53 protein-coding genes and 1 tRNA gene (2 of these 54 running past the window's edge) are annotated in these 56,401 nt (G+C 64.9%); 35 read left to right on the forward strand and 19 right to left on the reverse strand.

Annotation, left to right across the window (positions count from 1 at the left end):
- Positions 1-602, forward strand: partial view of a class 1 fructose-bisphosphatase gene (locus BLW40_RS09260; protein ID WP_074767825.1) — the 3' portion only. The gene continues 418 nt to the left of window position 1, outside the view; only the last 602 of its 1,020 coding nucleotides appear in the window; its start codon lies off the left edge, out of view; its stop codon occupies positions 600-602.
- A 227-nt stretch (positions 603-829) separates the two neighbouring features.
- On the opposite strand, the gene BLW40_RS09265 is transcribed toward BLW40_RS09260, so the two are convergent.
- Together BLW40_RS09265 and BLW40_RS09270 are read right to left on the reverse strand one after the other, a co-directional pair.
- Positions 830-1,198: a NifB/NifX family molybdenum-iron cluster-binding protein gene (locus tag BLW40_RS09265; protein WP_074767827.1), complete on the reverse strand. Its 369-nt coding sequence runs from the start codon at positions 1,196-1,198 to the stop codon at positions 830-832.
- Between the two features lie 72 nt (positions 1,199-1,270).
- A complete protein-coding gene (locus tag BLW40_RS09270; protein WP_074767829.1) occupies positions 1,271-1,966 on the reverse strand; it encodes a Crp/Fnr family transcriptional regulator in 696 nt (231 codons plus the stop codon).
- 173 nt (positions 1,967-2,139) lie between these two features.
- Between BLW40_RS09270 and hemN the strand changes: the two genes are divergently transcribed.
- Positions 2,140-3,492 carry an oxygen-independent coproporphyrinogen III oxidase gene (gene hemN, locus BLW40_RS09275; protein ID WP_074767831.1) on the forward strand — a complete coding sequence of 451 codons (1,353 nt, stop codon included), beginning with the start codon at positions 2,140-2,142 and terminating at the stop codon, positions 3,490-3,492.
- 60 nt (positions 3,493-3,552) lie between these two features.
- Here hemN and BLW40_RS09280 read toward each other — a convergent pair whose 3' ends face one another.
- Both BLW40_RS09280 and BLW40_RS09285 read right to left on the reverse strand, forming a co-directional pair.
- Complete coding sequence (locus BLW40_RS09280) at positions 3,553-4,062, reverse strand: phosphate-starvation-inducible PsiE family protein (RefSeq protein WP_074767833.1); 510 nt, start codon at positions 4,060-4,062, stop codon at positions 3,553-3,555.
- Positions 4,063-4,196: 134 nt separating this feature from the next.
- A complete protein-coding gene (locus BLW40_RS09285; RefSeq protein WP_074767835.1) occupies positions 4,197-4,598 on the reverse strand; it encodes a MerR family transcriptional regulator in 402 nt (133 codons plus the stop codon).
- A 64-nt stretch (positions 4,599-4,662) separates the two neighbouring features.
- Here BLW40_RS09285 and BLW40_RS09290 point away from each other — a divergent pair, with 64 nt between their 5' ends.
- The 6 genes from BLW40_RS09290 (at position 4,663) to pufA (ending at position 7,427) form a co-directional block, all read left to right on the forward strand.
- A complete protein-coding gene (locus BLW40_RS09290; protein ID WP_074767837.1) occupies positions 4,663-5,301 on the forward strand; it encodes a cation efflux transmembrane domain-containing protein in 639 nt (212 codons plus the stop codon).
- A 171-nt stretch (positions 5,302-5,472) separates the two neighbouring features.
- Positions 5,473-5,901 carry a VanZ family protein gene (locus tag BLW40_RS09295; protein ID WP_074767839.1) on the forward strand — a complete coding sequence of 143 codons (429 nt, stop codon included), beginning with the start codon at positions 5,473-5,475 and terminating at the stop codon, positions 5,899-5,901.
- On the forward strand, positions 5,898-6,224 hold the full coding sequence (locus tag BLW40_RS09300; protein WP_074767841.1) for a hypothetical protein: 327 nt from the start codon (positions 5,898-5,900) through the stop codon (positions 6,222-6,224). The genes BLW40_RS09295 and BLW40_RS09300 overlap by 4 nt, the downstream gene beginning before the upstream one ends.
- 81 nt (positions 6,225-6,305) lie before the next feature.
- Complete coding sequence (locus BLW40_RS09305; protein ID WP_074767843.1) at positions 6,306-6,821, forward strand: DUF6803 family protein; 516 nt, start codon at positions 6,306-6,308, stop codon at positions 6,819-6,821.
- Between the two features lie 257 nt (positions 6,822-7,078).
- Entirely contained in the window at positions 7,079-7,219 is a 141-nt protein-coding gene (gene pufB, locus BLW40_RS09310) for a light-harvesting antenna LH1, beta subunit (RefSeq protein ID WP_021131958.1), read from the forward strand.
- A 34-nt stretch (positions 7,220-7,253) separates the two neighbouring features.
- A complete protein-coding gene (pufA, locus tag BLW40_RS09315) occupies positions 7,254-7,427 on the forward strand; it encodes a light-harvesting antenna LH1, alpha subunit (RefSeq protein ID WP_074767845.1) in 174 nt (57 codons plus the stop codon).
- 103 nt (positions 7,428-7,530) lie between these two features.
- Here the strand turns inward: pufA and BLW40_RS09320 are convergent, their stop codons facing one another.
- From BLW40_RS09320 to BLW40_RS09340, 5 genes are all read right to left on the reverse strand, one after another.
- The gene (locus BLW40_RS09320) at positions 7,531-7,824 is read right to left on the reverse strand and encodes a hypothetical protein (RefSeq protein ID WP_074767847.1); all 294 of its coding nucleotides are present in this window, start codon (positions 7,822-7,824) and stop codon (positions 7,531-7,533) included.
- A 146-nt stretch (positions 7,825-7,970) separates the two neighbouring features.
- Entirely contained in the window at positions 7,971-9,158 is a 1,188-nt protein-coding gene (locus BLW40_RS09325) for a GGDEF domain-containing protein (protein ID WP_170834551.1), read from the reverse strand.
- 85 nt (positions 9,159-9,243) lie between these two features.
- Positions 9,244-9,459 (reverse strand): response regulator transcription factor, encoded by a 216-nt coding sequence (locus BLW40_RS09330; RefSeq protein WP_074767965.1) that lies wholly within the window; start codon positions 9,457-9,459, stop codon positions 9,244-9,246.
- Positions 9,460-9,566: 107 nt separating this feature from the next.
- Positions 9,567-10,313 carry a helix-turn-helix transcriptional regulator gene (locus BLW40_RS09335; protein ID WP_074767851.1) on the reverse strand — a complete coding sequence of 249 codons (747 nt, stop codon included), beginning with the start codon at positions 10,311-10,313 and terminating at the stop codon, positions 9,567-9,569.
- Entirely contained in the window at positions 10,310-11,485 is a 1,176-nt protein-coding gene (locus BLW40_RS09340) for an MFS transporter (protein ID WP_342027659.1), read from the reverse strand. Before BLW40_RS09340 ends, BLW40_RS09335 begins: the two co-directional genes overlap by 4 nt.
- A gap of 408 nt (positions 11,486-11,893) precedes the next feature.
- On the opposite strand from BLW40_RS09340, the gene BLW40_RS09345 reads away from it, so the two are divergent.
- The 5 genes from BLW40_RS09345 to BLW40_RS09365 all read left to right on the forward strand — a co-directional run bounded on the left by BLW40_RS09345 (position 11,894) and on the right by BLW40_RS09365 (position 17,166).
- Complete coding sequence (locus BLW40_RS09345; protein WP_074767855.1) at positions 11,894-13,513, forward strand: ABC-F family ATP-binding cassette domain-containing protein; 1,620 nt, start codon at positions 11,894-11,896, stop codon at positions 13,511-13,513.
- A 149-nt stretch (positions 13,514-13,662) separates the two neighbouring features.
- A complete protein-coding gene (locus BLW40_RS09350) occupies positions 13,663-14,040 on the forward strand; it encodes a cupin domain-containing protein (RefSeq protein WP_074767967.1) in 378 nt (125 codons plus the stop codon).
- A 19-nt stretch (positions 14,041-14,059) separates the two neighbouring features.
- Positions 14,060-14,836 (forward strand): helix-turn-helix transcriptional regulator, encoded by a 777-nt coding sequence (locus BLW40_RS09355; RefSeq protein WP_074767857.1) that lies wholly within the window; start codon positions 14,060-14,062, stop codon positions 14,834-14,836.
- Between the two features lie 183 nt (positions 14,837-15,019).
- Positions 15,020-16,249, forward strand: coding sequence for a DNA cytosine methyltransferase (locus tag BLW40_RS09360; protein WP_074767859.1), 1,230 nt, complete (start codon positions 15,020-15,022; stop codon positions 16,247-16,249).
- Positions 16,249-17,166: a XamI family restriction endonuclease gene (locus BLW40_RS09365; protein WP_074767861.1), complete on the forward strand. Its 918-nt coding sequence runs from the start codon at positions 16,249-16,251 to the stop codon at positions 17,164-17,166. Before BLW40_RS09360 ends, BLW40_RS09365 begins: the two co-directional genes overlap by 1 nt.
- Positions 17,167-17,280: 114 nt before the next feature.
- On the opposite strand, the gene BLW40_RS09370 is transcribed toward BLW40_RS09365, so the two are convergent.
- A tRNA-Arg gene (locus BLW40_RS09370) sits at positions 17,281-17,357 on the reverse strand.
- Between the two features lie 140 nt (positions 17,358-17,497).
- Here BLW40_RS09370 and BLW40_RS09375 point away from each other — a divergent pair.
- Entirely contained in the window at positions 17,498-18,511 is a 1,014-nt protein-coding gene (locus tag BLW40_RS09375) for an NAD(P)/FAD-dependent oxidoreductase (protein ID WP_139305547.1), read from the forward strand.
- 191 nt (positions 18,512-18,702) lie between these two features.
- On the opposite strand, the gene guaB is transcribed toward BLW40_RS09375, so the two are convergent.
- Positions 18,703-20,163 carry an IMP dehydrogenase gene (gene guaB, locus BLW40_RS09380; protein ID WP_074767863.1) on the reverse strand — a complete coding sequence of 487 codons (1,461 nt, stop codon included), beginning with the start codon at positions 20,161-20,163 and terminating at the stop codon, positions 18,703-18,705.
- 259 nt (positions 20,164-20,422) lie between these two features.
- Here guaB and BLW40_RS17390 point away from each other — a divergent pair, with 259 nt between their 5' ends.
- The 5 genes from BLW40_RS17390 (at position 20,423) to BLW40_RS17395 (ending at position 26,043) form a co-directional block, all read left to right on the forward strand.
- A complete protein-coding gene (locus tag BLW40_RS17390) occupies positions 20,423-20,605 on the forward strand; it encodes a hypothetical protein (RefSeq protein WP_139305548.1) in 183 nt (60 codons plus the stop codon).
- Positions 20,602-20,904: a hypothetical protein gene (locus BLW40_RS09385; protein WP_074767865.1), complete on the forward strand. Its 303-nt coding sequence runs from the start codon at positions 20,602-20,604 to the stop codon at positions 20,902-20,904. Before BLW40_RS17390 ends, BLW40_RS09385 begins: the two co-directional genes overlap by 4 nt.
- A 176-nt stretch (positions 20,905-21,080) precedes the next feature.
- Entirely contained in the window at positions 21,081-22,202 is a 1,122-nt protein-coding gene (locus BLW40_RS09390) for an efflux RND transporter periplasmic adaptor subunit (RefSeq protein ID WP_074767867.1), read from the forward strand.
- 62 nt (positions 22,203-22,264) lie between these two features.
- Complete coding sequence (locus BLW40_RS09395) at positions 22,265-25,333, forward strand: efflux RND transporter permease subunit (RefSeq protein WP_074767869.1); 3,069 nt, start codon at positions 22,265-22,267, stop codon at positions 25,331-25,333.
- Complete coding sequence (locus tag BLW40_RS17395) at positions 25,330-26,043, forward strand: RluA family pseudouridine synthase (protein ID WP_074767871.1); 714 nt, start codon at positions 25,330-25,332, stop codon at positions 26,041-26,043. The genes BLW40_RS09395 and BLW40_RS17395 overlap by 4 nt, the downstream gene beginning before the upstream one ends.
- Here BLW40_RS17395 and BLW40_RS09405 read toward each other — a convergent pair.
- Positions 26,024-26,359, reverse strand: coding sequence for a DUF190 domain-containing protein (locus BLW40_RS09405; RefSeq protein ID WP_074767873.1), 336 nt, complete (start codon positions 26,357-26,359; stop codon positions 26,024-26,026). The genes BLW40_RS17395 and BLW40_RS09405 overlap by 20 nt on opposite strands.
- Positions 26,360-26,370: 11 nt before the next feature.
- Positions 26,371-26,757, reverse strand: coding sequence for a fluoride efflux transporter CrcB (gene crcB, locus BLW40_RS09410; protein WP_074767875.1), 387 nt, complete (start codon positions 26,755-26,757; stop codon positions 26,371-26,373).
- Between the two features lie 154 nt (positions 26,758-26,911).
- Between crcB and modD the strand changes: the two genes are divergently transcribed.
- Positions 26,912-27,763: a ModD protein gene (gene modD / locus BLW40_RS09415; protein WP_083386716.1), complete on the forward strand. Its 852-nt coding sequence runs from the start codon at positions 26,912-26,914 to the stop codon at positions 27,761-27,763.
- 348 nt (positions 27,764-28,111) lie between these two features.
- On the opposite strand, the gene BLW40_RS09420 is transcribed toward modD, so the two are convergent.
- The 3 genes from BLW40_RS09420 to BLW40_RS09430 all read right to left on the reverse strand — a co-directional run bounded on the left by BLW40_RS09420 (position 28,112) and on the right by BLW40_RS09430 (position 30,321).
- A complete protein-coding gene (locus tag BLW40_RS09420) occupies positions 28,112-28,519 on the reverse strand; it encodes an ArsC/Spx/MgsR family protein (RefSeq protein WP_074767876.1) in 408 nt (135 codons plus the stop codon).
- Positions 28,497-29,432 carry an ADP-ribosyl-[dinitrogen reductase] hydrolase gene (gene draG, locus BLW40_RS09425; RefSeq protein WP_074767878.1) on the reverse strand — a complete coding sequence of 312 codons (936 nt, stop codon included), beginning with the start codon at positions 29,430-29,432 and terminating at the stop codon, positions 28,497-28,499. The genes BLW40_RS09420 and draG overlap by 23 nt, the downstream gene beginning before the upstream one ends.
- Before the next feature lie 64 nt (positions 29,433-29,496).
- Positions 29,497-30,321: an NAD(+)--dinitrogen-reductase ADP-D-ribosyltransferase gene (locus tag BLW40_RS09430; protein WP_074767880.1), complete on the reverse strand. Its 825-nt coding sequence runs from the start codon at positions 30,319-30,321 to the stop codon at positions 29,497-29,499.
- Positions 30,322-30,661: 340 nt separating this feature from the next.
- Between BLW40_RS09430 and nifH the strand changes: the two genes are divergently transcribed.
- The 3 genes from nifH (at position 30,662) to nifK (ending at position 34,723) form a co-directional block, all read left to right on the forward strand.
- Positions 30,662-31,540 carry a nitrogenase iron protein gene (nifH, locus tag BLW40_RS09435; RefSeq protein WP_074767882.1) on the forward strand — a complete coding sequence of 293 codons (879 nt, stop codon included), beginning with the start codon at positions 30,662-30,664 and terminating at the stop codon, positions 31,538-31,540.
- Between the two features lie 87 nt (positions 31,541-31,627).
- On the forward strand, positions 31,628-33,082 hold the full coding sequence (gene nifD, locus BLW40_RS09440) for a nitrogenase molybdenum-iron protein alpha chain (protein ID WP_074767884.1): 1,455 nt from the start codon (positions 31,628-31,630) through the stop codon (positions 33,080-33,082).
- A gap of 105 nt (positions 33,083-33,187) precedes the next feature.
- The gene (nifK, locus tag BLW40_RS09445) at positions 33,188-34,723 is read left to right on the forward strand and encodes a nitrogenase molybdenum-iron protein subunit beta (RefSeq protein ID WP_074767886.1); all 1,536 of its coding nucleotides are present in this window, start codon (positions 33,188-33,190) and stop codon (positions 34,721-34,723) included.
- Positions 34,724-34,831: 108 nt separating this feature from the next.
- Here nifK and BLW40_RS09450 read toward each other — a convergent pair whose 3' ends face one another.
- Positions 34,832-36,355: a UbiD family decarboxylase gene (locus tag BLW40_RS09450; protein WP_074767888.1), complete on the reverse strand. Its 1,524-nt coding sequence runs from the start codon at positions 36,353-36,355 to the stop codon at positions 34,832-34,834.
- A gap of 161 nt (positions 36,356-36,516) precedes the next feature.
- Here BLW40_RS09450 and BLW40_RS09455 point away from each other — a divergent pair, with 161 nt between their 5' ends.
- The 12 genes from BLW40_RS09455 to BLW40_RS09510 all read left to right on the forward strand — a co-directional run bounded on the left by BLW40_RS09455 (position 36,517) and on the right by BLW40_RS09510 (position 50,675).
- Complete coding sequence (locus BLW40_RS09455; RefSeq protein WP_074767890.1) at positions 36,517-38,286, forward strand: HD domain-containing phosphohydrolase; 1,770 nt, start codon at positions 36,517-36,519, stop codon at positions 38,284-38,286.
- Between the two features lie 11 nt (positions 38,287-38,297).
- On the forward strand, positions 38,298-38,816 hold the full coding sequence (locus BLW40_RS09460) for a dihydrofolate reductase family protein (protein WP_074767892.1): 519 nt from the start codon (positions 38,298-38,300) through the stop codon (positions 38,814-38,816).
- Positions 38,817-38,915: 99 nt separating this feature from the next.
- Positions 38,916-40,655 carry an ABC transporter permease gene (locus BLW40_RS09465; protein WP_074767894.1) on the forward strand — a complete coding sequence of 580 codons (1,740 nt, stop codon included), beginning with the start codon at positions 38,916-38,918 and terminating at the stop codon, positions 40,653-40,655.
- Positions 40,656-40,690: 35 nt separating this feature from the next.
- Positions 40,691-42,052, forward strand: coding sequence for an ABC transporter ATP-binding protein (locus BLW40_RS09470; protein ID WP_074767896.1), 1,362 nt, complete (start codon positions 40,691-40,693; stop codon positions 42,050-42,052).
- 124 nt (positions 42,053-42,176) lie between these two features.
- Positions 42,177-43,157 carry a bifunctional riboflavin kinase/FAD synthetase gene (locus BLW40_RS09475; RefSeq protein ID WP_074767898.1) on the forward strand — a complete coding sequence of 327 codons (981 nt, stop codon included), beginning with the start codon at positions 42,177-42,179 and terminating at the stop codon, positions 43,155-43,157.
- 18 nt (positions 43,158-43,175) lie between these two features.
- A complete protein-coding gene (gene ileS, locus BLW40_RS09480) occupies positions 43,176-46,043 on the forward strand; it encodes an isoleucine--tRNA ligase (protein ID WP_074767900.1) in 2,868 nt (955 codons plus the stop codon).
- A complete protein-coding gene (gene lspA, locus BLW40_RS09485; protein WP_074767902.1) occupies positions 46,043-46,555 on the forward strand; it encodes a signal peptidase II in 513 nt (170 codons plus the stop codon). Before ileS ends, lspA begins: the two co-directional genes overlap by 1 nt.
- A 4-nt stretch (positions 46,556-46,559) precedes the next feature.
- The gene (locus BLW40_RS09490; protein WP_074767904.1) at positions 46,560-47,141 is read left to right on the forward strand and encodes a DUF3035 domain-containing protein; all 582 of its coding nucleotides are present in this window, start codon (positions 46,560-46,562) and stop codon (positions 47,139-47,141) included.
- A 14-nt stretch (positions 47,142-47,155) separates the two neighbouring features.
- Complete coding sequence (locus BLW40_RS09495) at positions 47,156-47,479, forward strand: hypothetical protein (protein ID WP_074767906.1); 324 nt, start codon at positions 47,156-47,158, stop codon at positions 47,477-47,479.
- Between the two features lie 70 nt (positions 47,480-47,549).
- Complete coding sequence (locus tag BLW40_RS09500) at positions 47,550-47,894, forward strand: hypothetical protein (protein WP_074767908.1); 345 nt, start codon at positions 47,550-47,552, stop codon at positions 47,892-47,894.
- A 64-nt stretch (positions 47,895-47,958) separates the two neighbouring features.
- Positions 47,959-49,362 carry a M16 family metallopeptidase gene (locus BLW40_RS09505; RefSeq protein ID WP_074767910.1) on the forward strand — a complete coding sequence of 468 codons (1,404 nt, stop codon included), beginning with the start codon at positions 47,959-47,961 and terminating at the stop codon, positions 49,360-49,362.
- Positions 49,362-50,675, forward strand: a complete 1,314-nt coding sequence (locus BLW40_RS09510) for a M16 family metallopeptidase (protein ID WP_074767912.1) — start codon at positions 49,362-49,364, stop codon at positions 50,673-50,675. Before BLW40_RS09505 ends, BLW40_RS09510 begins: the two co-directional genes overlap by 1 nt.
- A 96-nt stretch (positions 50,676-50,771) precedes the next feature.
- On the opposite strand, the gene mutL is transcribed toward BLW40_RS09510, so the two are convergent.
- Both mutL and BLW40_RS09520 read right to left on the reverse strand, forming a co-directional pair.
- Positions 50,772-52,616: a DNA mismatch repair endonuclease MutL gene (gene mutL, locus BLW40_RS09515; RefSeq protein WP_074767914.1), complete on the reverse strand. Its 1,845-nt coding sequence runs from the start codon at positions 52,614-52,616 to the stop codon at positions 50,772-50,774.
- 133 nt (positions 52,617-52,749) lie between these two features.
- Positions 52,750-56,401, reverse strand: partial view of a DNA-directed RNA polymerase subunit beta' gene (locus BLW40_RS09520; RefSeq protein WP_074767973.1) — the 3' portion only. The gene runs 845 nt beyond the window's last position; only the last 3,652 of its 4,497 coding nucleotides appear in the window; its start codon lies beyond the right edge, outside the window; the stop codon is at positions 52,750-52,752.

The following is a 56,401-nucleotide window of genomic DNA, read 5'->3' on the forward strand; positions in this document are numbered from 1 at the left end:
CCTCGACGATCGCCGAAGCCGCCTTCCTGCAAAAGGGCGTCAAGCAGATCGCCGCCGGTTACGCCATTTACGGCTCGTCGACGATGTTGGTGCTGACCACCGGCAGCGGCGTCAACGGCTTTACCCTCGATCAGTCGATCGGGATGTTCATGTTGACCCATCCCAACATGACGATTCCCACCGACACCCAGGAATTTGCCATCAACGCCTCGCGCGCGCGCCATTGGGAACCGCCGGTGCGGCGCTATGTCGATGAATGCATGGCGGGGGCCGAAGGCCCGCGCGGCAAGGATTTCAACATGCGCTGGGTTGCCTCGATGGTCGCCGAGGTTCATCGCATCCTGTGTCGCGGCGGCGTGTTCATGTATCCCGCCGACGCCGAGAATCAGGCCAAGGGCGGCAAGCTGCGGCTGTTGTACGAAGCCAACCCGATGGCGTTCATCATCGAGCAGGCCGGCGGTGCCGCCAGCACCGGACGCGGCCGCATCCTCGACGTCGCGCCCACCAAACTGCACCAGCGGGTGCCGGTGATCCTGGGCTCGCGCAACGAGGTTACCCGTCTCGCGGGCTACCATGCCGAATACGATGCGGGCCGCAGCTAATCCCGCTTTAAGGGCTTGCTCTGAGTTTTGAAACCGCCCCCCGGCACATCGTTCGCGCCGGGGGGCGTTTTTTTGCTCATTCCATCTCCCGGTGATCGGACCCGATCACCGGGGCCCTCAAGCGGCGGGCGAGGCGCCTCCGCGCCTCTTGCCTTCCCAGGCCATAAGCCGCGCGGCCCCTTGGGCCTAACCAAATCCCGATGAGGTCCACTCAGCGGGATTTTGTCTCAATGGTCGCCGTGACAGCCGCAGGGACCGGCGGATTCGGCGGCGGTCGGGGCCAACGCGCCTTCGACATACTGGCGGATCGCGGCGACCGGGTCGGTTTGCTCGGTCAGGACGGTGACGATCCCGCGCGCGTCCATCCGCCGGATGAAGCCTTCGCCCGCACTGCCCGCCACCACCACCTTGGCCTGATCGAGCGGGTGCGGCCCGTCGCCCTCGAAATCGTGAATCGCCATCCCCTCGGCCAGATCCAGCCGCCCGACCTCGCGCACCGGCTGACCGGCAGTGGCATCGAACAACAGGAAGCGGCGGGTCTTGCCCGCATGCTGGGTAACGGTGGTGAAGTCCTGGCTGGCAACGGCAACGATCATGACGGCATGTCTCCCAAGAAAAGGAACTCTCTGGCCTTAAGGCGATCTTAGCCCCGGCGTCATTGAAGTCAGTCAATCCCCGTCGGCAATCCGTTCCAGCGCGGCAAGGTCGCGTTCGAACAGATTGGGGGCGATTTCCCGCACCAGCCCCTGACGCTTGAACTCGGCGACGGTCTTGCTGGCGGTTTCGGTGGTGACACCCAGCAGCGCGCCAACATCCTCGCGCCCGAACAGACGACAGCGCCGCGCCTCGGGCGGGGCCAGCAGCAGGAACAGCCGCGCCACCCGCTGGCGGGCGTTGCCGGTCGAGAGATCGCGGGTGCAGGCATGGGCCTTGCGGACGGATTCATGCCATTTCCGCATCAATTGATTGTTGATCTTGACCGACAGCGAGCCGATCACCGCCTTCGGGATGCGGCAGACCTTCGACGGTTGCAAGGCGATCGCGGCGTGCTCATAGCTGTCGGCAAGTGTCGCTTCCAGCCCCAGCACATCGCCCGGCCCGGCCAGACTGACGATCCGCTTGGTCCCGTCGGGAAGATATTGCTCGAGCTTGACCAGCCCCTCGCGCAGGGTGAACAGCGCCGAGGTCGCCTGCTCGGCCCGATACAGAGTGGCACCGGGCGGCAGCCACAAATCGTCGATCGGCAGATGAATCGCCGCAAAATCGGCGGCTTCCAGGTCGGCGAACAGGACCAGATCCTGGATCGGGCAACGATCGCACGAGGCGAGGCCATGCCACGCGGCTTCGATTTCAGGGCCCTTCATCCGTGTCCTCTATGGGTTGCGGGCGGTGCCGGGGGGACGCGCCGTCCGAAAGACGATAGCCGCAAGCGCGATCCGAAACCAGGATGGCGGCGCGGAAGGTTGCCAAGTCGCCATCGCCCGGAGTAGGTTTTCCCTCCGATAATTCACAGGTCCCTTGCTTCAGGATAATCGCCATGCGCCCCGACCTTGCGGCAAAATACGATCTTCGCGTTCCCCGCTACACCTCGTACCCCACCGCGCCGCATTTTCATCCCGGCGTAACCGGCGAAACCTACCGCAAGTGGCTGGGTGGGCTAGACCCCGCGCTCGAACTGTCGCTGTACCTCCATGTCGCGTTCTGCGCCGACATGTGCTGGTTCTGCGGCTGTCACACCAAGGTGACCCGCCGCTATGCTCCGGTCGCCACCTACATGGAAGCGGTGTGGCGCGAAATCGAAATGGTGGCCGAGGCCCTGCCGCAGCGGATGCTGGCCCGCCACATCCATTTCGGCGGCGGCAGCCCGACGATTCTGACCCCCACCGATTTCGTCAAGACCGTCGAGTTGCTGAAAAGCAAGTTCCTGCTCAAGGATCAGTCCGAGATCGCGGTCGAACTCGACCCCCGCACCGCCGACGAGACCTATATCAAGGCCCTGGGCAGCGTCGGCGTCACCCGCGCCTCGATCGGCGTCCAGGATCTCGATCCCGAGGTGCAGAAGGCGATCAACCGCATCCAGCCCTATGAGGTCAGCGAGCGCGTCGTCGGCTGGCTGCGTCAGTATGGCGTGGCCGAGGTCAATGTCGATCTGGTCTATGGCCTGCCGCACCAGACCCTCGACGGCCTGCTGAAGACGATCGACACCGCCCTGACCGGCTTCAAGCCGCGCCGCGTCGCCCTGTTCGGCTATGCCCACGTGCCGTGGATGAAGAAGCACCAGCGCCTGATCCCCGAGGCGGCGCTGCCCGATACCGACACCCGCTGGCAGATGTACGAGCAGGGCTGCAAGATGCTGGCCGATCACGGCTACGTCCAGATCGGTCTTGACCATTTCGCCGCCCCCGACGACGCGATGGCGATCGCGCTGAAGACCAAGACCCTGAACCGCAACTTCCAGGGCTACACCACCGACACCGCCTCGACCCTGATCGGGTTCGGCGCGTCGGGCATCGGCTCGCTGCCCCAGGGCTATGTCGTCAACGAAGGCGAGGTCCACGCCTATCAGCGTCTGATCTCGGATGGGGTGCTGGCCACCTCGCGCGGGATCGCGGTCAGCGACGACGACCGCCTGCGCCGCGAGATCATCGAGCGGCTGATGTGCGACCTTGAGGTCGATATCGACGCCGTCGCCGGGTCGCACAACGTCGATGCCGCCCAGTTCGACGCCGAAATCGACACGCTCGGTCCGCTCCAGGCCGACGGACTGGTCATCGTCGATGGCCGTCGCCTCACCGTCACCGAAGACGGCCGGACCCTGGTCCGCGCCGTCTGCGCCGCTTTCGACCGCTATCTGAAGGCGGGCGAGCAGCGCCACTCGAAGGCGGTGTAATTCCGGTCCACCCCGGCCGCCCCCCGCATTGCCGGCGGGGCGGCCTTGGGGTGGAGCCGCCTATTTCTCGGCGGCGCGATGCTTGTTGAAGCGCAACAGGCAGATCGAGATCACCATCACCAGAATCAGACCGCCCAGCACGGCCAGTTCCAGCATCGCCGAATGCAGGATCGCCTCGGATTCCGGCGTCCAGCTTCCGGGGTGGCTGGCCTGGGACGATTGCAAGGTGATGCTGAGAATCCGTCGGATCGAGGCGATCAGTCCGACGATCAGGAACGGCTCGCACACCAAGGTGCCGGTGCGAAACGAATCGCGCACGGTGTGCAGGATTTCCACCAGCATCAAGACGAACAGCAACCGGTCGATCGTGACAATGATCTTCTCGGTACTGCCGATATCGTGGACAGCCCCCCACAGCGAGGCTCCGGCATTGCCGATTCCGATCAGCGCGGTCAAGGCCAGCATCGCCCCCAGGACGATATAGGCGAACACCTCGATTTTAAGGAATCCGCGCGTGGCAAAATGGCTGATGCGGGAAATTTCTTTGTCGGATTGATCGCTGTCGCTCATAGGCCCCCCTTCCCTGGTCGGTCGCACAGAATCGCGGAGGGCAATGCGCCTTGCCGCCCCTCCGGCCCGACAGTGTAGCGGAAAGCCGGGAACGAGGGCATCGCCCGCCGCTTCCGGTCGGGCGGGTCAGGCCATCATCGGGTCAGGGCGTCGATGATCCGGCATTCGGCGACCCGGTCGGCACAGCACCCCCCGATCGCCCGCAAGGCATCGCGCAGCCGTTCGAGTTCGGCGATCTTGCGCTCGACCTCGGCCAGATGCGCCGAAGCCAGCCGGTCGGCATCGGCACAGCGCTGGCCGGGCTGTTCGGCCAGACCGAGCAGCGCCCGGATATCCTCGATCGAAAACCCCAGGGTCCGGCCGTTGCGGATGAACGACAATCGGCGCAGATGCTCCGCCCCATATTGGCGATACCCGGCCGGGGTGCGGTCGGGCACCGGCAACAACCCGATCCGCTCGTAATAGCGGATGGTCTCGATCTTGACCCCGGCCTGTCGGCTGAGCGCGCCGATGCCGCGCCCGATAATTTCGGCCATTCCCGCTTGACCCTGTAGTGACTACAGACTGCATCGTAGCCTTCTTTCAGCCGAGGAGGAAGCGATGGCAGGCTGCTGCACCACATGTCACACCCCGGTCGATCGCCGGATCGCCCCCCGCCTGCGCAAGGCGTTGTGGGTGGCGCTGGCGATCAATGCGGCGATGTTCCTGGTCGAAATCGGCGCGGGTGTCGCGGCGGGATCGGCGGCTTTGTTGGCCGATGCGCTGGATTTTTTCGGCGACGCCGCCAATTACGGCGTCAGCCTGTTCGTGCTGGGACTGTCGCTGCGGCGGCGGGCGCAGGCCTCGCTGCTGAAAGGGGCGACGATGGGGGCGTTCGGCCTGTGGGTGATCGGCAATACCGTGCACCAGCTTCTCACCGGCACCGTCCCCGCCGCCGAGGTGATGGGAGCGGTCGGTCTCGCCGCCCTGGTCGCCAATGTCGCCGTCGCGGCGATGCTGTACGCCTTCCGTGACGGCGACAGCAACATGCGCTCGGTGTGGATTTGTTCGCGCAACGACGCAATCGGCAATCTCGCCGTGCTGGGGGCCGCCAGCGGCGTGTTCGCCACCGGAACCGGCTGGCCGGATATCCTCGTCGCTGCGATCATGGCCGGACTGGCCCTCTCTGGCGCGGCACAGATTATCCGCCACGCCCGGGCCGAACTGCGGCTTGCCCCCCGCCCCGCCCCGGCGCAATAGGGCCAGACCCGGGCTTATTTCCAGCGCGAGCCGAGCATGGCGGGAGGCTTTGGGGTATGATCGTCCATCTATCTCCGATGGAATAATGGGGGCGGAAATGACATCTGAGCCATGCCATACAGCCCGAGCCAGGCTCGGATCGTCCCCGGGCCGTACCGTGGGGGACGCGGAATGAGCCGCTCGGCAAACGCCCTCCGTGCCGCCGCCTGGGGGTGCGTCGTGCTGCTGCTGATCTTGTCGTGGACGCCCGGAGACGAGATGATCCGGACCGGCATCGGCGGTCACATTGAACATTCCGTCGCCTATACCGGGGCGGCCATCATCATTGCTCTGGCCTATGCCGGGCGCTTTGGCCTGGGGGCGGTGCTGGTTTGCCTCGCGGCCTATGCCGGGCTGATGGAGGTAGGGCAGCATTTCGTTCCGGGCCGACAATCCTCGCCCTGGGACTATCTCTCGAGCGTCAGCGGAGTCGCGATCGGGGGAACCCTCTACGCCTCGGCGCGGCGCTGGAGGGACGGCCGTCGGGACGGAGGGCGACGCTTCCGTTTGGACATGCGATCGACTAACGTGGCGGCGGATGATTCCGGGGAGGTACGGTGAAGGCTGTCCTGGTCGCCCTGACGATGCTGCTGGCCCAGCTTTTCGGTGCCGGTCTGGTCGTGGCCGCCGGGCCGCACCCCGCGTCGATGCCGGGATGCGCGGCGCACGTCGATCACCCGCGTTCCGATGCGCCGCCGGGACATCATGCCGACACGGGCGGCTGTCCGGTTTCCGTCTGTCAGTGCGTAACCCAGACCCTGCTCGTCCCGCTTCCGGTGAAGGCGGATATCCGTCCGCTCCCGGCGTCCCTTCCCGTCAAGATCGCCCTGTCGGCCCCCAGGCGGCTCGACTGGCCTCCACCCGTGCGCCCACCGCTGTTCTGACACGGTATTCCCTTGGTTTAGCAATGACCCATACGTGTCCTGCCGTTCGTTCCGAAGGCAGGCAACGAGGAACCGTGTCACATGAACATGACCCATTACATGGAACTTCTGGCGGTCAACCAGCCGTGGAACCTGTTTCTTTTCATGGCTGTCCCCGTCATTCTGGCCGAAACCGTCGCGGTCACCGAACTGTATCTGCTGGCGACCCGCTCTTACGACGGGGTGATCCGGCGGATCAATCGCACCGCCGGGATCGTCGTCGGACTCTATTTCGTCGGTATCGTCCTCTATCTCGTCACCGAGGCGGTCTTGCCGCTTACGGCCTCCGGCGGCTGGCGCGGGTGGATCGACATGGTCGCGGTCGGGGCCTACCTGCTCGGAGTGGTGCCGCTCGGCGGCATTGCCCTGCTCGATTTGGGACTGATCGCACGCGGTCGTGACGCTCATAGCCGGATGACGATCCATGCCGCCCTGGTCGGGGCGTTCCTGATCGTCGCCCATGTCGCGATGATCTTCGGGATGCTCGACCCCACCTTGGCCATGGCCCCTTCCGCCGCGACGGCGGAGCCGCATCAGGGGCATTCGATGGCACCGTAAAAGCGGGCAGGCCCCGGGCTGTTCCGGGGCCTGCCCTTTGGTGGGGCCTCTGGCCGGTGTGGCGGCGGGTTCGGTCGAAAATCGGACCAGAGATCCGCCGCCACGAACGGGTGGGTATTTTCCCCGCTGTGATGATTTTGCTACCGGACGAAATTTCGTATTGACTTGGAAACCGAGTGATGCGAGATTACCGAAAGTTAATAAAAACTCGGTGTTCGGTTGTCGAACACTGTACCACCCTTTGAATGGAGATAGTCATGGCTGAGAGAAGCCTGTCGGGTCTGACCGTTGAAGAAGCCGTTGAAGTGCACGAGCAGTTCAAGACCACTTTCAGCGCGTTCATCCTCATCGCCGCCGTCGCGCACGTGCTGGTGTGGGTTTGGAAGCCCTGGTTCTGAGCCTGATTTAATCATTCATTAGGGGAATTTTATTATGAGCAATCCGAAAGACGACTACAAGATTTGGCTGGTCATCAATCCGTCGACCTGGCTGCCCGTGATTTGGGTTGTCGCCGTCGTCGTCGCCATTTCCGTGCATGCCGCCGTTCTGGCCGTTCCGGGCTTCAACTGGATCGCCCTCGGCGCCGCGAAGACCGCGACGAAGTAATTCGCTCACAGCCAGCGTTTTACGCTCCGATAGCGGGCGGATTCGGGTTTTCCCGGGTCCGCCCGTTTTCGTTTTATACGCCGGATTTTTCCCTGATCGACGGTCAGGGCAGCTCGGGCTCCGACGTCGTCGCGGCGGAACGGGGGCTTTCTTCGGGGATAGCCGTCTGCCGTGCCCGGTACGACCGCATCGCCCACACCCAATCCCGGATCGCCAGGACAACGAACACCAGCGGCATCGCCATCGCCAGAAGGGCAAAGACGGTACTGACCGTTTCCAGCCCGCCATTGGCCAGGGTTCCGGCGATCAGGAAGAAGACCGGCGCAGAGACCAGCGCCACCCATTTCTGCGCACCGGTCGAGGCGCTGTTTCTGCGGATCCGCGGAGCGTCTGACATGATTTGGAACCGTCCTTAGAGCCAGTGGGGGGCGGGTGTCCCCCGTATCGACATCATCGCCGAAATCGTGCCACGAACGTCGGCACAGGGCAACCGCAGCCCGACGCGGACAAGGCGGGATAGAACGTGGTTCGGCGGTCGCGGGCTCAGGCCGGAAAAATATCCCGATGGCGGGGCTGGTCGAACACCACCCGATCGCGCCCTTCGTCCTTGGCCCGGTAAAGGGCGGCATCGGCCCGCGACAGAACCCGGTCGAAATCGCTCTCGTCATCGAGACGTTCGGCGACGCCGATGCTGACGGTCAATTGGACCGTCATCGGGTGCGGATCGACCGGAATGGCGATCGCGGCAACGGACTTGCGCAGCCGCTCGGCCACCTCGATCGCCCCGGACAACGAGGTCTGCGGCAACAGCACGGCAAATTCCTCGCCCCCCATCCGCCCCAGCGCGTCGATGTCGCGCAATCCCTCCACCATCGCCTGGGCCGCCAGCTTCAACGCCCGGTCCCCGGCGGCATGGCCGAAGCGGTCGTTGACCTGCTTGAAATGGTCGAGATCAATCATCATCAGCGACATTTTGCTGCCATAGCGGCTGGAGCGTTCGGCTTCCTGCTCGACGGCGGCGAAAAATGCCCGACGGCTCAAGGCCCCGGTCAGGTCGTCGGTGGTCGCCAGTTCGCGCAGGCGGCGCTCGATTTCCTTGCGCTCGGTGATATCGGTGATGGTGCCGATCCGGCCGCCGACCGGTGCGATCGAGCGAAAATCGGGTGACGAGGCCGGAAGGGTCAGCCGACAGCGGCCGATGATGACGTCGAGCCGCCGTTCGCCGGTGTCGAGCCGGGTTTCGACCGGGATGGAATCCGAGGTTTCCGGCAGCAACTCGGCGACGCTGCGTCCGATCAACGCCTCGGCCTCGCGTCGGAACAGGGCGCGGAACGCCCGGTTGTGATGGACCAGCCGCCCCGATTCGTCCTCGACCCAGACCGGGACCGGCAATTGCTCGAGCAGATGGTCGGAAACGTGCCGGGAGCTATCGAGAGTGCGGGTCCGGTCGATCATCCGCCGCTCGGCGATTTCGTCGATGATCTTGAGAGCCCTGAGGCGGATCCACCGCCGCAGCCCGTTAATCAGGGCGGCAAGGGCGGTCGGGGGGATCCAACCGGCTGTGGGATGGGGCTTGTTTGCGCCGAAAGCCCGCGCCGGATCGGACTCAGGCCTCTCGCCCTGGGGGCCGAAAGGCTGGGCGATCATCATCCGCGGCTGGCTTGCCGCGTCGCGGAGGGTGCGGACCGCCCGTAATGCCGGGCTATCGCCCCCCGGGTGTGCCGATGCCATCAGAGACGAAGGCCCGGCCGCCCGAAATCGGTTGAATGAAGACATGCCCCAATCCCCCTCCCGCAAATGCCGATCTCTCCGCTCGTCAGAGCAAATTGTTCCGAATGGCGATTGCGACCGCCTGTTCGCGAGTCGCCGCCCCCAGTTTGGCCCGTGCCGACGCGATCTGTTTTTCGGCCGTCTTCGGCTTGATCCCGATCGCATCGGCCAGATCAATGACTCGCAACCCTTGAGCAAGATAGGTCAGGCATTGCCGTTCACGTTTGCTCAAGATCGGAGAATTATGAACTTCATCGGTCATCATCGCGTCCAGAACGACATGGCTGACGACACCGTAAGACGTGCCCTCGTTGGGAGCAATTGGGGGATTTCCCCCCTTCCGTCCCCAGCCCTTTGGCGTTGGGGACATTAAGGATCGATCAGCCCAAAGATCAGCGCGGAAGCAACCGCCTGGGTCGTCGTCTCCGCATTCAGCTTGTGTCGGGCCGAGGTCAGCCGCTTTTCGATGCAGCGGTCGGAGACGCGCAGACGGTCGGCAATCTGTTGCTGGGTCAGACCCGTCGCCAGCCGCAGCAGGCATTCGCGCTCGCCGGCGGTCAGGGGATACAGTTCGCCGATGTGATTTTCACGCAGCCGCAGATCGAAGGCATTGACGAGCGACATGATCGTGTGGCCGCGCTGGGCCCAAATCCTGTCGAATTCGTTCATCGACAAGTGTGCGGCGTGGCAGCCGATCGAACTCACCCCCAATCCATTGGCAAAGTGCATCGGGATCGACACCCCGGCGATGACGCCGAAATCGTAATCAAGCTCGAGTGAATTGCGGGATTCCTGCGGCATCGCGACCACATGGCTTCTGTCGCTCCACAGGATCGGGTCGGTTTTGGCCCGAGCGTAGCGAACGTACCCGTCGCACAGGAACAGATCCTGCGACATTTTCTCTTCGTGCCAAGCGGGGGCGATGCTGTTGATGACCAGGAACAGATCCCGGTCCGGGTCCGGCATCGCTTCGGTGCCGTAGATCATGCCCGTGATCCCGAACTCGGCCAGATGACGATGAAGCCGGGCCCACAAATCGTCCCGGTTCGCGGCTTGGCGGAAATCGTCGATGGCATCCAGAACCCGCTGGGAGGAGAGGTTTTGGAGACGAATCATCCGGCGCTCCTCGATATCCGACCCGACCGAAACAGAAAGACGGCGTAAATCAGGAACAAAATGACGGAACTGACCATCAGTCCCTGAGGATTGAGGCTGTCCATCGCAAATCCGTGCAGGGGCGAACCGGTCAGGCTGCCGAGCGCATAGAGAGTTCCAAACACGGCGTTGGCGGCGACCAAAGCCGAGCCGTGAAACCGATCCGCCAGTTGAGCCAGGGACAGCGAATAGATCGAGGAGACCACTCCGCCCCACAGCATCATGATCGCGAACAGGACCGCCGGACTCGAAACCGTCAACGGCAAGACGGTCGGGATCAGCAGGGCGATCCCGCAGGAGACAACGAGAACCACTCTCTTGCCGATGCGGTCGGCCAGAATTCCCAGCGGGATGCTGAACAGCAAGGCCCCCAGCAGAAAGGCACTGGCGGTTCCGACCGCCTGGGTTTCGCTCAGCCCAAGCCGCAAGACATAAACCGGCATCAGCGTATAGGGCACAGCCTCGAACAGGCCGAACACCAGGGCGCCAAAGACAGGGACGACCATAAAGGCGGAAAGCGGCAACCGGACCGCGCCGGACGGCGCATCGGTGGCGGCGGGGGCTGGGGGGGCGTCCCGGATCGCGCCCAGCAGGACGGCGCTGGCGGTCGTGAAGGCCAGGATCAGCAGGATCGGCGGCCACCCCTCCAGCCCGATCGTCGGGACGACAAGGGCTCCGCTCGCGGCTCCGGTGCAGAACGCGGCGTTATAAATGCCAAGATTGCGGGCACGGCAGGCAGAGGGTGAGGCGGCGTTGACCCAATATTCGATCAGCCGGAACGCCAGTCCGCAGCAGCCGCCGAACAAAAAGCGCAGCCCCAGCCAAGCCTCTTGATCGTACAGCAGGGGAAAGCCGGTCAGGGCAATGGCGGCCACGGCCAGAAGGGTCGGCAGGAGCAGTTTGGGATTGAAGCGGCGGAGCGCCCACGGCATCAGCGGCGTTCCGAGGAGCCAGCCCAGCGGAGGCATCGCGGCGTTCAGACCGATGGCCGTCGCCGAGGCGCCCATACGGTTCATCGACAGATCGACATACGCATAAGACGCCCCAACCGCCGTTGCCAGCAGAGCCGTTGCGATTGATATTACCGGAAGGTTCAATGTTCTTTGTTGCGAACAGACAATAGACCCATCCAATTTTTTGCTCCGGCAAACAATAATGCGATATCAACTTTCGATAACGACGTTTATGACCTTATGTCTGTCGATGCGCATCCCGTGTTGATCGCAATTTAAGATGGGATTAAACTATCCAAAGGAAGTATATCGCGTTCCGATAGGTTAAGGGTTAGACCTAATATGTTCATCATGGCTAAAGATGTGCCCATGACGCTCATATCTCATCAATATGTATATACCATTGAGGTTGAGTGGCGCGATCCCTGTCTCGCAGGCGGGACGGTGGCGGCGACAATTCACGCATTGCCTTCGCCCGGCCGAACGGCCCGAATCGGGGTGTTTTCGTCGGCCTGTCGATAAGGGGACTATCGCGGCGCGCATCCTGTGGCATAAGAAGCCCACCACGCCACGGGAACCCAGCCGCACATGATCCGTTTCGATAACATCACCAAGCAGAACAGCCACCGTATCCTCTTTTTCGAAGCGTCCGCCGCGCTTTACCGGGGCGAGAAAGTCGGCCTTGTCGGTCCCAACGGTGCGGGCAAGACCACGCTGTTTCGGATGATCGCGGGCGAAGAGGTGCCCGACGAGGGGCAGGTGGCGATCGAGAAACAGGTCTCGATCGGCTATTTCAACCAGGATGTCGGCGAAATGTCCGGCCGCAGCGCGGTTGCCGAAGTGATGGACGGGGCCGGTCCGGTCAGCAGTGTGGCGGCGGACTTGGCCAGCCTCGAAGCGGCGATGTGCGATCCCGATCGCGCCGACATGGACGCGATCATCGAGCGCTATGGCGAGGTCCAGGCCCGCTTCGAGGAACTGGGCGGCTACGAACTGGAGGGGAAGGCCCGGGAAGTTCTGGCCGGGCTTAGTTTCAGCCAGGAGATGATGGATTCCGACGTGGGAGCGCTGTCGGGCGGCTGGAAGATGCGCGTTGCGCTCGCCCGCATCCTGCTGATGCGGCCCGACGCGATGCTGCTCGACGAGCCGAGCAACCATCTCGACCTCGAAAGTCTGATCTGGCTGGAGGGATTCCTGAAGGGCTATGACGGCGCTCTGCTGATGACCTCGCACGACCGCGAATTCATGAACCGGATCGTCACCAAGATCGTCGAGATCGACGGCGGAACCCTGACCAGCTATTCCGGCGATTACGAATTCTACGAGCGGCAGCGGGCGCTGAACGAAAAGCAGCAGCAGGCCCAGTTCGAGCGGCAGCAGGCGATGCTGGCGAAGGAACTGAAATTCATCGAGCGGTTCAAGGCGCGGGCCTCGCATGCGGCCCAGGTGCAAAGCCGGGTCAAGAAGCTCGACAAGATCGAACGCTTCGAACCGCCCCGGCGGCGTCAGATCGTGTCGTTCGACTTCCCGCCCGCCCCGCGGTCGGGCGAAGACGTCGCGGTCTTTCGCAACGTGCACAAGGGCTATGGCAGCCGGACCATCTATCAGGGGCTCGACCTCACCATCCGCCGCCGCGAACGCTGGTGCGTGATGGGCGTCAACGGCGCGGGCAAATCGACCCTGCTCAAGCTGGTGGCGGGCGCGACCGAACCGGATCAGGGCTCCGTCTCGGTCGGCGGCAGCGTCAAGATGGGCTATTTCTCCCAGCACGCGATGGAGTTGCTGGATGGCGACGCCACCGTGTTCGAATCGCTCGAAAGCTCGTTTCCTCAGGCCAATCAGGGATCGCTGCGGGCGCTGGCCGGGTGTTTCGGCTTTTCCGGCGACGATGTCGAAAAGAAATGCCGCGTCCTTTCCGGGGGTGAAAAGGCCCGCCTCGTGATGGCGATCATGCTGTTCAATCCGCCCAACTTCCTGGTGCTGGACGAACCGACCAACCATCTCGATCTCGATACCAAGGAAATGCTGATCAAGGCGCTGGCCAATTACGAGGGCACGATGCTGTTCGTGTCGCACGACCGGCATTTCCTGGCGACGCTGTCCAACCGCGTGCTGGAACTGACCCCCGACGGCATCCACCAATATAGCGGCGGCTATACCGAGTACGTGGCGCGCACCGGGCATGAAGCGCCCGGATTGCATAGCTGATCGTGTGCCGGGATCGGACGGCGTGACGCACCCGGGTCATCGGTCGCCTCTGTCCTGGTCAAAAAGAGCAAGATCCTCCAAGGCATCGGCCGCCCTTCGGGGCGACGATGGGGGCGAGACAACAACGCCCCATGTCGGGAGGTGCCCAAATGACAACGACGATGATTGATCTGTTGGCGGAAGGAAACCGGACGGAGCCATCCGCCGCCGAAACGGGCTGGGCGCCGCATCCGACCTTTCCGGGGGTTCAGGTGAAACCGTTGATCCGGGGTGCGGCCTCTGGCGGAGCGTTCAGCACCCTGCTGGTCCGGATCGCGCCGGGCGGCGCGATGCTGCCCCACGCGCACGACGGACAAACAGAGCAGCATTTCGTGGTCGGTGGCGGCGGCACGGCCGATCTGGCGGGGCGGACGGTCGAGTATGCCCCCGGCGCGCTGATGGTGATCCCACGGGCGACCCCACACTCGCTGGAGGCCGGAGCGGATGGTATGGTGTTGATGGCGGTGTTCTCACCCGCGATCAACTGACCCGGCGCGGAGAGAGACGATGGTCGATCGGGTGTGCCATCGAGCGGATGAAAGCGGAGAGATCAGCTCCGTGCGGGTCGAAGGCGATTCGGCCGCCACGCCGTGGCACGCCCACCTTTCCCTGGTGCTGGGGCTGGTCGATCGCGGACACCGCACGCTGCATCTGCCCAGCGGACCGGTTGCGCTCGGCCCTGGTGACGGCTTTGTGATTCCGCCCGACACACCGCACGCCTGGGCGGCGGGGACCAGCGGCCAACACCGCGTTCTCGTCCTTGGCCCCCGCTTGCTCCACGATTCATTTTGGGCGGCGGGAGCAATCCGCGACCCGGCCTGGACCCAAGCTTTCGACCGCGCGTTCGCACGTGTCGAGACCGGCGGACCGTTGGCGCGGGCCGAGGCGGACTCGCTGCTGGGTCAAACGAGCCGCCTCGCCGGGGCGGCTGACGGACGGCGGTTGGTGCCCGGCCCGTTGCGGATGGCGCGACGCGAAGCGGTGGAACAGGTGGAGGCGCGGCTCGACCTCACCGAGCTTGCCCGCCGGGTTGGCCTCTCCCCTTTCCACCTGCACAGACTCTATCGGCGGACCTGGGGCTTGACCCCGGCCGAACATCGCCTGGAAGCCCGTCTGCGCCACGCCCGCACCCTGATCCTCCAGGGCACGACGATCGCCGATGCCGCCGCCGCGACCGGCTTTGCCGACCAGAGCCATTTCAGCCGAGCCTTCCGCCGCCTGATGGGAGTGCCGCCGGGGATGTGGGCGCGGCAGATTCGCCCCGCCCGCAGGCTTGGGCGGTAACATTGTTAGGTGGCTGTCATCCGGGAACGCCATGCGGGGCAACTCGAAGATTTGCCCCGCATGGCCTCGAAGAGGTGTCGTAACACCACCTCGCCGAACGGTTAGAACATAACAAGTACTTCTAGCAGAGACCGCCTCGACTTGGTAGAATCCACGCCGAAGCTCCCAGGGTAAGGTCGAGGCATGTCGCGCAACTCCTTTGTTTCACTCTTCTCCGGCGCGGGCGGACTCGACGTCGGCCTGGAGGAGGCTGGCTGGCGTTGCCACTACGCGTCCGACCTGGATAGCGATGCCGTCGAGACCCTGACTTTGAACAAGGGGCGGCGGCTGGCGCGCTCGGCCGCCCTGGAACACGCCTTCGTCGAACGCGCCGACGTGCGCCGCTCGACCGGCCGCGACATCCTGGCCAAAGGCGGGATCGGACGCGGCGACGTCACGCTGCTGGCAGGCGGCCCTCCGTGCCAGTCCTGGAGCAGCGCCGGGCACCAGAAGGGATTCGAGGACCCGCGCGGCCAACTCTTCGCCGACTTCGTCCGCCTTGCCGGAGAGATGGACGTTCGATGGCTGTTGTTCGAGAACGTCAGGGGGCTTCTGACCGCTCGCGGCCCGGACGGGGTGCCGGGAACAGCCTTGCACCTGATCCGCAGCCGGTTGCTGAACGAAGCCGGGTTCCAGACCTCCGTGGCCCTCCTCAACGCCGCCGACTACGGCCTGCCCCAGCGGCGAGTTCGCTTGTTTGTCGTCGGCTTTCGCACGGGTGACGTACCGCCGTTCCCCGTTGCCACCCACGCGAAGATTCCGGCCCCGGGCCTGACCTCCTGGGTGCCCCTGGGGCGTTGCCTCGCCTCCCTCGCCCCCCTCTCGGACGACGAGGTGATCCGCCCGTCCGGAAAACTGGCGACGGAGTTGGCCCTTGTGGCACCGGGATCGGGGGTGAAGAGCCCCGGCAAGGCCGAAACCACCCGCCCCGGCGGGCACTGGGGCTACAAGCAGGGGGCTTTCGTCGCCGACCTCGACCTTCCTGCCCGCACGGTCACCGCCAGCGCCCAACAAGACTGGGTGAAAGACCCGGCCCTGGGGTTGCGGCGGTTGTGCCCCAGGGAGTGCGCGGCGATCCAGACCTTCCCCGCCTCTTGGGTTTTCGCAGGCAACAGAACCAGCCAATACCGGCAGATCGGCAACGCCGTTCCGCCCGCGCTTGCCGAGCAGGTCGGCCGGGCTCTGCTTGACCACGTCGAAGCGCAACCGGCTGACATGGTCGCCCGCCACTCTACGTTGCTGCCCCTGCACGACCATTTGCTGAAGGCCGTCCACTACACCGCGAAGGAGGAGGCCCGCAACGGTCCCTCCCGCAGGGCCGCCGCCCCCAAGAGAGTTTCCAGAATCCCCGTCGCACACGCCAAGGCGATCTGATGCCCCAGACGGTGGAAAGCCTCAAATCCTTCCACGCAGCCAGGGCCGCCGAGGCCAAACGTCTCTACCAAGAGGCTCGCGACCCCGTGGAGAGCGCCAAGGACTGGCGGGCCGAGTTGCGCGCCGCGAGGCAGGTGCTGGCGAGGGCATTGCGAGCCTCCGACTACTTCGCCGACGTGGCGTCCGCGCTGCGCGAGAATGGCGGCCACATGCTGGCTTTGAGGCATGTCATGGCCCCGCCGATCAGCCAGGACCAATTCAAGCTGCTGTGTCCCGACTGGTCCAAAGGGAGCGAGAACAACGACAAGCCGGTGGCCCCGGGTGTGGCCGTCGCTGTCGCCGCGACTTTTGGCGCTTGGCGTGACCGCCACCTCACCCGATGGCTCGACACGGGACGGAGGCCGACCCGCGTCGAAATGCGGGAGATCCTGCTTACGTTGGCCCCGCTGATCGCCAACCAGACCGTGGCCACGAGTCGGCGCAACCGCCTCGCCGCCCGGCAAGAACAGGCGGTCGTGGCGCTGCTCGAACGGAAAGGGTGGGCCCGTCTTCCCAGCAGCCTCATCGACCGGCGAGCGGCAGTGCCTGAACGACACTTCATGCACAAGACCCGCTTCGCCACCGCGACGGCGGCCCCGCAGGAAGTGGACGTGGCGTGCGGCCTGCGGAATACCGTCGTCCTCGCGATGGAATGCAAGGTCACCAACGACGAGACGAACTCGGTCAAACGGGTGAACGACGTTCTTAAGAAGGCCGAGGCGTGGAAAACCCACTGGGGCAGCTTCGTCATAACAGCCGCGTTGCTGGACGGCGTCATCGCCGCGAAGGACGTTGAGCGCTTGATCGATGCCAAGGTCCGGGTGTTCTGGTCCCACGACCTCGACAGCTTCTCGGCTTGGCTGGACGACCAGTTCTGAGCCTCTGAAGCTCTCGCTTCGCGAGGGGGGCATCCGACGAGCCGCCCGCGGGGCGAATCGCGTCCACAGCCTGGGTGAGGCTGGGAGGATCGTCTCAAAAATGGGGAGAAGCTTTGGCGCACCCGACAGGATTCGAACCTGTGACCCCCGCCTTCGGAGGGCGGTACTCTATCCAGCTGAGCTACGGGTGCTACGCAGAAGCAAGGGGCGACACTGTATGTCAGGGTCGGGGCGGATGCAACGGTCAAAATGACAAACGGCAACCGCTCTTGTCGCATTGGCGCGGCGGGGCCATCTGGATCGGACGGGAACGACACAGGATCACAAGACAATGCGCGTTCATGAAACCGATGCGGTGGTGGTGGGAGCGGGACCGGTCGGGCTGTTCACGGTCTTTCAGTGCGGCATGGTCAAGGTTCGCTGCCATGTCGTCGATGCCCTCAGCCATGTTGGCGGCCAATTGTCGGCGCTGTACCCGGAAAAGCCGATCTACGACATTCCGGGCCATCCCCGCATCCTGGCCTCGGCGTTGGTCGAGCGTCTGAGCGCGCAGGCCGCGCCGTTCGAGCCGGTCTTCCATCTGGGCGTCACCGCCACCACCCTGACCGCCGAGCCGGACGGGCGATGGCGGATGGGGCTGGGCAACGGCGAAGAGATTGTCGCCCGTGCGGTGATCCTGGCCTCGGGCGGCGGGGCCTTTGCCCCCAAGCGGCCGCCGCTCGACGGGCTGGAGCAATATGAAGGAAGCGGCGTGTTCTATAGCGTGCCCCGGCGCGAGGCGTTTCGCGACAAGCGGATCGTGATCGCGGGCGGCGGCGATTCGGCGGTGGATTGGGCGATCTCGCTGTCCGAGATCGCGGCGAAGGTCAGCGTCGTCCACCGCCGCCCCCGCTTTCGCGCGGTCCCCGGTGCCGAGGCGGATTTGCTGCGGCTGGCCGAACAGGGACGGATCGAGTTGGTGATCCCGACCCAGTTGCACGCGCTGGAGGGTCATGACGGCCAGTTGGAAGCGGTGATCGTCGCGACGCTGGAGGGCGAGACGCGACGGCTGCCCGCCGACGCCCTGCTCGCCTTCTTCGGTCTGTCGGGCGATGTCGGCCCGGTCGCCGGGTGGGAACTGGCGATGGATGGCCATTGCGTCATCATCGACCCCGCCAGCGGAGCCGCCAGCCGCCCCGGCATCTTCGCCTGCGGCGACATCTGCACCTATCCGGGCAAGCTGCGTCTGATCCTCACCGGCTTTGCCGAAGCGGCCCGCGCCGCCCATTCCGTCCACGACGTCGTCCATCCCGGCGCGGCGCTGCATTTCGTCCATTCCACCACCGCCGGTGTGCCCGGTCCCTAGGGTGCGTTGACACTTACCGCATGAGACGCGCTGCTGGGAAAAATGGCGGGATGGAAGGAGAAAAGCGATGAGCATAGCGGCGCTATGGTCGAGTTTTTCGACGCACCCTAACGCAAACGGCGCGGCCGGGGGATATCCCGGCCGCGCCAGCCTCGGTGTCGCTTTGGCCGTTTCCGGCCCAGCGGCTGTGGTTACTCGCTCTTGTAGTTCGGCGCTTCCTTGGTGATCGACACGTCGTGGACGTGGCTTTCGCGCAGGCCCGAGGCGGTGATGCGGCGGAAGGTGCACCGGGTCTGCATCTCGGCGATGGTGGCGTTGCCGGTATAGCCCATGCCCGCGCGCAGACCGCCGATCAGCTGATGGATCACGGTGCCGACCGGCCCCTTATAGGCAACGCGGCCTTCGACGCCTTCGGGGACCAGCTTCAGCTTGTCGCCGACCTCGGCCTGGAAATAGCGGTCGGCCGAGCCACGCGCCATCGCCCCGATCGAGCCCATGCCGCGATAGGATTTGTACGAGCGGCCCTGGAAGAGGAACACGTCGCCGGGGCTTTCCTCGGTTCCGGCGAACAGCGAGCCCAGCATCACGCAATCGGCTCCGGCGGCGATCGCCTTGGCGATGTCGCCCGAATATTTGATGCCGCCATCGGCGATCACCTTGACGCCGTGACGGTGGGCGACCTCGGCCACCTCCATCACCGCCGACAATTGCGGTACGCCGACACCGGCGACCATCCGGGTGGTGCAGATCGTGCCGGGGCCGATGCCGACCTTCAGCGCGTCGGCTCCCGCCGCGATCAGGGCGGAGGCGGCTTCGGGGGTGGCGATGTTGCCGCCGATCACTTGCACCGCCGGGATCGCCAGCTTGATCTCGCGCACCGTGTCGATCACGCCACGCGAATGGCCGTGAGCGGTATCGACGACGACGACATCGACTCCGGCCTCGACCAGAGCCAGGGCGCGGGCAAAGCCGTCGGGACCGACACCGGTGGCGGCGGCGACGCGCAGGCGGCCCTTTTCATCCTTGGCGGCGTGGGGGTGGGCTTCGGCCTTTTCGATGTCCTTGACCGTCACCAGCCCGATACACCGGTAATCGGCATCGACCACCAGCAGCTTTTCGATCCGGTGCTGGTGGAGCAGCCGCTTGGCCTCGTCCTTGACCATGCCCTCGCGCACGGTGACGAGCCGATCCTTGGTCATCAGTTCGTGCACCGGCTGCGACGGGTCGGAGGCGAAGCGGACATCGCGGTTGGTCAGGATACCGGCAAGACGGCCAGTCTCGCGCTCGACCACCGGAATGCCGGAAATCTTGTGATCGGACATCAGCCGCAGCGCATCGGCCAGCGGCTGGTCGGGATGGATGGTCAGCGGATCGACCACCATCCCGGATTCGAACTTTTTGACCTTGCGGACTTCGGCGGCCTGCGCCTCGATCGACAAGTTCTTGTGAATGACGCCGATGCCGCCGTTCTGAGCCAGCGCGATCGCCAGCCGGCATTCGGTGACGGTATCCATCGCCGCCGACAGCAGCGGGATGCCGAGTTCGATCGAGGCGGTCAGCGAGGTCCGGGTATCGGCCTGAGCAGGCAGAACTCCGGACTCCGCCGGGACCAGCAGAACGTCGTCGAACGTCAGCGCTTCCTTGATGACCATGCCACCTCCGGGAGGAATTAGGTAAAGCCGGCGGACGGCCCCGCAAATGCGGACCGCCCCCGGTGCCGATATCGGCTGTGGAGACCCGTGTGGCGAGCCATCATACACAATCCGGCCTCGCTCTCAAGGATTCGACGCATCCCGTCGCGCCAGAGGGGGACCCATTTGTCGGGGTTGTGCATCGCCGCACCCTATCGTATAGCTTTCTCTGGCTCGAGGAATGACTGGTCCGGTCCATGGTCGGCCCCAGGAGACGCGAATGAGACTGTTCAACGCCGTCCTCAATTGCCCGCATTGCGGCGCAACCTGCGCGCATCGGGTCATGGCCTATGGCGACGGCACCGCCGTTGCGTGGTGCAGCGCCTGCCACAACCCGAAAGAATTGCTGGTCACCCAATTGCGCGAGAGGCAATCCCGCAAGCCGGACCAGGCGGCGGAATGATCCGGCGCGGTCCCGTCGCCGCCGCTCTGGCCCTGCTGTGTCTGGCCGGATGCGTTTCCGCCTCGGTGCCGTGGCGCCACCCCACCCTGCCGCGCGAGCAATGGGGACACGATTATTCCTCTTGCCGCCGTCAGGCCGAACGCGATAGCGGCTGGCGCGAGGACGACAATTCCAGCCCCAGCGCCTTTCGCGAATATGACCGCCAGCGGGCCAAGCGTCAGGCCGACGGATCGCTGGCCCTGTGCATGACCGATCTTGGCTATGTCCCGGCGTCGCGCGGCGAATCCGACCGGCGCTAATCCCCCCACCCGGCGCGATCGGCGGACCGAAGCCGGTCGCTGCGGATTAGGCTGGCCTGTCGTGATGTTGCAAGCCACAATGGTGCGGTGCAGGGAGAGGACCGGAACCATCGGGGCCGTATCCTCGAAATCCCCCGCCGGACCCAAACCCCGCCCCGGCCAGTGACGGAGTTTCCATGAGAATCAAACGGATGATCGTCGTGCTGGTCGCCAGCGGCGTGGTGTTCGGCGGTGTTCTGGGGTTCGTGCAGTTCCGCCAGAGCATGATCAAATCCTTTTTCGCCAATGCGCCGAAGCCGGTGCTGACCGTCACCGCGACCCCAGCCGTGATGCAGGACTGGCGCGCGGTGGTCCCGGCGGTCGGGACGCTACAGGCGGTCAACGGCGTCAATATCAGCAGTTCGGTGTCCGGTCTGGTGCGGTCGATCGGCTTCCAGTCGGGCCAGGACGTCCGCCGCGGCCAGACACTGCTGGCGCTCGACAGCGAGGTCGAACTGGGCGATCTGCGCAGCGCCGAGGCCGAAATGGCGCTGGCCCGGGTCACCTATAACCGCAACGTGTCGCTGCTGCGCTCGGATACCGTCAGTCAGGCCGCGCTGGACAAGGTCGAGGCCGAATTGAAGGTCAAGGCCGCCCGCGTCGCCGGGCTGCGCGCCACCATCGCCAAAAAGACCATCCTGGCCCCGTTCGACGGAACGCTGGGCGTCCGCAAGGTCGATCTGGGCCAGTATCTTGAACCCGGCGACACCATCGTCAACCTTCAGGATCTGTCCAAGATGCTGTGCGACTTCACGGTGTCGCAGAAAGACCTGGGGGTAGTATCGGTCGGCCAGACGGTGCGGATGACCACCGATTCCTGGCCGGGCGAAACATTCGAAGGCATCGTTGCCGCGCTTGAGCCCCAGATTGACGCCAAGACCGGGATGATCGGGGTCCAGGCCAGCTTCCCCAACACCCAGCGCCGCCTGCGTCCCGGCATGTTCGCCAAGATCGAGATCGCGCGGGCCGAAATCGACCGGGCGGTTACCGTGCCCAATTCGGCGGTGTCGTACAACCTGCACGGCGATGCGGTGTTCGTGGTGACGGAGACGGCCGGTGCCGACGGAAAGACCATCCGCGCCGTCGAACGCCGGGTGGTGCAGTTGGGTGACCGGCGCGACGGATTGGTGATGGTGCACAAGGGCGTCGAGGCGGGCGAGTTGGTCGTGACCTCGGGTCAGGTCAAGCTGCAAAACGGCAGCCTGGTCGAGATTGCCGCAACCGATCCGTTGAAGCCCGCCGCCGCCGCGACGCCCTGATCCCTCGTCCCTCGCACGCGGACACCAGACGCCGGCGCATGAGGCCAGAAGGAAAGACCACCATGTTCGACATCTTCATCAAAAGACCGGTTCTGGCGATGGTGGTCAGCCTGCTGATCCTCTTTATCGGCCTGCGCGCCCTGACCAGCCTGCCGGTGCGGCAATATCCGGCGATGACCAACACCGTCATCACCATCACCACCACCTTTCCCGGGGCCGACGCCGAACTGATCCAGGGCTTCGTCACCCAACCGATTCAGAAGGCGGTGGCCACCGCCGAAGGCATTGATTACCTGACCTCGCGCTCGCTGCCGGGCACGAGCATGATCAAAGCCTATATCCGCCTCAACGAAGACCCCGAGGCGGCGATGACCGAGGTGATGAGCAAGGCCAACGAGGTGCGCACCTTGTTGCCGCGCGGCATCAACGATCCGGTCATCAAAAAGGAAACCGGGCAATCCTTCGCCTCGGCCTATCTCGATTTTTCCTCCGACCGTCTCAGCCAGCAGCAAATCACCGATTACGTGATGCGGGTGGTTCAGCCCAAGCTGTCGGCGGTGCCGGGCGTCGCCAATCCCGAATTGTATGGCGGCCAGAAATTCTCGATCCGGGTCTGGATCGACCCGGAAAAGCTGGCTCAGTACGACCTCGGCACCGATGAATTGCGCACCGCGCTGACCAGCAACAATTACACCTCGGCGGCGGGCTCGACCAAAGGCTCGTTCGACGTCGTCAGCACCCAGGCCTCGACCGATCTGCGCTCGGTCGAGGAATTCCGCCAGATGGTGATCAAGCATGACGGAACACAGCTGGTCCGGCTGGGCGACGTCGCCAAGGTCGAGTTGGGGCCGGAAAGCGAGGACATGAGCGTCTTCGCCAATGGCAGCCGCGCCGTCTTTCTGGGCGTCTTCACCACGCCTGAGGCCAACCCGCTGACGGTGATCCGCCAGATTCGCACCCAAACCTTGCCCGAACTGGCCGAACAGCTCCCCACCGGCCTGACCGCGCGAATTTCCTACGATTCGACCCTGTTCATCGAGGCCGCGATCCGCGAGGTCGCGATTACCATCGCCGAAGCGGCGTTGATCGTGATGGTGGTGATCTTCTTCTTCATGGGCAGCCTGCGCTCGGTGGCGATCCCGGTGGTGACGGTCCCGCTGTCGCTGGTCGGCGTCGCGATTTTCCTGCTGGCGCTGGGATTCTCGATCAATCTGCTGACCCTGCTGGCGATGGTGCTGGCGATCGGTCTGGTCGTCGATGACGCGATCGTCGTGGTCGAAAACGTCCACCGCCATATCGAAGAAGGCAAGAATCCGATCGAAGCCGCCTTGGTCGGCACCCGCGAAATCGCCGGGCCGGTGATCTCGATGACGATCACCCTGGCCGCGGTCTATGCCCCGATCGCCTTCATGGGCGGACTGACCGGCACCTTGTTCAAGGAATTCGCCCTGACCCTGGCCGGAGCGGTGGTGGTGTCGGGTGTCATCGCGCTGACGCTGTCGCCGATGATGTGCTCGCGCATTCTGCGCCACGACAGCAACAAGGGCGGCCTGCCCGCGCTGATCGACCGCACCTTCGACAAGGTCCGCAACCGGTATGAACGCTGGCTGTCCGCCTCGCTCGACGACCGGCCGACCACCCTGGTTTTCGCCCTGATCGTGCTGGGCTGCCTGCCGTTCCTGTTCCTGGCGGTGCCGGCCGAACTGGCCCCCGAAGAGGATCAGGGGGTGGTGTTCACCTCCTATCACGGCCCCGCCTCGGCCAACATTGATTACATGGATGTGTTCTCGTCCGAGATCAACCAGAAGGTCCACGAGTTCCCCGAGACCGAGAATACCTTTCTTATCAATGGTATGGACGGAGCCAGTTCGGGCTTTGGCGGCATGGTCCTGACCGGCTGGGACCAGCGCACCCGCGCCGCCAAGACGCTGACCGCCGCCTATCAGAAGAGCCTCAACACGGTTTCGGGGGTCAAGGCCTCGGTGTTCCCGCCGCCGCCTTTGCCCGGCGTCGATGGCTTGCCGGTCGAGTTCGTGATCTCCTCGACCACCACCTATCCCCAGCTGAACGCGCTCCAGGAAGAGATGATCCGCCGCGCCCAGGCCGCCGGGATGTTCGCCTTCGTCGATTCCGACCTGAAATACGAAAGCCCGCAGACCAAGGTGGTGATCGACCGCGACAAGGCCGCCGCCTATGGCATCTCGATGCAGCAGATCGGCGACGCCCTGGCGACGATGACCGGCGGCAATTACATCAATCTGGTCAATCTTCAGGGCCGGTCCTATCAGGTGATTCCGCAAGTCCCGCGCGAATTCCGGCTCGATCCCGCCCAGATGGGCCGCTTCCATATTCGCGGCACCGGCGACACCGTGATTCCGCTGTCCTCGCTGGTCACCCTGCGCCAGGAGGTCCAGCCGGTCTCGCTCAACCAGTTCAACCAGTTGAACTCGATCTCGATCACCGCCTTCCCGATGCCGGGCGCGACCTTGGGCGATTCGCTCGACCTGTTGCGCAACATTGCGGCCGACGTGTTGCCCAAGGACGCCGCGATCGATTACGGCGGCCAGTCGCGCCAGTTCATCCAGGAAGGCAACGCCCTGGTGATGACCTTCGTCTTCGCCCTGATCATCATCTTCCTGGTGCTGGCGGCGCAGTTCGAAAGCTTCCGCGATCCGCTGGTGATCATGGTCTCGGTGCCGATGTCGATCTGCGGTGCGCTGATCCCGCTGGCGCTGGGCGTCGCCAGCATGAACATCTATACCCAGATCGGTCTGGTGACCCTGATCGGCTTGATCACCAAGCATGGCATCCTGATCTGCGAAGTCGCCCGCGAGCAGCAGATCCACCACGGCCTCGACCGCAAGGCGGCGGTGAAGGTCGCCGCCGGAATGCGGTTGCGCCCGATCCTGATGACCACCGCCGCGATGGTCACCGGCCTGCTGCCGCTGCTGTTCGCCAGCGGGGCCGGAGCGGAATCGCGCTTCTCGATCGCGCTGGTGATCGTCGCCGGGATGAGCATCGGCACCCTGTTCACCCTGTTCGTGCTGCCGGTGATCTATACCCTGATCGCGACCCAGCGCCACGTCGTGCCCGAGGCCGCGACCGAAGCATCGGCCGAGCATCCGGTATGAGTCCAGAGGAGATCCAGGCCCGCGTTCTTCACCGCGACGCCTCGGTGCTGGTGATCGACAAGCCCGCCGGTCTGGCGGTTCATGCCGGACGGGCGGGCGACGATCATCTTGGGCTTTATCTCGACGCCCTGCGCTTTGGCCTGCCGCGCTCGCCCGAACTGGCGCACCGGCTTGACCGCGATACCTCGGGCTGTCTGGTGCTGGGCCGCCATCGCCGCGCCCTGGCCCGGTTGGGTGAGATTTTCGCCCAAGGCGACGCCGAGAAGGTTTATTGGGCCGTCGTCGTCGGCCGCCCCCGCCAGGACGAGGGACTGATCGAACTGCCGCTGAAGAAGCGCGAGGCGAAGTTCGGCTGGCGGATGGAGGTCGATGAGCGCGGCGGCCTGCCCTCGGCCACCCGCTGGCGGCTGCTGGGCAGCGACGGGCGGCTATCCTGGCTGGAATGTCGGCCGCTGACCGGCCGCACCCACCAGATTCGCGCCCATTGCGCCGCGATCGGCCATCCGCTGGTCGGCGACGTGATCTATGGACGCGGCACCGGCACCCTGGCCGGGGACCGGCTGGCGCTCCATGCCCGCGCCGTCACCCTGCCATTCCAGCCAAAGCGACCGCCTGTGTCGGTCACCGCCCCGGTGCCGGACCATCTCCGCGCCCTGCTGAGCGGATGCGGCTGGACCGAAGAGGGTATTGCTATACTGGCGCCCCTTTGATCACCCGCACCGTTTCCAGGGTGATCAGCCCGCGCTCGCCTACCAGCGCGGTCAGCCGGTCGAGAAAGCCCTCGATTCGGTCGGGACGGTCGACGATCTCGACCACCAGGGGCAGATCGTCCGACAGCCGCAGGATCTTGGCGCTGTGCAGCCGCGACGACCGCCCGAACCCCAACGCCCCGCGCAGCACCGTTGCCCCGGCCAGACCGGCGCCACGCGCCGCCAGCACCACCGCCTCGTGCAGCGGATGACCGTCCTCGCGGTCGGATTCCCCCATATAGATTCGCAGCAACGCCGCCTCGTCCCGCTGGATCATCCCCTGCCCTCCTACCGATTGATCAGTTGGGCCGCGACATGGCCCAGCACCACCGCCCCCAGGCACAGCGCCAGCGATAGCCCGACATTGGCCAGCGCGGGCAGCCACTCGCCTTCCTGCACCAGCGTCAGGGTCTGGAGGCTGAAAGACGAGAAGGTGGTGAAGCCGCCGCAGACCCCCGCCATGAAAAAGATACGCCCCTCGGCGGGAACGAACCACCGCCCGTCCGGCCCGGTCAGGGTGGCGAACAGGCCGATCGCGAACGAGCCCGCGATGTTGATGACCAGCGTTCCCCACGGAAAGGTGCCGCCGACCGCGTCGGCGATCAGCCCCGACAGCCAGTATCGCAAGGTTCCGCCGATGGCGCTGCCAAGGGCGACGAAGGCATAGGCGAGCATCGGAACAGGCTCCTGGTGTGATGGCTCCCTGATTGCGCCTTGTCCTCCCGCGCGCCGGTTCGGGTCAACTGTAAATCGTACCAGGAACGGACTTGACGATGGTGGAGCGGTCGGACCACCCTGACCGCCGCTGTTTCCCCCCGGAGGTTTGCCCGTGAGTCCGTCTTGTCCCTATATTCTGCCCGATGCCGAGCTTGACCGCTTTTACGCCGAGGATGTGCCGTTCGGCGATCTGACCAGCCGGACGCTGGGATTGGGGCACCAGCCGGGGCGGATGCTGTTCCAGGCCCGCGGCGCGATGGTCGCCTGCTGCACCGAAGAGGCGGCCCGGCTGATCGAACGGGCGGGCGGACGGGTCGAGCGCTGTGTCCCCAGCGGCAGCCCGCGCCAGCCCGGCGACGAAGTGTTGAGCGCCTCCGGCCCCGCCGCCGGTCTGCTCGCCGCCTGGAAGGTAGCGCAGACCCTGGTCGAGACCGCTTCGGGGATCGCCACCGCCGCCGCCACCATCGTCGCGATGGCCCGCGCCGTCGCTCCCGGCATCGGTATCGCCTGCACCCGCAAGACCCTGCCGGGAACCCGCGCCGTCGCGGTCAAGGCGATCCTGGCCGGGGGAGCCTCGCCGCATCGGCTCGGTCTGTCGGACAGCGTGCTGCTGTTTCCCGAACACCGCGCCTTTTTCCCCGACCAGCCGCTTGACGCGATGATCGCCGAGTTAAAGGCCGCCTGCCCCGAACGCAAAATCGTCGTCGAGGTCACCGACGCCAAAAGCGCGGTTGCCGCCGCCGAGGCCCGCGCCGACGTGGTGCAATTGGAAAAATTCTCCCCCGACGCCGTTGCCTGGGTCATCAACGCGATCGGCAAGCGGGCCTGCGTCATCGCTGCCGCCGGGGGGGTCAACGCGGGCAACGCCGCCGCCTATGCCGCCGCCGGAGCCGACGTGCTGGTGACCTCGTCGCCCTATTGGGCCCCGCCCGCCGATATCGCGGTGACGATCACGCCTGCATAATAAGCTGCGCGGGATCGGACCCGATCCGCGCTGGCCCTCATTCGCCGGGCGCGGCCCATCCGGGCCGCTTGGCTCCGCGCCACGAGGCGCGCGGCCCTTCGGGCCTAACCAAACTGCATCAAAGAGCAGTTTGGTATAACAGGGCGCGGGATCGGATGGGTTTCGGGGGCTTTGCCCCCGCCCCCATCGGGAGGCACTGCCTCCCGAACCCTCCAGATTTTTAAGCTAAAGGGAGGCTCGGAGGCGCTCGCCTCCGAACGGGTCCGGGCGGTCGCCCGGCCGCGCAGCGGAGTTCTTCCGCAACCTGTTAAAGCGTGATGCAGATTGAACGCATCATGCCTTAGCCGATCAGGGGCAAACTCCCTCGGTGCGCGGGCAGGTCTGCGGCGCGGGCGAGTCCTGCGGCTCCAGACCGACCCAGCTCTGCAACAGCGCTTCGTCGAACCCGGCCAGCCTGTGGCCACCGCACTCGATCAGCGGGCGGCGGATCAGCAGCGGGTCGAGGCACATCTGCGCCAGCGCCTCGTCGGCGGCAATCGTCTCGGGCACCACCGCCCCCGATTTGACCCGCGGCGCGGCGCAATTGAACCATTCCGCCACCGGACGGTCGCCGAAGAAGGGCCGCAGCGTCGCGGGCGTCCAGGCCTGGACCCGGATGTCGAGGGCGACGACGTCATGGCCCGACTGAGTCAGAATCTGCTTTTGCCGAGTGTTGTTGATGCAACCCGGCTTTTCATAAAACACGATCACGGCCATTCCCTGCGTCTCCTTCTTCGTTTTGTGTTTTCAGGACATTCGACAGGGCCAGCAGCCCAGGGACCTGGGCCCGGATCTCCTCGGCGACAGTCTTGTCGAGCTTGCCGAGCCAGGCGGTAGGGATATCCCGAACCCCATAGGTCGCCCCGGCCAGCATCCCGGCGATTGCGCCGGTGGTGTCGGCGTCGCCGCCCTGATTGACCACTTCGGTCAGACAGGACCGGAACGAATCGGTCAGAAAATAGAAATGCAGCACGGTCTGCATCGTATCGACGATGTAGGCGGTCGATTGCCCGTGGAAGACCTCGAAACGGAACGTCTTGTGCGTCTCGACCAGCTTGCGGGCGACGTCGCGGGCCTCGCGCATTCCCCGCCCCATCACCAGCGCCTGGGTCATCCGCGCCAAAGCCAGGGTGGCGTCGTCGGACAGCGGATGGTTGTGGGTGACGTGCGCTTGGGCAATTGTCCACCGATCGAGCAGATCGGGACGGCCCAGCGTCGCCAGCGCCAGCGGCAGGTTGCGCATTGCCGCGCCATTGCCGGCATCGCCATCGCAATAGGCGCCTTCGACGCTGCCATTGGTGATGTAGCGGCGGATGCCGCGCCGACAGGTGTTGCCGACATCGACCGGGCCGCTTTTCAGCCAGGCGGCGAACTCGTCGCAAATGTCGGTCAAGTCAAAGCCCTGGCGGCGGACCAGCGAGCGGCCCAGGCACAGGCACATCTCGGTATCGTCGGTGACCTGCCCCGGCGCCAGATGCAGCCAGCCGCCGCCGATCATCTTGCGATGCAGCCGGTATTTCGCCTCGATCTCGCCCCGCGTCATGAATTCGACGGTCGCGCCCAGCGCGTCGCCGACGGCGAAGCCCAGATAGGCCCCGAGGGCGCGCTCGATCAGGGAAGGTTCGGTCATCAGGGCCTCTCGGTCATCGTCAAAAGCGGGGGGTGACTTAAAAACCGGCTTCGTCGCGAAGCCATCACAGATAATCGGCGCGAACCCGGTAATCGCCGCCGATCACCAGGAACTCGCCTTCGCCCTTCAGCGGGTGGAGCGACAGCAACGTGTTAAAGAACATCACCTTCACCACCGGCACCCGGACGGTCAGGATGGTATCGCCGAAACAATCGGCCACCCCTCGGTCGCTGGAAAAAGACGCAAGGTTGTTCAGTCGCATCACCACGGTCTTGCGGTCGATCCGTTCAACGATCTGATGTTCCTCGAACGAATTGACCCCGCGGAAGAGAGTTATATGGCGCTCTCCGGGCGCAGCATGAACAGAGAGCGCCCACTGACAGAATTCGTAAAGGATATCGAGCTGGCAGTAAATTGAATTATTATGAAATCTGCTCGACATTTTCTCTTCTACGTAGGAAATCCAGCCCGGCGTCGAGAATCTGGTGATCATCTCCTTATGATACGTCGGGAACAGGCCGAACCTGCTTTCGACCCACCCCTTCAGCACCGCGCCTTCGGGGCCGTTGGAATCGTAGCCCCACCCTTTCAACAGGCGCAGGAAGCTCGACCGATAGCGGCGCGGCACGCCGCTTTGGCCGCCGTCGCTTTCATGCTGCTCGGGATCAATCCCGAACATCGCCTGCATGTATTTCATAAAGGCGTCACCGGCGTCGGCCAGCCCTTCGGAAAAACCCAGCATCTCGAACAGGCGGCGATTCATCTCGCACACGCCAGACAGATGTATTTCGCGCGGATCCTCGTTGAAGGCGTCGCTCCCCAACAGGTTGGTGGAGAGCCCCACCAGATTGGTGCTGTGTCCAAGTCGGCGATGTGTCGGCTGGTCCATGGCGGGCGATAGACTCTCATCAAAAGGTGCAGGCGCCCCTATGCAAGAAGCGTACCCGACTCTGTGTGTCATCCCGCCGCCCGTGTGACCGCCGCTGTTCGGCTTCGAACACTCCGTCGTCGGGTTGTCGCGTTCCGAACAGCAGCCTGTTTTTTAGGCATATGCCTCGCGACACAGAACAATAGTCTGATTCCAAACGATATTGCCACAATCGACAGCAGACAAAGCCTTGTTCCACCCCACCCCAGGCACTTGGCACAGACCATGCAAGGGTAGGCTCGTGGCGGAGGCGAGACCCTCAGCCGACGGTTTCGGAAGGCAGACAGAAAGGAACTCCAACATGCCTCGTCAGATCGCATTTTACGGCAAGGGCGGTATCGGCAAGTCCACCACCTCGCAGAACACCCTCGCGGCGCTGGTCGAAATGGATCAGAAAATTCTGATCGTTGGCTGTGACCCCAAGGCCGATTCGACCCGACTGATCCTGAATTGCAAGTTGCAGGACACCGTGCTGCACCTCGCCGCCCAGGCGGGTTCGGTCGAAGACCTCGAACTCGAAGACGTGATGAAGATCGGCTACAAGGGCATCAAGTGCACCGAAGCCGGTGGGCCTGAGCCGGGCGTCGGCTGCGCCGGTCGCGGCGTCATCACCGCGATCAACTTCCTTGAAGAGAACGGCGCTTACGACGACGTCGATTACGTCTCCTATGACGTGTTGGGCGACGTGGTGTGCGGCGGCTTCGCGATGCCGATCCGCGAGAACAAGGCCCAGGAAATCTACATCGTCATGTCCGGCGAAATGATGGCTCTGTTCGCCGCCAACAACATCGCCAAGGGCATTCTGAAGTATGCCGGTTCGGGCGGCGTCCGTCTCGGCGGCCTGATCTGCAACGAGCGTCAGACCGACCGCGAGCTTGATTTGGCCGAGACCCTGGCCAAGCGGATCAACACCCAGATGATCCACTTCGTGCCGCGCAACAACATCGTCCAGCACGCCGAACTGCGTCGCCAGACCGTGATCCAGTACGCCCCGGATTCGTCGCAGGCTGCCGAATACCGCTCGCTCGCGACCAAGGTCCACGCCAATGGCGGCAAGGGCACCATTCCGACCCCGATCACGATGGAAGAACTCGAAGACCTGCTGCTCGAATTCGGCATCATGAAGTCCGACGATCAGGCCCTGGCCGAGCTGGAAGCCAAGGAAAAGTCGGTCGGGTAAAGCCGGACCGGTCCGCCCGTCCCGCCGGTTTCGATCCGGCCGGTGGGACAGGCGGAGGATAAAGAACACGCGGAAAGGAGAAGGGGCATGAGCCTCGACAACATCAACGACACCGCCGCCAACGAGGCTCTGATCAAGGAAGTCCTCGATCAGTATCCGGAAAAGGCTGCGAAGAAGCGTGCGCGCCACCTCGGCACCGTCAAGAGCGACGCCGAAGGCAACCCGACCTGTGGCGTCAAATCCAACATCAAGTCGGTTCCCGGCGTGATGACCGTCCGTGGCTGCGCCTATGCCGGTGCCAAGGGCGTGGTGTGGGGTCCGGTCAAGGACATGGTCCACATCTCGCACGGCCCGATCGGCTGCGGTCAGTATTCCTGGTCCCAGCGCCGCAACTACTTCACCGGCACCGTCGGCATCGACAGCTTCGTCACCATGCAGGTGACCTCTGACTTCCAGGAACGCGACATCGTTTTCGGTGGCGACAAGAACCTGGACAAGATGATCGACGAGCTCGAAGTCCTGTTCCCGCTCAACAACGGCATCTCGATCCTGTCCGAGTGCCCGATCGGTCTGATCGGCGACGACATCGAAGCCGTGTCGAAGAAGAAGGGCAAGGAACTCGGCAAGAAGGTCATTCCGGTCCGCTGCGAAGGCTTCCGTGGCGTGTCCCAGTCGCTCGGCCACCACATCGCCAACGACGCGATCCGGGATTGGGTGTTCGACAAGGGCATCCCCGAGTGGGAAGGCACCCCCTATGACGTCAACCTGATCGCCGACTACAACATCGGCGGCGACGCCTGGCCGTCGCGCAAGTTGCTGGAAGAGATCGGTCTGCGCGTGATCGGCTCCTGGTCCGGCGACGCGACCCTGGCTGAAATCGAGCGCGCCCCCCGCGCCAAGCTGAACCTCATCCACTGCTACCGGTCGATGAACTACATCTGCCGCCACATGGAAGAGAAGTACGAAATTCCGTGGGTGGAATACAACTTCTTCGGCCCGACCCAGATCGCTGCCAGCTTGCGCAAGATCGCGGCCCAGTTCGACGAGACCATCCAGGCCAATGCCGAAAAGGTCATCGCGAAGTACCAGCCGCTGGTCGATGGCGTCCTCGCCCGCTTCAAGCCGCGGCTCGAAGGCAAGACCGTCATGCTGTATGTCGGCGGCCTGCGCCCCCGTCACACCGCGACCGCCTATGACGATCTCGGCATGGTCATCGTTGGCACCGGCTACGAATTCGCCCACAACGACGATTATCAGCGCACCGGCCATTACCTGAAGGAAGGCACGCTGGTTTACGACGACGTCTCCGAATTCGAGTTGGAGAAATTCATCGAAAAGCTGCGTCCCGACCTGGTCGGCTCCGGCATCAAGGAGAAGTACTCGACCCAGAAGATGGGCGTGCCCTTCCGCCAGATGCATTCGTGGGATTATTCCGGCCCCTATCACGGCTATGACGGCTTCGCCATCTTCGCCCGTGACATGGACATGGCCGTCAATGCCCCGATCTGGAGCAAGCTGAAGGCCCCGTGGAAGGCCGCGTAAAGCGCCTCCCCAGGTTCCGACCTACGATCGTTCGCACGTAAATTCCCTCCCCGCGTGTCGCCCAATATCCGGGGGCGCGGGGAGGCGGGAAGGAGTTTGTTTGTCATGCCCCAGAGCGCCGACAACATCAAAGACCACATCTCCCTGTTCTCGGAGCCCGAGTACACGAAGCTGCTGGCGGAAAAGAAGGCCCAGTTCGAGTGCCGTCCGACCGACGACGCCGTCGCCGCCCAGCTCGAATATTCCAAGTCGTGGGAATATCGCGAGAAGAACTTCGCCCGTGAGCACGCCGTCATCAACCCGCACAAGGCCTGCCAGCCGCTGGGCGCGGTGTTCGCCGCCGCCGGGTTCGAAGAGACCCTGCCCTACGTCCACGGCTCGCAGGGCTGCGCCGCCTACTTCCGCTCGCACCTCGCCCGTCACTTCAAGGAATCCTCGGCCTGCGTGTCCGACTCGATGACGGAAGACGCGGCGGTGTTCGGCGGTCTCAACAACATCGTCGAGGGCCTTCAGAACGCTCTGAAGCTCTACAAGCCCAAGATGATCGCGGTTTCGACCACCTGCATGGCCGAAGTCATCGGCGACGATCTGTCCGCCTTCATCGGCACCGCCAAGGAAAAGGAATCGGTTCCGGCCGACTTCCCGGTTCCCTTCGCCCACACCCCCTCGTTCGTCGGCAGCCACGTCGTCGGCTACGACAACATGATCAAGGGCATCCTCAACTACTTCTGGGATCGGGCCCAGGGTGAGATCGTCCGTGGCGAGTCGAACGGCAAGATCAACATCATCCCCGGTTTCGACGGTTACGCCACCGCCAACAACCGCGAGCTGAAGCGCTATCTCGACACGATGGGCGTCGATTACACCCTGATCAGCGATGTTTCGGACGTGTTCGACACCCCCACCGACGGCACCTACCGGATGTATGACGGCGGCACCAAGCTCGACGACGTCCGCGACGCGATCAACGCCAAGGCCACCATCGCCTTGCAGGAATATTGCTCGCCGAAGACGGTCGAATACATCGAGTCGAAGGGTCAGCCGACCACCTCGTTCAACTATCCGCTGGGCATCAGCGCCACCGACGCCCTGCTGATGAAGATCTCGGAACTGTCGGGCAAGCCGATCCCCGAGAGCATCGAAAAGGAACGCGGTCGTCTGGTCGATGCCATCGCCGACAGCCAGGCCTGGCTGCACGGCAAGAAAGTCGCCCTGTTCGGCGATCCCGACTTCGTCTACGCGATGGCCGTGTTCCTGATGGAACTGGGCTGCGAACCCACCCACTGCCTGTGCACCAACGCCGGCAAGGAATGGGAAGCGAAGATGAAGGCGCTGCTCGCCTCCAACCCCTTCGGCGCCGACGCCAAGGTGTGGGTCGGCAAGGATCTGTGGCACCTCCGCTCGCTGCTGTTCACCGAGCCGACCGACCTGATCATCGGCAGCTCGTATGGCAAGTATCTGGAAAAGGACACCGGTATTCCGCTGGTCCGTCTGACCTTCCCGATCTTCGACCGTCACCACCACCACCGCTTCCCGCTCTTCGGATATCAGGGCGCGTTGCGGGTTCTGGTCGAAATCCTCGACCGGATCTTCGAGGTGACCGACGCCTCGAGCGACATCTCCTACGACCTTACGCGCTAACTCCTCTCTTCTCTCGCGCGTAAGGACGGGAAGCCCCGGAGCCAAAAGCTCCGGGGCTTTCGTTTTGGCGGGGCAGACGGCGCGTCGCGCGTCCGGCCCCGCCGTCGCTTACTTCCAGATCGGCTTGCCCGAGCCGGGCAGGCCGTATTCGCTCCACCGCTGGCTGACCCGGTCGATGATGTCGTCGCTCATCCGCAGGGTGACGCCCCACTCGCGGTGAGTCTCGGGCGGCAGCTTGTTGGTGGCATCAAGCCCGATCTTGCCGCCCAGGCCGGACTCGGGACTGGCGAAATCGAGATAATCGATCGGGGTTCCCTCGACGACGGTGATGTCGCGGGCGGGGTCCATCCGGGTGCTGACCGCCCACATCACGTCTTTCCAGTCGCGCACATTGATCTCGGCATCCACGACGATGACGAACTTGGTGTACATGAACTGTTTCAGGAACGACCAGATCCCGAACATCACCCGCTTGGCGTGGCCGGGATAGGCCTTCTTGATCGAGACGACGGCGATCCGATAGCTGCATCCCTCGGGCGGCAGCCAGAAATCGACGATCTCGGGGAATTGCTGGGTCAGCAGCGGGATGAACACTTCGTTCAGCGCTTCGCCCAGCACGCTCGGCTCATCCGGCGGCCGTCCGGTGAAGGTCGACAGATAGATCGGATTGCGCCGCATCGTGATTGCCGAGACGCGGAACACCGGGAATTTCTCGACCGAATTGTAATAGCCGGTATGGTCGCCGTAAGGGCCTTCGTCGCCATACTCGTCGAGCATGACATGGCCCTCCAGCACGATCTCGGCCTCGGACGGAACCTTCAGCGGCACGGTGCGGCACTCGACCAGATCGACCTTGCGCCCGCGCAACAATCCGGCGAACTGGTATTCCGACAGGGTTTCCGGCACCGGGGTCACCGCCGCGATGATGGTGCCGGGATCGGCCCCGATCACCACCGCCACCGGCAGCGGCTCGTGCTTCTTCGCCGCCCAGCGCTGGTAATGCTGCGCCCCGCCGCGATGCTTCAACCAGCGCATCAAGGTGGTGTTGCGACCGGTCACCTGCATCCGATAGATGCCGAGATTGTAATCGTCGCGGGAATCGTGGTCGGCCCCCTCGGCGCGGGGACCGCGGGTCACCACCAGCGGCCAGGTGATCAGCGGAGCGGGTTCGCCCGGCCAACAGCCCTGGATCGGCAATTGGGTCAGATCGACGGCGTCTCCGGTCAGCACCACTTCCTGGCACGGCGCGACGCCGACGGTGCGCGGACGCATCGCCATCACCTGCCGGGCCAGCGGCAGCAGACCCAGCGCCTCGCGCAGGCCGCCCGGCGGTTCGGGCTGTTTCAGGAAGGCCAGGGTCTCGCCGACCTCGCGCAATTGCGACGGTTCGCGATCCATCCCCCAGGCGACCCGCTCGACCGTGCCGAACAGATTGACCAGCACCGGCATGTCGTAGCGCGAGCCGTCCGGCTTCAGCACGTTTTCGAACAGCACCGCCGGTCCGCCCTCGGCGAGCAGACGGGTCTGAATCTCGGTCATTTCGAGATGCGCCGACACCGGAGCCCGGACCCGGCGCAGGCGGCCGGTCTCCTCCAGGCGGGCGATGAAGTCGCGCAACGATTCGTAGGGCATCAACGATTTCTCCGGCAGGCTCGGGCGGGTTCAGGGGACGACGGAACACCCGCCGCCGTCAAGTCCCTGACGTGGCCCGTGCGCGTGCTTCACGTCGGAACGATTTGCCTGTACCCTTCCGGACGGGAAGGGCTGGTCCAATCCGGGGTTGATGCGCTGTCATGGCTTTGGTTCAGAAAGAACAGCGGTACCGCGTCCTGATCGAGCTGGGCATCGCCCTGTCGGCCGAACGCAATCACAATCGGCTGATGGAGAAGATTCTCCAGGGCGCCAAGGGGATGTGCAACGCCGATGGCGGCACGCTCTATCTGGCGACCGAGGCGCAGGACGCCCTGCGCTTCGAGATCATGCTGAACGATAGCCTCAACATCGCGATGGGCGGCACCACCGGCAAGGCGATCCCGTTCCCGCCGCTGAAGCTGTACGACGAAGACGGGGCTCCCAATCACCGCAACGTGTCGAGCCATTGCGCCCTGACCGGGACGACGATCACCATCGCCGACGCCTATCACGTCGATAGCTTCGATTTTTCCGGCACCAAGGCGTTCGACCAAAGCACCGGCTATCGCTCGCAATCCTTCCTGACCGTGCCGTTGAAGAATTACGAGGGCGAACTGATCGGCGTGCTGCAACTGATCAACGCCCGCGACGACGCCAATCAGGTGATCGCCTTTGGCGACGACATCGTGCCGCTGATCGAGGCGCTGGCCAGTCAGGCCGCGGTGGCGCTCGACAATCAACGGCTGATCGAAGCGCAACGGACTCTGTTCAAGAGCTTCATTTCGGTGATCGCCGGATCAATCGACGCCAAAAGCCCCTATACCGGCGGCCATTGCCACCGGGTGCCGTCGGTGACCTTCATGCTGGCCCGCGCCGCCTGCGACGCGACCGAAGGACCGTTCGCCGATTTCTCGCTGACCGAGGACGAGTGGTACGAACTGGAGATCGCCGCCGGTCTGCACGATTGCGGCAAGGTCACCACCCCGGAATACATCGTCGATAAGGCCACCAAGCTCGAGACGATCTATAACCGCATTCACGAGGTGCGGATGCGGTTCGAGGTCGCCAAGCGCGACGCGGTAATCGCCTGTCTCGAAGGATTGCTGGCCGGGACCGAGGCGGCCGAGGTGCTGACCCGCCGCCGCGACGAGACCCTGGCCCGGCTCGATGCCGATTTCGCCTTCGTCGCCGAATGCAATGTCGGCGGCGAGTTCATGGCCCCCGAGAAGGTCGAGCGGCTGAAGGCGATCGCCGCCGGAACCTGGACCCGCACCCTGGACGACCGGCTGGGCCTGTCGATCGACGAATTGCGCCGCCGCCCCGCCGAGCCCACCCCGCCGCCCGCTTTGGAATCCCTGCTGGCCGACCAGCCGTGGCACAAGATCCCGCACGAAACCCCGGTCGATGTCGCCCGCTACGAGGCCGAGGGCTTCAAGATCCTGCCGCTGGAAAACCGCTACGATCTGGGCGAGATCTACAATCTGTGCATCGGGCGCGGCACCCTGACCGCCGAGGACCGCTTCAAGATCAACGATCACATCGTCCAGACCATCCTGATGCTGAAAGCGCTGCCCTTCCCGCGCAACCTGTCCCGGGTGGCGGAATGGGCCGGGGGGCATCACGAGAAGATGGACGGCACCGGCTATCCGCGCGGTCTGACCCGCGAGCAGATGTCGCTGCCGGCCCGGATGATGGCGATCGCCGACATCTTCGAGGCGCTGACCGCCGCCGACCGTCCCTACAAGAAACCGAAGACCCTGTCCGAATCCCTGAAGATCATGTCGTTCATGGCCAAGGACCAGCATATCGACCCGGATTTGTGGCGATTGTTCCTCACCTCGGAGGTGTGGCAGCGCTACGCCGACGAGTATTTGCGGCCCGAACAGGTCGATTCCGTCGATCTCGCCGCGCTGCTGCCCGCGACGGGCTGATCCGAACCGCGATGGCCAGCCTGCGCGCCCATCTGGCCGCCAGCGTCGATGGCTTCATCGCGGATCGAGACGGCTCGGTCGCATGGCTGGCGCCCTATCGCAGCCTGTCCGAGGGGGCCGAGGCGTTCCTGGCCGGGATCGGCACCCTGGTGATGGGGCGGGCCACCTATGAGGCCAACCGCGCCGGGGGCGGCTGGCCCTATGGCGGGCGGCGTTGTCTGGTGGTGACCTCGCGGACGATCGACACCGCCCCGGACGGGGTCGAGCCGTGGCTGGGCGATCTCGCGATGCTGGCCGAGGAATTGCGCGAGGCCCCGGGCGGCGATGTCTGGGTGGTGGGAGGCGGCAAGGCGATCCGCGCCTTCCTCGATCTTGGCGCGATCGATTACCTTGACCTGTTCGTCGTCCCGCTGCTGTTGGGCGGCGGTCGGCCATTGTTCCTGCCAAGCGAGATCGGCACCCGCCTCAGCCTGCTGACCAGCACGGCCTATCCCGATGGAATCGTCCGCCTCAGCTACCGGGCCGGATAGAGCGTCCGCGGTCACGGTTTCGTCATCGTTTCCCGTCTGGACAGGGGGAGGGTGGCAGGCTATGACAACCGGGTAACCCTTCAGTCCGAGTATCCCAGCATGAGATGGAGCCTTCCCAAGGTCGCGGTGTCGCCCGATCTGAAGCCCAATCTGTGGGATTTGGCGCTGATTCCGGTCGTGTTCGCCCTGCTCGCCCTGCTCGCCTATGGCGGGGCGCAGATGATCACCCCCTTCGACGTCGGCACGCCGCTGCCGATGTCGCTCGAACCCGAGAACCTGCCCTATTACCTGCTGCGCAGCGCGCTCCGGATGGGGGCGGCGCTGATCTGCTCGCTGATCTTCACCCTGGTGTTCGGCATCGTCGCCTCGAAGATTCCGGCGCTGGAGAAGGTGCTGATCCCGATCCTCGACATCTTGCAATCGATTCCGATCCTGGGCTTCCTGTCGATCACCGTCGCCGGATTCATCGCCCTGTTCCCCGGCAACCTGCTGGGAGTCGAATGCGCGGCGATCTTCGCGATCTTCACTTCCCAGGCGTGGAACATGGCGTTCAGCCTCTATTCCTCGCTGAAAACGGTGCCCAACGACCTGATCGAAGCGTCGCGGGTGTTCCATCTGTCGCCGTGGCAACGCTTCTGGCGGCTCGACATGCCGTGGGCGATGCCGGGGTTGGTGTGGAACATGATGGTGTCGGTGTCGGGCGGCTGGTTCTTCGTCGTCGCCTCCGAGGCGATCTCGGTCTCGAACCAGACCATCATGCTGCCCGGGGTCGGCTCTTATATCGCGCTGGCGATCGCCGCCCGCGACCTGTCGGCGATCTGCTGGGCCATCGTCGCGGTGCTGGTCGGCATCGTGATCTACGACCAGTTGATGTTCCGCCCGCTGGTGGCCTGGACCGACAAGTTCCGCGTCGATACCGGACCGGGCGAGCAGCGGCCGGAATCCTGGCTGTTGACCCTGATGCAGCGCGGGCGGCTGTTCCGCCTGCTGGCGCAGATTCCGGTGTCATTGTGGGAGGGCCTGGCCGGGATGCGCCGCCGCAAGGCCGATGCCGCCCCGCGGCGGCGGATCGTGCTGCCGCACCTGACCCTGCCCGGCTGGGCCGGGTGGGTCTGGGACGGGTTCCTGCTGGTCGTCACCGGAATCGCCCTGGTCCAAGTCGCGCTGTTCGTTCATGGCTCGGTCAATCTGGCCGAAGTCTGGCAGGTGCTGCTGTATGGGCTGGCGACCACCGCCCGCATCGTCGTGCTGATCGCGCTGGCCTCGCTGATCTGGGTACCGGTCGGCGTCTGGGTCGGCCAGCGTCCGGTGGTGGCGCAGAACGTCCAGTGGATCGCCCAGTTCCTGGCCGCGTTCCCGGCCAATCTGATGTTTCCGGTCGCGGTGATGCTGATCGTCTATTTCGACCTCAACGTCGATGTCTGGACCAGCCCGCTGATGATTCTCGGCACCCAATGGTACATCTTATTCAACGTCGTCGCCGGGGCGGCGGCGATCCCGCAGGACATGAAGGACGCGGCCGGCAATCTGGGGCTGACCGGCTGGATGAAATGGCGACGCTTCATCCTGCCCGCGATCTTCCCCTCCTACGTCACCGGGGCGTTCAACGCCTGCGGCGGGTCGTGGAACGCCTCGATCGTGTCGGAGATGGTCAGTTGGGGCGACACTCAGCTTGAGGCAACCGGGCTGGGGTCTTATATCGCCCGTGCCACCATCGACGGCGATTTCCCCCGCATCGCGCTGGGGATCGCGGTGATGTGCCTGTTCGTGATGGGCTTCAACCGTTTCCTGTGGCGCCCGCTCCACACCCTGGCGGCCGAGCGGCTGCGCCTCGACTAACCGAACCAATACCCGCGAAGAAAAGGGGTCCTGACATGGCCGAGCCGACCCTCCCCCCCCAAGCCCTGCTGGAACTGCGCGGCGTCCGCAAATCCTTCCGCACCCCGGAGCGGCACGAACGCACCGTGCTGGAAGGCGTCGACTTCCGGTTGGAGGAAGGCGAGATCGTCGCTTTGCTCGGAAAATCGGGCTCGGGCAAATCGACCCTGCTGCGAATCATGGCCGGGCTGATCCGCGCCAATGGCGGCGACGTGCTCTATCGCGGTCAGGCGGTGACCGCGCCCGCGCGCGGGATCGCGATGGTGTTCCAGTCCTTTGCCCTGTTCCCCTGGCTGACGGTGCAGGAGAATGTCGAGCTGGGGCTGGAGGCGGGCGGAATCGGCCCGGCCGAGCGCGAGGAGCGCGCCGCCGAGGCGATCGAGATGATCGGACTGGGTGGGTTCGAAAGCGCCTATCCCAAGGAATTGTCTGGGGGCATGCGCCAGCGCGTCGGCTGCGCCCGCGCCCTGGTGATGCGGCCCGACGTGCTGCTGCTCGACGAGCCGTTCTCGGCGCTCGACGTGCTGACCAGCGAGACCCTGCGCGAGGATCTGCTCGATCTGTGGGCCGAGCGCAAAATTCCGACCAAGGGAATCCTGCTCGTCTCGCACAATATCGAGGAAGCGGTGTCGATGGCCGACCGGGTGCTGGTGTTCTCCAGCGATCCCGGACGGGTGCGGGCCGAGGTCAAGGTCGGGCTGCCCCAGCCACGCGACACCGAATCCCCCGCCTTCCGCCAGATCGTCGATGAAATCTACTCGCTGATGACCGCCCATGTCCGCGGTGGTGGGGCCGGGGCGCAGGAACAACTGACCCTGGGCTACCGCCTGCCCGACACCACGCCGGGCAAGATGGCCGGTCTGCTCGAAACGATCGCCGAGGCCCCCTTCAACGGCCGCGCCGATCTGCCGCAACTGGCCGAGGAAACCGAACTCGAAGACGATTCGCTGTTCCACCTGTTCGAGGCGCTGCGGGTGATGGGACTGGCCCGGATCGCCTCGGGCGACATCTTCCTCACGCCATTGGGCCAGACCTTCGTCGATGCCGACGATGCCGGGCGCAAGGATCTGTTCGCCGAGGCGCTGTTACGCAACATCCCGCTGGCTGCCCATGTCCGCAAGGTGCTCGACGAACGGCGCGATCATCGCGCCCCCGAAGATCGCTTCTTGCAGGAATTGCAGGATTACCTCACCGACGACGAGGCGGAGCGGGTGCTGGAAACGGCGATCACCTGGGGCCGCTATGCCGAGATTTTCGATTACGACTATAATTCCGGCGTGCTGATGCTGCCCGAGGACGAAGAAGAGGAGGAGGCCGGAACCGACAGCCCCTCGTCCGGCTCCGCCGCGGCCGAATAAGGCGCACCGCTCCCGCCGTCATGCGATTCGATTGGCCGCAGCCCCTGCACGGGGTTGCGCTTTGTCCATTTATCGAATACCCCTTGATCTCTTTCCCTTTCCACGCTGCGGGTGGTCCGATCCCATGCGCCTTATCAGGCATTGCGGCGAATTTGGTGCCGATCGTCGCGGTTGCGTGGTGGCGCTCGGTAATTTCGACGGCGTTCATCTCGGCCATCAATCGGTGATTCTCACCGCCCGCGATCTGGCCGGGCAGGCGGGCGTCGCCTCGGGGGTGCTGACCTTCGAGCCGCATCCCCGCCGGGTGTTCCGGCCCGATCTGCCGCCGTTCCGCCTGACCCCCTTCCGGGTCAAGGCCCGGCTGATCGAGGCGTTGGGGATCGACCTTTTGTTCCAGCAGACCTTCGACCCCGCCTTCGCCGCCGTCACCGCCCAATCCTTCATCGAGGACATTCTGGTCGGCTGCATGGGGGTGTCCCAGGTGGTGGTCGGCTACGATTACGTCTTTGGCAAGAATCGCGGTGGCGATTGCGCCCTGCTTGAAAGCGCCGGAGCCGAAATGGGCTTTGGGGTGACGGTCGTGCCGCCGACCGAGGTGGGCGGCGAGCCCTGTTCCTCGACCCGGGTCCGCGCCGCGCTGGCCTCGGCCCGCCCCGCCGAAGCCGCCCGCCTGCTCGGCCATTATTGGGAATTGGAAGGCCGGGTCGAGCATGGCAGCGCGCGCGGCCGCCAATTGGGCTTTCCCACCGCCAATGTCCGCCTGGGCGAGTATCAGCACCCCGCCACCGGCGTCTATGCCGTCCGCGCCGGGATCGACCGGGGCGAGGCAACGGTGTGGCATGACGGCGTCGCCAATTTCGGCCGCCGCCCGACCTTCGACCAGACCGACGAAGTGCTGGAGGTCCATCTGTTCGGCCTCAGCGAAGACCTCTACGGCCGCCACCTGCGGGTGGCGCTGATCGACCATCTCCGCCCCGAGCACAAATTCTCGGGCGTGGAGGAATTGCGGGCCCAGATCGCCCGCGACGCCGAGACCGCCCGGCAGCGCCTGAGCGGCCTTCATTTCCCCGCGACACCCGGCCCGATGGTGCCGGTCGCTCCCTAGTTCCCCCGGATTGCAGCCATGACCGTCGACCCCAAGACCACCGTTTTCCTGCCCAGGACCGATTTCCCGATGAAGGCGGGTCTGCCCGCGCTGGAGCCCCGGCTGCTGGAGCGGTGGAACAGCATCGGCCTGTTCGAGCGGCTGCGCGAGACGGCGCGGGGCCGGGAGACCTTTATTCTTCACGACGGCCCGCCCTACGCCAACGGTCACCTGCATATCGGCCACGCGCTGAACAAGATTCTGAAGGACATCATCGTCCGCACCCAGCAAATGCAGGGCAAGGACGCGCCCTATGTCCCCGGCTGGGACTGCCACGGCCTGCCGATCGAGTGGAAGATCGAAGAGAAGTACCGCGCCGCCGGGCTGGATAAGGACGAGGTCGATATCGTCGCTTTCCGCGAGGAATGCCGCGCCTTCGCCCGTGGCTGGATCGACATCCAGCGCGAGGAATTCAAGCGTCTGGGCGTCACCGGCGATTGGGATCACCCCTACACCACGATGACCAACGACGCCGAGGCGGTGATCGTCGCCGAACTGGGCAAGTTCCTGCTCGACGGCTCGCTCTACAAAGGGGCCAAGCCTGTCCTGTGGTCGGTGGTGGAAAAGACCGCGCTGGCCGAGGCCGAGGTCGAGTATCACGACCACACCAGCATCACCATCTGGGTCAAGTTCCCGGTGGTGACCGCCTCGCGCCCCGAGCTTGAGGGGGCCAAGGTGGTGATCTGGACCACCACGCCGTGGACGATGCCGGGCAACCGTGCCATCGCCTTCGGGGCCGGGTTCGAGTACGCCCTGGTCGAAGTCGAAACCGCGCCCGCCTCCGGGCTGGCCGCCGTCGGCGAACGGCTGGTGGTGCTGGCCGATCTGGTCGAACAGGTGGCGAAGGATGCTGGCTGCACCTTCCGCATCATCGCCCGGATCAACGGCGCCGATCTGGCCGGGACGATCTGCCACCACCCGCTGAAGCTGCATCCCGAGGCCAAGGGCGGCTATGATTTCGCCGTGCCGCTGCTGGCGGGCGAGTTCGTCACCACCGATACCGGCACCGGCTTTGTCCATATCGCCCCGGGCCATGGCGAGGACGATTGGCATCTGGGCAAGGCCAACCAGATCGTGATCCCCGACACCGTCCAGGCCGACGGCACCTATTACCCCCATGTCGCGATCTTCGCCGGGCAGAGCGTGCTGGCCCAGGGCAAGAACGGCAAATATTACAGCCCGGTCGCCAAGGCGGTGATCGCGGCGATGACCGAATGCGGAAATTTGCTCGCCCATGGCAAGGTCGAGCATTCCTATCCCCATTCCTGGCGCTCGAAGGCGCCGCTGATCTTCCGCAACACGCCGCAATGGTTCATCTCGATGGAGCAGAACGGGTTGCGCGCCAAGGCGCTGGCGGCGATCGCCGAGACTCGCTTCGTTCCGGCCCAGGGGCGCAACCGGATCGGGGCGATGATCGAGAACCGCCCCGATTGGTGCGTTTCCCGTCAGCGCGCCTGGGGCGTGCCGATCGCGGTGTTCGTCGAAAAGAAAAGCGGCCAGCCGTTGCGCGACGCGGACGTGATGGCGCGGATCGTCGATGCCTTCAAGACCGACGGGTCGGATTGCTGGTTCACCAGCCCGCCCTCGCGTTTCCTCGGCAATGGCTTTGATGCCGAAGACTACGAACAGGTGTTCGACATCCTCGACGTCTGGTTCGATTCCGGCTGCACCCATGCCTTCGTGCTGGAAGGCGACGAATGGCCGAGTCTGTCCTCGCCCGCCTCGCTCTATCTCGAAGGCTCGGACCAGCATCGCGGCTGGTTCCATTCCTCGCTGCTGGAATCCTGCGGCACCCGGGGCCGCGCTCCCTATGACGCGGTGCTGACCCATGGCTTCGTCCTCGACGAGGCCGGGCGCAAGATGTCGAAATCGCTGGGCAACGTCGTCGCCCCCCAGGAAGTGGTCGATGCCCAGGGCGCCGATATCCTGCGGCTGTGGGTGGCGGGGTCGGATTCGTCGGACGATCTGCGGATCGGGCCGGAAATCCTGAAGACCCAGGTCGATATCTATCGCCGCCTCCGCAACACGCTGCGCTATCTGCTGGGCGCGCTCGATGGATTCACCGCGACCGAGCGTCTCGATTATGCCGAGATGCCCGAGCTGGAACGCTCGGTGCTGCATCGCCTCGCCGAACTGGACCGGGGCCTGCGCGAGGCGTGCGACGGCTTCACCTTCCATGGCTGGTTCGCCGAACTGCACACCTTCTGCGCCGTCGATCTGTCGGCGTTTTATTTCGATATCCGCAAGGACGCGCTGTATTGCGACCGGCCGGATTCGACCCGCCGCCGCGCCGCCCGGACTCTGTTCGACATCCTGCTCGACACTCTGTGCAAGTGGCTGGCCCCGTTCCTCTGCTTCACTGCCGAGGAAGCGTGGCTGGCCCGCCATCCCTCCGCCGACGGCTCGGTTCATCTCGAACACTTCCCCACCCTGCCCGAGCAATGGCGGGACGAGGCCCTGGCCCAGCGTTGGGCAAAGATCCGCGATGTCCGCCGCGTCGTCACCGGCGCGTTGGAGGTCGAGCGCGCCGCCAAGCGGATCGGCTCGTCATTGCAGGCCCGCCCGGTGCTGACGGTGTCGGACGAGGTGCGCGACCTGCTCGCCGGTCTCGACCTCGCCGAAATCTTCATCACCTCGGGGGTCGATCTCGTCGTCGGCACCGCCCCCGACGGGGCCTTCGTCCTGGCCGAAATCCCCGGCATCGCCGTACAGCCCCAGGCCGCCGAGGGAGCCAAATGCGCCCGCTGCTGGAAGGTGCTGCCCGAGGTGGCCGACGCCGCCCATGACGGCGTCTGCCACCGCTGCGCCGAGGCGATGGCGACCATTGCGGCGGGGGGAGAAGGGTGATGCGCTTCGGGTTCAAAACCGCGCTCGGCCTGTCGGGGCTGGTGATCGCCCTCGACCAGCTCAGCAAGTGGGCGATCGTCGAACAGGTGATGCGGCCGGAGGGGGTGGTGGGAGCGCCCTTCTACACCCCGATGCGGATCGAACTGGCTCCCTTCCTCGATCTGGTGATGACCTGGAACCGGGGAGTCAGCTTCGGCATCGGCAACGGGGCCGCCCCGCTCGACCCGCTGATCCTGTCGGCTTTGTCCGGAGTGATCGTGCTGGCCCTGGTCGGCTGGCTGTTTCGCGCCGGATCGCCGGTGGTGCGGCTGGCGGTGTCGCTGATCGTCGGCGGCGCGATCGGAAATATCATCGACCGCCTGCGCTATGGCGCGGTCGCCGACTTCATCGACGCGCATATTGCGGGCCATCATTGGCCTGCCTTTAATTTGGCGGATTCGGCTATTACCGTTGGCGCGGTAATTTTAGTCGCCGACTCCTTGTTTGGCGGCCGCGATTCGACTAAGACATAGGATCATGAGACAGAGTGAAGCCTCCGCGCGCATTCCGCACCGTCTGGCCCCCCTTGTGGTGATGCTGGCGGTTCTCGCCTTGTCCGCTTGCTCCGAAGTGAAGCGGTCGCTCGGTTACGAGAAGGCTCCCCCGGACGAATTCCAAGTCGTCCAGCGGGCTCCGCTCAGTATGCCGCCCGACTTCTCGTTGCGCCCGCCGCAGCCCGGCGCAACCCGGCCGCAGGAAGGCACCACCCGCGAGCAGGCCCGCCGTGTCCTGACCGGGCAGCGTCTCGGCACCCCGATCGCGACGGCGGGCCGAACCCAGGGCGACGTGATCCTGCTCAAACGCTTTGGCGCCGAATCGATCCAGCCCGATATCCGCGTCCTGGTGAACAAGGAATCCCAGTCGCTCGCCGAGGCGGAAAAGAGCTTCACCGATCAGTTGGTGTTCTGGCGCAAGCCGGAACTGTCCGGCGTCGCGGTCGATCCGGTCAAGGAAAGCCAGCGCTTGCGCGAGAATCAGGCGCTCGGCAAATCGGTGTCGGAAGGCCAGACCCCCCGGATCGAACGGCGCAAGAAGGCGATCCTCGAAGGCATCTTCTGATCGGGACGAGGACGATGAGCAAAAGCAGCGCCTCTCTGCCTGTCAAAGACATCTCCGACGACGATCTTGATCTGTTCTTCAAGGTCAAACTTGACCGTTTGACGTGCCCCGTCTGCGGCGAGGATTCATTCGAAGTCCTTTTTTCCGACAGCGACAAATACCTCGAGCTCCGCTCCGGTCCGGGCATTCGAGAAATTGGCCAGACCATCCGCCATCATGCGTATCCGGCATTGGTTTTTACCTGTGACAATTGCGCCCATACGCTGCTTTTTTCTTACGAAAAAGTGCGGGATTTGATTGAGCGGATCAAGTCGGAGGTCGGCGATGGCCGTTCTTAAGCTATCCGCGATGAGAGATGGACCGGCTCCCTCCCTTGAAACGGGAGGCGGCGGTGGCGATAATGGAGATATGGACGCCCTGATCCGCCGCGTTGATCGTCTTGAAGAAACCGTTGTCTCGATCCGGGACACGCTGGCGAGGCTTGAACCTCGGATCACCGAAACCCACGCCTTTGTCTCCGTCGTTCTTCCGACGCTGGCGACCAAGGTCGAATTGGCGGAGATCAGAACCGATCTTGCTGCGGCGACAGCACTTCTCCCGACGCTCGCGACCAAGGTCGAACAGTCCGAAATCCTCGTTCAGTTGGCCGAAAAGCCTGGAAAACTCTATCTCTGGACCATGGCAGGGGTACTCATTGCCGTTGCCGCTTTGGGCGCGGTTTTTGGTCCGATCCTTCAAAAAACCCTACCCTGAACCGCATGTGGGACGCATCGGTACGATGCCATTCCCCAAACCGGATTCCTTGATCGGAGGATGCATGATCGCGGCACGGACGTTGCTCGCCCGGTCGGCGCTGCTGTTGGCGGCGCTGTTGGTTGTCTCCCCCCCGGCCCAGGCGCGGCTGTTCGATCCCCAGACCTTCACCCTGTCGAACGGAATGACGGTGGTGGTGGTGCCCAACCACCGGGTTCCGATCGTCTCGCACATGGTGTGGTACAAGGTCGGCGCCGCCGACGAGGTCGCGGGGAAAAGCGGGCTGGCCCACATGCTTGAACATCTGATGTTCAAGGGCACGCCCTCGGTGCCGCCGGGCGATTTCTCGAAGATCGTGTCCCGCAATGGCGGCCGCGACAACGCCTTTACCAGTTCGGATTATACCGGCTATTTCCAGAACGTCGCCGCCGACCGGCTGGAACTGGTGATGCGGATGGAAGCCGACCGCATGGCCAATCTGACGCTCGACGAGGAGAATTTCCGCACCGAGCGGGCGGTGGTGCTGGAAGAGCGGCGCTCGCGCGTTGGCAACAATCCGGCGGCGCGGCTGGCCGAGCAGATGGAAGCGACGCTGTTCCTCAACAGCCCCTATCACCGCCCGGTGATCGGCTGGCAATCCGAGATCGCCGGATTGACCAGGGACGATGCGCTGGCGTTCTATCGCCGCTGGTACGCCCCCAATAATGCCGTTCTGATCGTCGCGGGCGACGTCGATGCCGACATTGTCCGTCCGCTGGCGGAGAAATATTACGGCACCCTGCCCCGCGCCGAGATTGCGCCGCGCCTCCGCACCGAGGAACCGGCCCCGGAAGCGGCGCGCCGCGTCACCGTCACCGATCCCCGCGTCAGCCAGCCGAGTTGGAGCCGCCTCTATCTCGCCCCCAGCCAACGGGCGGGCGAGTCCCGGCTGGCCCAGCCGCTGGAGGTTCTGGCCGAAATCATCGGCGGCGGCGCGACCTCAACGCTGTACCGCTCTCTGGTGGTCGAACAGGGTCTGGCCGCCCATGCCGACGCCGCCTATGACCCGGTCGCGGTCGGCCTGACCAGCTTTCGCATCGGTGTCGTCCCCCGCCCCGGCATCAGCCCGGAGCGGCTGGAAGCGGCGGTTGACGCCCAGATCGCCCGGATCGCCAAGGGCGAGATCGCGGCCGAGGAGGTCGAGCGGGCCAAGACCCGTCTGCGCGCCAGTGTCGTCTATGCCCGCGATTCGCTCCATACCGGAGCCCGGGTGCTGGGCGAGGCGCTGGCGGTCGGCCTCACCGTCGAAGACGTCGAATCCTGGCCCGACCGGGTCGGCGCGGTAACCCCGGCCCAGGTCGCCGAGGCCGCCGCCCAGGTGCTTGACGCCCGCGCCTCGGTCACCGGCCTGTTGTTGCCTGAGCCCGGGGCCGCGCCCCAGCCCGCAGCACCGCCCGCCGCCCGTCCCGCCCCCCGGGAGATCCGCTGATGTCGCGCCTGCTCGCTGTATTCGCCCTGATGATCGGCCTTGCCCTGACCGGGCTGTCCGCTCCCGCCGCCGCCGTCACCGTCGAAAAGGTGGTCAGCCCGGGCGGGATCGAAGCCTGGCTGGTCCGCGATCATTCCAACCCGATCCTGGCGCTGGAACTGTCGTTTCGCGGCGGGGCCTCGCTCGATCCCGAGGGGAAGTCGGGTCTGGCGGTGATGACCGCCGCTTTGCTGGACGAAGGAGCCGGGCCTTATGAGTCGCAGGCCTTTCAGCGGATGCTGGAAGACCGGGTGATCGGCCTGTCGTTCGATGCCGGGCGCGACGGCTTTCGCGGCCATCTGAAGACCCTGACCGAGCATCGCGACACCGCCTTCGAGCTGTTCCGGCTGGCGCTGACCCAGCCCCGTTTTGACAAACCGGCAGTCGAGCGGATTCGCGGCCAGATCGTCGCCGGTCTGATGCGCGAATCCGAAAGCCCCGAGATCGCCGCCTCGAAGGCGTGGTTCCTGGCGGTGTTCGCCGGTCATCCCTATGCCCGCTCGCCGCGCGGCGAGATCGCCTCGATCAAGGCGATCAAGCTCGCCGATCTGAAGGGAGAGGTCCGCCGCCTGCTCGCCCGCGACCGGATGACGATCGGCGTGGTCGGCGATATCGACCCGCCCGAATTGGGCCGCCTGCTCGATGCCACCTTCGGCGGCTTGCCCGCCAGCGCGCCGCCGCTGACCGTGCCCGACATCCGTCCCGGCGCGGCCGGGATGGTGAAGACGATCGAGCGCGATATCCCCCAGACCGTCGCGACGTTCGGTCTGGCCGGGATCAAGCGCGACGATCCCGACTGGTATGCCGCGACGGTGCTGAACCACATTCTGGGCGGGGGCGGCTTTGCCTCGCGCCTGACCGAAGAAGTGCGGGAAAAGCGCGGGCTGGCCTATTCGGTGTGGACCGGGCTGGTCCCGCTCGACCATGCCGGATTGATCCTCGGCGGCGTCGCGACCCAGACCAGCCGGTTTGACGAATCCGTCGCCCTGATCCGCGAGGAATTCCGCAAGCTGCGTGACGAGGGGGTGAGCGAGGCCGAACTGGCCGACGCGAAAACCTATCTCAACGGCTCGTTCCCGCTTCAGCTCGATTCGACCGTCGCGATTGCCCAGGTGCTGGTCCAGCTTCAGAACGACCGGCTGGGGGCCGACTTCCTCGACCGCCGCCCGGCTTTGATCGCGGCGGTCAGTCGCGACGATCTCCGCCGGGTTGCCGCCCGTCTGCTCGATCCCGCCGCCTTGACCCTGGTTTCGGTCGGCCGCGCCCAGAAGTAAGGAAAGGGTATTGGGGCCTCGCCCCAAACCCCGACCGGGAGGCCTGGGCCTCCCGGACCCTCCCGTTTGGAATCGTCACCCCCGGTCGCGTCAGCTCTACCGCCGTCCGAACAGCTTTTCGATATCGGACAGGCCCAGCACGACATGGGTGGGGCGGCCGTGATTGCACTGGCCGGACAGCGGGGTTGTCTCCATCTGGCGCAACAGCGCGTTCATCTCGGGCAGGCTGAGACGTCGCCCGGCCCGCACCGAGCCATGGCAGGCCAGGGTGGCGCAGATGTCGAGCAACCGCTCTGACAACGCCGTTATCGCCCCCCATTCCGCCAGTTCGTCGGCAAGATCGCGGACCAGTCCGGCGATGTCGCTGGCCTCGCCCAGCAAAGCGGGGACGTCCCGCACCACCACCGCGCCCGCCCCGAACGGCTCGATCGTCAGTCCCAGCGCCGCCAGGTCCTCGGCCCGCTCGATCAGCCGCGCCACCGCCGCTTCGCCCAGTTCGACCACTTCGGGCAGCAGCAGGCCCTGACGGGCGACGCCGCCCTCGGCCAGCGCCTGTTTCATCCGCTCGAACACCAACCGTTCGTGGGCGGCGTGCTGATCGACGATCACCAGCCCCGAGGCGGTCTCGGCAACGATATAGGTATCGTGAAGCTGGGCTCGGGCTGCTCCCAGCGGATAGTCGGGTTGGGCATCGGCCGGGGGCAGTCCGGTTTCGCCCGAGGGTGCGGCGGGGGGCAGCGACAGTCCGGGGATCGATTCGGCCAGACCGGGGAAGCCGCCGCTGCCGAACGGAGCCTGGGCAGCACGACCGGCCGCCAGCGTCGCGGCTGAGGGGCGAGGCGGCGGTGACCAGGACGAATTCGGCCGATAGGGGGACGCGGCGGCAGGCAGAGGAGACCGGCCCAGTGCGCCCAGCGCATCGCCGGTCAGGGTCGAACTGGCCCGGTGCCCGGCGGCGGCCAAGGCGTGGCGGATCGCGCCGACGATCAGCCCACGCACCAGACCGGAATCGCGGAAGCGGACTTCGGCCTTGGCGGGGTGGACGTTGACATCGACCTGATCGGGGTCAAGCTCCAGGAACAGCGCCACCACCGGGTGGCGGTCGCGGGCCAGCACGTCCTGATAAGCGCCGCGCACCGCGCCGATCACCAGCCGGTCGCGGACCGGACGGCCATTGACGAACAGATATTGCTGGGCGGCGGTGGCACGGTTGTAGGTCGGCAGTCCGGCCCAACCGGTGAGGCGGATGCCGTCGCGCTCGGCATCGAGCGCCAGGGCGTTGGCCTCGAACTCGCGCCCAACCACCTGGGCCAGCCGGGCCAGACGCGCGCTGTCGCCGGTTCGGGCGGGCAGATCGAGCGAACGCCGCGCCCCGTCGCTCAGCGAAAAGGAAATCTCGGGATGGGCCATCGCCAGCCGCTCGATCACCTCGATCGCGTGGCCGGTTTCGGTGCGCGGTGCCTTCAGGAATTTCAACCGGGCCGGGGTGGCGAAGAACAGGTCGCGGACCTCGACCCGAGTGCCGGGCGGATGCGCCGCCGGTTGCGCCGCGCCTTTCTCGCCGCCCGCGACGGTCAGGCTCCAGGCCGACTCCGCGCCGCGCTTGCGGCTGGTCAGCGTCAGCCGCGCCACCGACCCGATCGAGGGCAGCGCCTCGCCGCGAAAGCCCAAGAAGCGGATGCGGACCAGATCGTCGTCGGGAAGCTTGGACGTCGCGTGGCGTTCGACCGCCAGCGCCAGTTCGTCGGGGTCCATCCCCATTCCGTCGTCGCTGACCGAGATCAGCGTCTGCCCGCCCTCGCCCAGGACGACGTCGATCCGGGTCGCCCCGGCATCCAGCGCGTTTTCGACCAGTTCCTTGACCGCCGAGGCGGGGCGTTCGACCACTTCGCCAGCGGCGATGCGGTTGACCAAAGTGGGGGGGAGCAGACGGATCGGCATTGCCCCACTTTAATCCCAACCGGCGCGGAGCGGAACCGGTCCGTTTCAGGGGCGGCCCCTCCCCCAACACAGAAAAAACCCCCGCCTCGGCGACCCGAGACGGGGGTTTTCTGTTTTCGACGTCCGAAACCGATTACTCGGCGGCGGACGGCGGTTCGGTGGTGGCCTGCGGAATTGCCGCCGTCGGGATCTGTCCGGCCCCGACATCGGCCTCGACCGCCATGTCGCGATCGCGCTTGGCAGCGATCTCGCGCAGGCGGTTCATCACCGCGCCGGTACCGGCGGGGATCAGACGACCGACGATGACGTTTTCCTTCAACCCGTTGAGGGTATCGACCTTGCCGGACACCGCCGCCTCGGTGAGGACGCGGGTGGTCTCCTGGAACGAGGCCGCCGAGATGAAGGAATGGGTCTGCAACGACGCCTTGGTGATGCCCTGGAGCACCGGGGTCGCCGAAGCGGGACGCCCGCCCTCGCGGATCGCCTTCGCGTTCTCGATGTCGAACTCGGTGCGATCGACCTGTTCACCGACCAGAAGGGTGGTGTCGCCGGGCTCGGTGATCTCGACCTTTTGCAGCATCTGGCGAACGATCACCTCGATGTGCTTGTCGTTGATCTTCACGCCCTGGAGACGATAGACCTCCTGGATTTCGTTGATCAGGTACTGGGCCAGCGCCTCGACACCCATCACCTTGAGGATGTCGTGCGGCACCGGATTGCCGTCCATCAGCGGATCGCCGCGGCGGACGTAATCGCCTTCCTGCACCGAGATGTGCTTGCCCTTCGGGATCAGGTATTCGACCGGATCGCCATCCTCGGGCACGACGAGAATACGGCGCTTGGACTTGTAATCCTTGCCGAATTCGACGCGACCGTCGATGTCGGAGATGATGGCGTGATCCTTGGGCTTGCGCGCCTCGAACAACTCGGCGACACGCGGCAGACCGCCGGTGATGTCACGGGTCTTCGAGGATTCACGCGGGATACGCGCCAGCACGTCACCGGCGTTGACCTTGCTGTTGTTCTCGATCGACAGAATGGCATCGACCGACATGAAGTAGCGGGCTTCCAGACCGTTGGCCAGCACCACTTCCTCGCCCCGCTCGTCTCTGAGCGTGATACGGGGACGCAGATCGGCGCCGCGCGGCTGCTGCTTCCAGTCGATGACCACCTTGCTGGCGATACCGGTGGCTTCGTCAACCACCTCACGCATCGACAGACCTTCGATCAGATCGACATAGTGAATGACGCCAGCCCGCTCGGTGATGATCGGCAGGGTGTAGGGGTCCCACTCGGCCAGCTTGGTGCCCTTGGTGACGACCTGTCCCTCATCGACCAGCAGCTTGGCACCATAGGGCACGCGGTGACGGGCGCGTTCACGATGGTTGGCGTCATACAACGCCACTTCGCAATTGCGGCTCATCACGATGCTCGACCCGCTCGAATTGACGACGAGGTTCCGGTTGATGACCTGAACCGTCGCGTCGATCGAGGATTCGATGCTCGACTGCTCGGCACCGCGCTGGGCGGCACCACCGATGTGGAAGGTACGCATGGTGAGCTGGGTACCCGGCTCGCCGATCGACTGCGCGGCAATAACACCGACCGCTTCGCCGACATTGACCTTGGTGCCCCGGGCCAGATCGCGACCGTAGCAGGCGCCGCAGACGCCTTCTTCGGAATCGCAAGTCAGGACCGAGCGGATCGAGACGGTTTCGATCCCGGCGGATTCGATCTGCTCGACCGCGTTCTCGTCGATGATGACCGCGGCGGGGACGATGACCTCGCCGGTGGCCGGATTGACGATATCGCGGGCGGCGGAGCGGCCGAGGATCCGTTCACCCAGCGAGGCGATCACTTCGCCACCTTCGATCACCGGGGAAACGGTGAGGCCGTTGGTGGTGCCGCAATCGTCTTCGCAAATGATCGCGTCCTGAGCGACGTCAACGAGACGACGGGTCAGATAGCCCGAGTTCGCGGTCTTCAGCGCGGTATCGGCCAGACCCTTACGGGCACCGTGGGTGGAGTTGAAGTACTCCAACACGGTCAGGCCTTCCTTGAAGTTCGAGATGATCGGCGTCTCGATGATTTCACCCGACGGCTTGGCCATCAGACCACGCATACCGGCGAGCTGCTTCATCTGAGCGGCCGAACCACGGGCACCGGAGTGAGCCATCATGTAGATCGAGTTGATCGGCTTTCCGGGCGCCTGGCTCGAAATCTGCTTCATCATCGCGTCGGCGACATCGTCGGTGCACTTCGACCAGGCATCGACGACCTTGTTGTACTTTTCGCCCTGGGTGATCAGACCGTCCTGGTACTGCTGCTCGTATTCCTTGACCTTGTCTTCGGTCTCGCCGACCAGCTGTTCCTTTTCCGGCGGAATGACGAGATCGTCCTTGCCGAAGGAAATGCCGGCCTTGAAGGCGTTGGAATAGCCGATGCCCATGATGCGGTCGGCAAAGATCACCGTCTCTTTCTGACCGCAATGGCGGTAGACGACGTCGATGACGTTCTGGATTTCCTTCTTGGTCAACAGACGGTTGATCAGCGAGAAGGGGACGTTCTTGTTCTTCGGCAAGATCACCGACAGCATCATCCGGCCCGGCGTCGTATCGACGATCCGGGTCACCGGGTTGCCGTCGCTATCGACGGTGTCGTAGCGTGCCTTGATCCGGGAATGCAGGGTGATCGTCTTCGCCGACAGCGCTTCCTCGATCTCGGCCATATTGACGAAGACGGGGACGCGATAGAGCAAAGCGCGACCGTCCTTCACCGCCGCTTCGGCCTCTTCGGGCGTGGCGAAGGTCAAAGCGGTGCCGGGCTTGGCGACGTTGAACAGACGCAGGTGACCGCTGGCCAGACCGGCGGCGAGCGCATCACGCGACGAGACGTTGACGCGCAGATGCGCGGTGACGTCGCGGCGGGCGATGCGGTCGAGCAGGCCGTCGAGATCGGTGGTGTCGATCGGGCTGGACGGCTCGGTCGGGCAATAGAACAGGATCGAGTTGTTGTCGAGCGCGCCCCGCAACTCTTCGACCGTGCGGATCTTCAGCGCCTGACCGGGCATTTCGTCCCGATCCATCGTGATGTAATAGATACCGAGAACGATATCCTGCGACGGCACGATGATCGGCTTGCCGTTGGCGGGCGAGAGGATGTTGTTGGTCGACATCATCAGCACGCGCGCTTCAAGCTGGGCTTCCAGCGAGAGCGGCACGTGAACCGCCATCTGATCGCCGTCGAAATCGGCGTTGAAGGCGGTGCAAACCAGCGGATGCAGCTGGATCGCCTTACCCTCGATCAGGGTCGGCTCGAACGCCTGGATGCCCAGGCGGTGCAGCGTGGGAGCGCGGTTGAGGAACACCGGGTGTTCGCGGATCACCTCTTCCAGGATGTCCCACACCTCGGGACGTTCCTTTTCCACCATCCGCTTGGCCGCCTTGATGGTGGTGGCCATGCCGTACAGTTCGAGCTTGGAATAGACGAACGGCTTGAACAGCTCCAATGCCATCTTCTTGGGAAGACCGCATTGGTGCAGTTTCAGTTCGGGACCGACGACGATCACCGAACGGCCGGAATAATCGACGCGCTTACCGAGCAGGTTCTGACGGAAGCGGCCCTGCTTGCCCTTCAGCATGTCGGACAGCGACTTCAGCGGCCGCTTGTTGGCGCCGGTGATGGCGCGGCCGCGACGGCCGTTGTCGAACAGGGCGTCAACCGCCTCCTGCAACATCCGCTTTTCGTTACGGACGATGATCTCGGGGGCGCGCAGTTCGATCAGC

This window comes from Magnetospirillum fulvum (genome assembly GCF_900108475.1).
Lineage (GTDB): Bacteria > Pseudomonadota > Alphaproteobacteria > Rhodospirillales > Magnetospirillaceae > Phaeospirillum > Phaeospirillum fulvum_A.

Excerpts from the sequence above, each read along its gene's own strand:
- BLW40_RS09265 (WP_074767827.1), bottom strand. The coding sequence starts at position 1,198 with ATGATCGTTGCCGTTGCCAGCCAGGACTTCACCACCGTTACCCAGCAT.
- BLW40_RS09270 (WP_074767829.1), bottom strand. The coding sequence starts at position 1,966 with ATGAAGGGCCCTGAAATCGAAGCCGCGTGGCATGGCCTCGCCTCGTGC.
- hemN (WP_074767831.1), top strand. The coding sequence starts at position 2,140 with ATGCGCCCCGACCTTGCGGCAAAATACGATCTTCGCGTTCCCCGCTAC.
- BLW40_RS09280 (WP_074767833.1), bottom strand. The coding sequence starts at position 4,062 with ATGAGCGACAGCGATCAATCCGACAAAGAAATTTCCCGCATCAGCCAT.
- BLW40_RS09285 (WP_074767835.1), bottom strand. The coding sequence starts at position 4,598 with ATGGCCGAAATTATCGGGCGCGGCATCGGCGCGCTCAGCCGACAGGCC.
- BLW40_RS09290 (WP_074767837.1), top strand. The coding sequence starts at position 4,663 with ATGGCAGGCTGCTGCACCACATGTCACACCCCGGTCGATCGCCGGATC.
- BLW40_RS09295 (WP_074767839.1), top strand. The coding sequence starts at position 5,473 with ATGAGCCGCTCGGCAAACGCCCTCCGTGCCGCCGCCTGGGGGTGCGTC.
- BLW40_RS09305 (WP_074767843.1), top strand. The coding sequence starts at position 6,306 with ATGAACATGACCCATTACATGGAACTTCTGGCGGTCAACCAGCCGTGG.
- pufB (WP_021131958.1), top strand. The coding sequence starts at position 7,079 with ATGGCTGAGAGAAGCCTGTCGGGTCTGACCGTTGAAGAAGCCGTTGAA.
- pufA (WP_074767845.1), top strand. The coding sequence starts at position 7,254 with ATGAGCAATCCGAAAGACGACTACAAGATTTGGCTGGTCATCAATCCG.
- BLW40_RS09320 (WP_074767847.1), bottom strand. The coding sequence starts at position 7,824 with ATGTCAGACGCTCCGCGGATCCGCAGAAACAGCGCCTCGACCGGTGCG.
- BLW40_RS09325 (WP_170834551.1), bottom strand. The coding sequence starts at position 9,158 with ATGGCATCGGCACACCCGGGGGGCGATAGCCCGGCATTACGGGCGGTC.
- BLW40_RS09330 (WP_074767965.1), bottom strand. The coding sequence starts at position 9,459 with ATGACCGATGAAGTTCATAATTCTCCGATCTTGAGCAAACGTGAACGG.
- BLW40_RS09335 (WP_074767851.1), bottom strand. The coding sequence starts at position 10,313 with ATGATTCGTCTCCAAAACCTCTCCTCCCAGCGGGTTCTGGATGCCATC.
- BLW40_RS09345 (WP_074767855.1), top strand. The coding sequence starts at position 11,894 with ATGATCCGTTTCGATAACATCACCAAGCAGAACAGCCACCGTATCCTC.
- BLW40_RS09350 (WP_074767967.1), top strand. The coding sequence starts at position 13,663 with ATGACAACGACGATGATTGATCTGTTGGCGGAAGGAAACCGGACGGAG.
- BLW40_RS09355 (WP_074767857.1), top strand. The coding sequence starts at position 14,060 with ATGGTCGATCGGGTGTGCCATCGAGCGGATGAAAGCGGAGAGATCAGC.
- BLW40_RS09360 (WP_074767859.1), top strand. The coding sequence starts at position 15,020 with ATGTCGCGCAACTCCTTTGTTTCACTCTTCTCCGGCGCGGGCGGACTC.
- BLW40_RS09365 (WP_074767861.1), top strand. The coding sequence starts at position 16,249 with ATGCCCCAGACGGTGGAAAGCCTCAAATCCTTCCACGCAGCCAGGGCC.
- BLW40_RS09375 (WP_139305547.1), top strand. The coding sequence starts at position 17,498 with ATGCGCGTTCATGAAACCGATGCGGTGGTGGTGGGAGCGGGACCGGTC.
- guaB (WP_074767863.1), bottom strand. The coding sequence starts at position 20,163 with ATGGTCATCAAGGAAGCGCTGACGTTCGACGACGTTCTGCTGGTCCCG.
- BLW40_RS17390 (WP_139305548.1), top strand. The coding sequence starts at position 20,423 with ATGAGACTGTTCAACGCCGTCCTCAATTGCCCGCATTGCGGCGCAACC.
- BLW40_RS09385 (WP_074767865.1), top strand. The coding sequence starts at position 20,602 with ATGATCCGGCGCGGTCCCGTCGCCGCCGCTCTGGCCCTGCTGTGTCTG.
- BLW40_RS09390 (WP_074767867.1), top strand. The coding sequence starts at position 21,081 with ATGAGAATCAAACGGATGATCGTCGTGCTGGTCGCCAGCGGCGTGGTG.
- BLW40_RS09395 (WP_074767869.1), top strand. The coding sequence starts at position 22,265 with ATGTTCGACATCTTCATCAAAAGACCGGTTCTGGCGATGGTGGTCAGC.
- BLW40_RS17395 (WP_074767871.1), top strand. The coding sequence starts at position 25,330 with ATGAGTCCAGAGGAGATCCAGGCCCGCGTTCTTCACCGCGACGCCTCG.
- BLW40_RS09405 (WP_074767873.1), bottom strand. The coding sequence starts at position 26,359 with ATGATCCAGCGGGACGAGGCGGCGTTGCTGCGAATCTATATGGGGGAA.
- crcB (WP_074767875.1), bottom strand. The coding sequence starts at position 26,757 with ATGCTCGCCTATGCCTTCGTCGCCCTTGGCAGCGCCATCGGCGGAACC.
- BLW40_RS09420 (WP_074767876.1), bottom strand. The coding sequence starts at position 28,519 with ATGGCCGTGATCGTGTTTTATGAAAAGCCGGGTTGCATCAACAACACT.
- draG (WP_074767878.1), bottom strand. The coding sequence starts at position 29,432 with ATGACCGAACCTTCCCTGATCGAGCGCGCCCTCGGGGCCTATCTGGGC.
- BLW40_RS09430 (WP_074767880.1), bottom strand. The coding sequence starts at position 30,321 with ATGGACCAGCCGACACATCGCCGACTTGGACACAGCACCAATCTGGTG.
- nifH (WP_074767882.1), top strand. The coding sequence starts at position 30,662 with ATGCCTCGTCAGATCGCATTTTACGGCAAGGGCGGTATCGGCAAGTCC.
- nifD (WP_074767884.1), top strand. The coding sequence starts at position 31,628 with ATGAGCCTCGACAACATCAACGACACCGCCGCCAACGAGGCTCTGATC.
- nifK (WP_074767886.1), top strand. The coding sequence starts at position 33,188 with ATGCCCCAGAGCGCCGACAACATCAAAGACCACATCTCCCTGTTCTCG.
- BLW40_RS09450 (WP_074767888.1), bottom strand. The coding sequence starts at position 36,355 with ATGCCCTACGAATCGTTGCGCGACTTCATCGCCCGCCTGGAGGAGACC.
- BLW40_RS09455 (WP_074767890.1), top strand. The coding sequence starts at position 36,517 with ATGGCTTTGGTTCAGAAAGAACAGCGGTACCGCGTCCTGATCGAGCTG.
- BLW40_RS09460 (WP_074767892.1), top strand. The coding sequence starts at position 38,298 with ATGGCCAGCCTGCGCGCCCATCTGGCCGCCAGCGTCGATGGCTTCATC.
- BLW40_RS09465 (WP_074767894.1), top strand. The coding sequence starts at position 38,916 with ATGAGATGGAGCCTTCCCAAGGTCGCGGTGTCGCCCGATCTGAAGCCC.
- BLW40_RS09470 (WP_074767896.1), top strand. The coding sequence starts at position 40,691 with ATGGCCGAGCCGACCCTCCCCCCCCAAGCCCTGCTGGAACTGCGCGGC.
- BLW40_RS09475 (WP_074767898.1), top strand. The coding sequence starts at position 42,177 with ATGCGCCTTATCAGGCATTGCGGCGAATTTGGTGCCGATCGTCGCGGT.
- ileS (WP_074767900.1), top strand. The coding sequence starts at position 43,176 with ATGACCGTCGACCCCAAGACCACCGTTTTCCTGCCCAGGACCGATTTC.
- lspA (WP_074767902.1), top strand. The coding sequence starts at position 46,043 with ATGCGCTTCGGGTTCAAAACCGCGCTCGGCCTGTCGGGGCTGGTGATC.
- BLW40_RS09490 (WP_074767904.1), top strand. The coding sequence starts at position 46,560 with ATGAGACAGAGTGAAGCCTCCGCGCGCATTCCGCACCGTCTGGCCCCC.
- BLW40_RS09495 (WP_074767906.1), top strand. The coding sequence starts at position 47,156 with ATGAGCAAAAGCAGCGCCTCTCTGCCTGTCAAAGACATCTCCGACGAC.
- BLW40_RS09500 (WP_074767908.1), top strand. The coding sequence starts at position 47,550 with ATGGACGCCCTGATCCGCCGCGTTGATCGTCTTGAAGAAACCGTTGTC.
- BLW40_RS09505 (WP_074767910.1), top strand. The coding sequence starts at position 47,959 with ATGATCGCGGCACGGACGTTGCTCGCCCGGTCGGCGCTGCTGTTGGCG.
- BLW40_RS09510 (WP_074767912.1), top strand. The coding sequence starts at position 49,362 with ATGTCGCGCCTGCTCGCTGTATTCGCCCTGATGATCGGCCTTGCCCTG.
- mutL (WP_074767914.1), bottom strand. The coding sequence starts at position 52,616 with ATGCCGATCCGTCTGCTCCCCCCCACTTTGGTCAACCGCATCGCCGCT.